The 57,671-nt window shown below is 60.2% G+C and carries 45 protein-coding genes (2 of these 45 cut by a window edge); 27 read left to right on the top strand and 18 right to left on the bottom strand.

Annotated elements, in window-relative coordinates:
* From prpC to prpD, 4 genes are all read left to right on the top strand, one after another.
* A protein-coding gene (gene prpC, locus BFP95_RS02760; RefSeq protein WP_065873902.1) for a bifunctional 2-methylcitrate synthase/citrate synthase crosses the window boundary here: on the top strand, nt 1-490 show its 3' portion. It extends 638 nt beyond the left edge of the window; only the last 490 of its 1,128 coding nucleotides appear in the window; its start codon lies off the left edge, out of view; its stop codon occupies nt 488-490.
* A 207-nt stretch (nt 491-697) separates the two neighbouring features.
* Nucleotides 698-3,292, top strand: coding sequence for a Fe/S-dependent 2-methylisocitrate dehydratase AcnD (acnD, locus tag BFP95_RS02755; protein WP_065873901.1), 2,595 nt, complete (start codon nt 698-700; stop codon nt 3,290-3,292).
* A gap of 9 nt (nt 3,293-3,301) precedes the next feature.
* The gene (gene prpF, locus BFP95_RS02750; RefSeq protein ID WP_065873900.1) at nt 3,302-4,492 is read left to right on the top strand and encodes a 2-methylaconitate cis-trans isomerase PrpF; all 1,191 of its coding nucleotides are present in this window, start codon (nt 3,302-3,304) and stop codon (nt 4,490-4,492) included.
* 123 nt (nt 4,493-4,615) lie between these two features.
* A complete protein-coding gene (gene prpD / locus BFP95_RS02745; RefSeq protein ID WP_065909227.1) occupies nt 4,616-6,100 on the top strand; it encodes a 2-methylcitrate dehydratase in 1,485 nt (494 codons plus the stop codon).
* A gap of 56 nt (nt 6,101-6,156) precedes the next feature.
* On the opposite strand, the gene BFP95_RS02740 is transcribed toward prpD, so the two are convergent.
* The 5 genes from BFP95_RS02740 to BFP95_RS02720 are packed head-to-tail and all read right to left on the bottom strand — an operon-like array spanning nt 6,157 to nt 11,642.
* Nucleotides 6,157-6,885 carry an alanyl-tRNA editing protein gene (locus BFP95_RS02740; protein ID WP_065873898.1) on the bottom strand — a complete coding sequence of 243 codons (729 nt, stop codon included), beginning with the start codon at nt 6,883-6,885 and terminating at the stop codon, nt 6,157-6,159.
* A 2-nt stretch (nt 6,886-6,887) separates the two neighbouring features.
* Entirely contained in the window at nt 6,888-7,880 is a 993-nt protein-coding gene (locus tag BFP95_RS02735) for a serine O-acetyltransferase (RefSeq protein ID WP_065873897.1), read from the bottom strand.
* A gap of 37 nt (nt 7,881-7,917) precedes the next feature.
* Nucleotides 7,918-8,832, bottom strand: coding sequence for a PLP-dependent cysteine synthase family protein (locus BFP95_RS02730; RefSeq protein WP_065873896.1), 915 nt, complete (start codon nt 8,830-8,832; stop codon nt 7,918-7,920).
* Between the two features lie 15 nt (nt 8,833-8,847).
* The gene (gene moeB / locus BFP95_RS02725; protein ID WP_065873895.1) at nt 8,848-10,710 is read right to left on the bottom strand and encodes a molybdopterin-synthase adenylyltransferase MoeB; all 1,863 of its coding nucleotides are present in this window, start codon (nt 10,708-10,710) and stop codon (nt 8,848-8,850) included.
* Nucleotides 10,711-10,748: 38 nt separating this feature from the next.
* Complete coding sequence (locus BFP95_RS02720) at nt 10,749-11,642, bottom strand: DMT family transporter (protein ID WP_175403055.1); 894 nt, start codon at nt 11,640-11,642, stop codon at nt 10,749-10,751.
* Nucleotides 11,643-11,802: 160 nt separating this feature from the next.
* On the opposite strand from BFP95_RS02720, the gene BFP95_RS02715 reads away from it, so the two are divergent.
* Nucleotides 11,803-13,227 carry an aminotransferase-like domain-containing protein gene (locus BFP95_RS02715; protein ID WP_065909226.1) on the top strand — a complete coding sequence of 475 codons (1,425 nt, stop codon included), beginning with the start codon at nt 11,803-11,805 and terminating at the stop codon, nt 13,225-13,227.
* 126 nt (nt 13,228-13,353) lie between these two features.
* On the opposite strand, the gene BFP95_RS02710 is transcribed toward BFP95_RS02715, so the two are convergent.
* Nucleotides 13,354-14,172 carry a posphoenolpyruvate synthetase regulatory kinase/phosphorylase PpsR gene (locus BFP95_RS02710; protein ID WP_027603681.1) on the bottom strand — a complete coding sequence of 273 codons (819 nt, stop codon included), beginning with the start codon at nt 14,170-14,172 and terminating at the stop codon, nt 13,354-13,356.
* 178 nt (nt 14,173-14,350) lie between these two features.
* On the opposite strand from BFP95_RS02710, the gene ppsA reads away from it, so the two are divergent.
* The 8 genes from ppsA to BFP95_RS02670 all read left to right on the top strand — a co-directional run bounded on the left by ppsA (nt 14,351) and on the right by BFP95_RS02670 (nt 22,436).
* Nucleotides 14,351-16,726 carry a phosphoenolpyruvate synthase gene (gene ppsA, locus BFP95_RS02705; protein ID WP_065873892.1) on the top strand — a complete coding sequence of 792 codons (2,376 nt, stop codon included), beginning with the start codon at nt 14,351-14,353 and terminating at the stop codon, nt 16,724-16,726.
* A gap of 106 nt (nt 16,727-16,832) precedes the next feature.
* Nucleotides 16,833-17,822, top strand: a complete 990-nt coding sequence (locus tag BFP95_RS02700; RefSeq protein ID WP_065909224.1) for an alpha/beta fold hydrolase — start codon at nt 16,833-16,835, stop codon at nt 17,820-17,822.
* Nucleotides 17,823-18,010: 188 nt separating this feature from the next.
* Nucleotides 18,011-18,502, top strand: a complete 492-nt coding sequence (gene rraA, locus BFP95_RS02695) for a ribonuclease E activity regulator RraA (protein ID WP_049711998.1) — start codon at nt 18,011-18,013, stop codon at nt 18,500-18,502.
* A 13-nt stretch (nt 18,503-18,515) separates the two neighbouring features.
* Entirely contained in the window at nt 18,516-19,511 is a 996-nt protein-coding gene (locus BFP95_RS02690) for a zinc transporter ZntB (RefSeq protein WP_065881271.1), read from the top strand.
* Between the two features lie 86 nt (nt 19,512-19,597).
* The gene (locus BFP95_RS02685) at nt 19,598-19,843 is read left to right on the top strand and encodes a hypothetical protein (RefSeq protein ID WP_025854229.1); all 246 of its coding nucleotides are present in this window, start codon (nt 19,598-19,600) and stop codon (nt 19,841-19,843) included.
* A 2-nt stretch (nt 19,844-19,845) separates the two neighbouring features.
* Nucleotides 19,846-20,670, top strand: coding sequence for a mechanosensitive ion channel family protein (locus BFP95_RS02680; protein WP_003175519.1), 825 nt, complete (start codon nt 19,846-19,848; stop codon nt 20,668-20,670).
* Between the two features lie 87 nt (nt 20,671-20,757).
* Nucleotides 20,758-21,348 (top strand): RNA polymerase sigma factor SigX, encoded by a 591-nt coding sequence (gene sigX, locus BFP95_RS02675; RefSeq protein WP_049712000.1) that lies wholly within the window; start codon nt 20,758-20,760, stop codon nt 21,346-21,348.
* A 107-nt stretch (nt 21,349-21,455) separates the two neighbouring features.
* Entirely contained in the window at nt 21,456-22,436 is a 981-nt protein-coding gene (locus BFP95_RS02670) for an OmpA family protein (protein WP_065873888.1), read from the top strand.
* Nucleotides 22,437-22,495: 59 nt separating this feature from the next.
* On the opposite strand, the gene cobA is transcribed toward BFP95_RS02670, so the two are convergent.
* The 5 genes from cobA to BFP95_RS02645 form a co-directional block, all read right to left on the bottom strand.
* Nucleotides 22,496-23,239 (bottom strand): uroporphyrinogen-III C-methyltransferase, encoded by a 744-nt coding sequence (gene cobA / locus BFP95_RS02665; RefSeq protein WP_065909222.1) that lies wholly within the window; start codon nt 23,237-23,239, stop codon nt 22,496-22,498.
* Between the two features lie 26 nt (nt 23,240-23,265).
* Nucleotides 23,266-24,936 carry a bifunctional protein-serine/threonine kinase/phosphatase gene (locus BFP95_RS02660; protein WP_065909219.1) on the bottom strand — a complete coding sequence of 557 codons (1,671 nt, stop codon included), beginning with the start codon at nt 24,934-24,936 and terminating at the stop codon, nt 23,266-23,268.
* The gene (locus BFP95_RS02655; RefSeq protein WP_065873885.1) at nt 24,936-26,147 is read right to left on the bottom strand and encodes a nitrate/nitrite transporter; all 1,212 of its coding nucleotides are present in this window, start codon (nt 26,145-26,147) and stop codon (nt 24,936-24,938) included. Before BFP95_RS02655 ends, BFP95_RS02660 begins: the two co-directional genes overlap by 1 nt.
* A 210-nt stretch (nt 26,148-26,357) precedes the next feature.
* Complete coding sequence (locus BFP95_RS02650) at nt 26,358-26,933, bottom strand: ANTAR domain-containing response regulator (RefSeq protein WP_065873884.1); 576 nt, start codon at nt 26,931-26,933, stop codon at nt 26,358-26,360.
* A gap of 13 nt (nt 26,934-26,946) precedes the next feature.
* A complete protein-coding gene (locus tag BFP95_RS02645; RefSeq protein WP_065909217.1) occupies nt 26,947-28,173 on the bottom strand; it encodes a CmpA/NrtA family ABC transporter substrate-binding protein in 1,227 nt (408 codons plus the stop codon).
* A gap of 273 nt (nt 28,174-28,446) precedes the next feature.
* On the opposite strand from BFP95_RS02645, the gene sctC reads away from it, so the two are divergent.
* The 5 genes from sctC to BFP95_RS02620 all read left to right on the top strand — a co-directional run bounded on the left by sctC (nt 28,447) and on the right by BFP95_RS02620 (nt 32,234).
* Nucleotides 28,447-29,874 carry a type III secretion system outer membrane ring subunit SctC gene (sctC, locus tag BFP95_RS02640; RefSeq protein WP_065873882.1) on the top strand — a complete coding sequence of 476 codons (1,428 nt, stop codon included), beginning with the start codon at nt 28,447-28,449 and terminating at the stop codon, nt 29,872-29,874.
* Between the two features lie 15 nt (nt 29,875-29,889).
* Nucleotides 29,890-30,114: a FliM/FliN family flagellar motor switch protein gene (locus BFP95_RS02635; RefSeq protein ID WP_065873881.1), complete on the top strand. Its 225-nt coding sequence runs from the start codon at nt 29,890-29,892 to the stop codon at nt 30,112-30,114.
* Between the two features lie 155 nt (nt 30,115-30,269).
* Nucleotides 30,270-30,674, top strand: coding sequence for a winged helix-turn-helix domain-containing protein (locus BFP95_RS02630; protein WP_083214629.1), 405 nt, complete (start codon nt 30,270-30,272; stop codon nt 30,672-30,674).
* Nucleotides 30,675-30,705: 31 nt separating this feature from the next.
* Complete coding sequence (locus BFP95_RS02625; RefSeq protein ID WP_371914111.1) at nt 30,706-31,128, top strand: transglycosylase SLT domain-containing protein; 423 nt, start codon at nt 30,706-30,708, stop codon at nt 31,126-31,128.
* Nucleotides 31,129-31,214: 86 nt separating this feature from the next.
* Nucleotides 31,215-32,234: a quinone-dependent dihydroorotate dehydrogenase gene (locus tag BFP95_RS02620; protein ID WP_065909215.1), complete on the top strand. Its 1,020-nt coding sequence runs from the start codon at nt 31,215-31,217 to the stop codon at nt 32,232-32,234.
* A 341-nt stretch (nt 32,235-32,575) separates the two neighbouring features.
* Here the strand turns inward: BFP95_RS02620 and rmf are convergent, their stop codons facing one another.
* Nucleotides 32,576-32,791, bottom strand: coding sequence for a ribosome modulation factor (gene rmf, locus BFP95_RS28730; RefSeq protein ID WP_002553055.1), 216 nt, complete (start codon nt 32,789-32,791; stop codon nt 32,576-32,578).
* Nucleotides 32,792-33,334: 543 nt separating this feature from the next.
* Here rmf and rlmKL point away from each other — a divergent pair.
* Both rlmKL and BFP95_RS02610 read left to right on the top strand, forming a co-directional pair.
* Nucleotides 33,335-35,599: a bifunctional 23S rRNA (guanine(2069)-N(7))-methyltransferase RlmK/23S rRNA (guanine(2445)-N(2))-methyltransferase RlmL gene (gene rlmKL, locus BFP95_RS02615; RefSeq protein WP_065873878.1), complete on the top strand. Its 2,265-nt coding sequence runs from the start codon at nt 33,335-33,337 to the stop codon at nt 35,597-35,599.
* A 140-nt stretch (nt 35,600-35,739) separates the two neighbouring features.
* Nucleotides 35,740-38,142: a sensor domain-containing diguanylate cyclase gene (locus tag BFP95_RS02610; RefSeq protein WP_065909211.1), complete on the top strand. Its 2,403-nt coding sequence runs from the start codon at nt 35,740-35,742 to the stop codon at nt 38,140-38,142.
* A gap of 50 nt (nt 38,143-38,192) precedes the next feature.
* Here BFP95_RS02610 and dacB read toward each other — a convergent pair whose 3' ends face one another.
* Entirely contained in the window at nt 38,193-39,653 is a 1,461-nt protein-coding gene (gene dacB, locus BFP95_RS02605; protein WP_065873876.1) for a D-alanyl-D-alanine carboxypeptidase/D-alanyl-D-alanine endopeptidase, read from the bottom strand.
* A gap of 238 nt (nt 39,654-39,891) precedes the next feature.
* On the opposite strand from dacB, the gene BFP95_RS02600 reads away from it, so the two are divergent.
* A complete protein-coding gene (locus BFP95_RS02600) occupies nt 39,892-40,236 on the top strand; it encodes a YggL family protein (protein ID WP_065873875.1) in 345 nt (114 codons plus the stop codon).
* 37 nt (nt 40,237-40,273) lie between these two features.
* Here the strand turns inward: BFP95_RS02600 and BFP95_RS02595 are convergent, their stop codons facing one another.
* Entirely contained in the window at nt 40,274-41,464 is a 1,191-nt protein-coding gene (locus BFP95_RS02595) for a benzoate/H(+) symporter BenE family transporter (RefSeq protein WP_065873874.1), read from the bottom strand.
* A 226-nt stretch (nt 41,465-41,690) separates the two neighbouring features.
* Between BFP95_RS02595 and BFP95_RS02590 the strand changes: the two genes are divergently transcribed.
* Nucleotides 41,691-42,455 (top strand): GntR family transcriptional regulator, encoded by a 765-nt coding sequence (locus tag BFP95_RS02590; RefSeq protein ID WP_049712013.1) that lies wholly within the window; start codon nt 41,691-41,693, stop codon nt 42,453-42,455.
* 75 nt (nt 42,456-42,530) lie between these two features.
* Here the strand turns inward: BFP95_RS02590 and guaD are convergent, their stop codons facing one another.
* The 4 genes from guaD to xdhA form a co-directional block, all read right to left on the bottom strand.
* Nucleotides 42,531-43,835 carry a guanine deaminase gene (guaD, locus tag BFP95_RS02585; protein ID WP_065873873.1) on the bottom strand — a complete coding sequence of 435 codons (1,305 nt, stop codon included), beginning with the start codon at nt 43,833-43,835 and terminating at the stop codon, nt 42,531-42,533.
* A gap of 12 nt (nt 43,836-43,847) precedes the next feature.
* On the bottom strand, nt 43,848-44,687 hold the full coding sequence (gene xdhC, locus BFP95_RS02580; RefSeq protein WP_049712015.1) for a xanthine dehydrogenase accessory protein XdhC: 840 nt from the start codon (nt 44,685-44,687) through the stop codon (nt 43,848-43,850).
* A 118-nt stretch (nt 44,688-44,805) separates the two neighbouring features.
* Entirely contained in the window at nt 44,806-47,205 is a 2,400-nt protein-coding gene (xdhB, locus tag BFP95_RS02575; RefSeq protein WP_065909210.1) for a xanthine dehydrogenase molybdopterin binding subunit, read from the bottom strand.
* Nucleotides 47,198-48,646 carry a xanthine dehydrogenase small subunit gene (gene xdhA / locus BFP95_RS02570; RefSeq protein ID WP_065909208.1) on the bottom strand — a complete coding sequence of 483 codons (1,449 nt, stop codon included), beginning with the start codon at nt 48,644-48,646 and terminating at the stop codon, nt 47,198-47,200. Before xdhA ends, xdhB begins: the two co-directional genes overlap by 8 nt.
* Before the next feature lie 280 nt (nt 48,647-48,926).
* On the opposite strand from xdhA, the gene BFP95_RS02565 reads away from it, so the two are divergent.
* The 5 genes from BFP95_RS02565 to BFP95_RS02545 form a co-directional block, all read left to right on the top strand.
* Nucleotides 48,927-49,586, top strand: coding sequence for a GntR family transcriptional regulator (locus BFP95_RS02565; RefSeq protein ID WP_065873869.1), 660 nt, complete (start codon nt 48,927-48,929; stop codon nt 49,584-49,586).
* 2 nt (nt 49,587-49,588) lie between these two features.
* Nucleotides 49,589-53,077, top strand: a complete 3,489-nt coding sequence (smc, locus tag BFP95_RS02560; RefSeq protein WP_065881253.1) for a chromosome segregation protein SMC — start codon at nt 49,589-49,591, stop codon at nt 53,075-53,077.
* 259 nt (nt 53,078-53,336) lie between these two features.
* Nucleotides 53,337-54,206, top strand: a complete 870-nt coding sequence (zipA, locus tag BFP95_RS02555; RefSeq protein WP_049712020.1) for a cell division protein ZipA — start codon at nt 53,337-53,339, stop codon at nt 54,204-54,206.
* A gap of 87 nt (nt 54,207-54,293) precedes the next feature.
* Nucleotides 54,294-56,651 carry an NAD-dependent DNA ligase LigA gene (gene ligA / locus BFP95_RS02550; protein WP_065909206.1) on the top strand — a complete coding sequence of 786 codons (2,358 nt, stop codon included), beginning with the start codon at nt 54,294-54,296 and terminating at the stop codon, nt 56,649-56,651.
* Between the two features lie 214 nt (nt 56,652-56,865).
* On the top strand, nt 56,866-57,671 hold the 5' portion of the coding sequence (locus BFP95_RS02545; protein ID WP_065881252.1) for a zinc-binding metallopeptidase family protein. It continues 361 nt past the right edge of the window; the window shows 806 of its 1,167 coding nt (coding positions 1-806); the start codon lies at nt 56,866-56,868; its stop codon lies beyond the right edge, outside the window.

The following is a 57,671-nucleotide window of genomic DNA, read 5'->3' as shown; positions in this document are numbered from 1 at the left end:
CATCGGTTCCCTGCGCGGTCCTCTGCATGGCGGCGCCAACGAAGCGGCGATGGAGATGATCGAGCGGTTCTCGTCGGCTGAAGAAGCCGTCGAAGGCACCCTCGGCATGCTGGCGCGCAAGGACAAGATCATGGGCTTCGGCCACGCGATCTACAAAGACAACGACCCGCGCAATGAAGTGATCAAGGGCTGGTCGAAAAAACTCGCTGACGAGGTAGGGGACAAGGTGTTGTTCCCGGTCTCCGAAGCCATCGACAAAACCATGTGGGAACAGAAGAAGCTGTTTCCCAACGCCGATTTCTACCATGCCTCGGCGTATCACTTCATGGGCATCCCGACCAAGCTGTTCACCCCGATCTTCGTGTGCTCGCGCCTGACTGGCTGGGCCGCGCATGTCTTCGAGCAGCGCGCCAACAACCGCATCATCCGTCCAAGCGCCGAATACACCGGCGTTGAGCAGCGCAAGTTCGTGCCAATCGAACGTCGCTGAATGGGATGAACCTGAGGCACCGGTTTTCATGGTTGGAACCGGGTCAATGTGGGAGCCGGGCTTGCCCGCGATAGCGGTATTACTGTCGACACATGTGTTGAATGACAGTCAGTCATCGCGGGCAAGCCCGGCTCTCACAGGGACCGAGTTCATCCAGACCCCTGCAGCAGGTTCGTGCCGCCTAACTACCGTGACCGAGTCCTGACGATGAACACTGAATTTCGCAAACCACTCCCCGGCAGCCGCCTGGATTTCTTCGACGCCCGTGCGGCTGTCGAGGCAATCACCCCCGGCGCCTACGCCACCTTGCCCTACACCTCCCGCGTCCTCGCAGAAAACCTCGTGCGTCGTTGCGACCCGGCCACCCTCAACGCGTCCCTGAGCCAACTGATCGAACGCAAGCGCGACCTCGACTTCCCGTGGTTCCCGGCGCGTGTGGTGTGCCACGACATTCTCGGCCAGACCGCCTTGGTCGACCTCGCTGGCCTGCGCGATGCTATCGCCCTGCAAGGCGGTGACCCGGCGCAGGTCAATCCGGTGGTGCCGACCCAATTGATCGTCGACCATTCCCTGGCCGTCGAAGCCGGTGGTTCTGACCCGGACGCGTTCGAGAAAAACCGCGCCATCGAAGACCGTCGCAACGAAGACCGTTTCCACTTTATCGAGTGGACCAAGAAGGCGTTCAAGAACGTCGATGTGATCCCGCCGGGCAACGGCATCATGCACCAGATCAACCTGGAGAAAATGTCCCCGGTGATTCAGGTGCGTGACGGCGTTGCGTTCCCCGACACGTGCGTCGGCACCGACAGCCACACGCCACACGTAGACGCGTTGGGCGTAATCGCCATCGGCGTCGGTGGTCTCGAAGCTGAAAGCGTGATGCTTGGCCGCGCCTCGTGGATGCGCCTGCCGGAAAGTGTTGGCGTGGAGCTCACCGGCAAGCTGCAACCTGGCATCACCGCCACCGACATGGTGCTGGCGCTGACCGAGTTCCTGCGCAAGCAAAAAGTGGTCGGCGCCTGGCTGGAGTTCTTCGGCGAGGGTGCCTCAAATCTCACCTTGGGCGACCGTGCGACCATCTCCAACATGGCCCCGGAATACGGCGCTACGGCGGCGATGTTCTATATCGATCAGCAGACCATCGCGTACCTCAAGCTCACCGGTCGCGAAGACGAACAAGTCACCTTGGTTGAGCAATACGCCCGCCACACTGGCCTGTGGGCCGATGACCTCAAAGGCGCGCAATACGAGCGTGGTCTCACCTTCGACCTGTCCAGCGTCGTGCGCAACATGGCCGGCCCGAGCAACCCGCACGCGCGCGTCGCTACCCGTGACCTGGCGGCCAAAGGCATCTCTGGCCAGTGGGACGAAGTGCCGGGGCAAATGCCCGACGGCGCGGTAATCATCGCCGCTATCACCAGTTGCACCAACACCAGCAACCCGCGCAACGTCATCGCCGCAGGCCTCTTGGCGCGCAACGCCAACAAACTGGGGCTGGTGCGCAAACCGTGGGTCAAATCGTCCCTGGCTCCTGGTTCGAAAACCGTGGCCATGTACCTCGACGAAGCCGGCTTGACCACTGAATTGGAGCAGCTTGGTTTTGGTGTCGTGGCCTTCGCCTGCACCACCTGCAACGGTATGTCCGGCGCACTCGACCCGGTGATCCAGCAGGAAATCATCGACCGCGACCTGTACGCGACCGCCGTGCTCTCGGGCAACCGCAACTTCGACGGGCGTATTCACCCGTACGCCAAGCAAGCTTTCCTGGCCTCGCCGCCGCTGGTAGTGGCTTACGCGATTGCCGGCACTATTCGTTTCGACATCGAAAAAGACGTGCTCGGTCTCGACGCCAACGGCAAGGAAATCCGCCTGCAGGACATCTGGCCGAGCGACGAAGAGATCGACGCGGTGGTCAAGGCCTCGGTCAAGCCGGAGCAGTTCCGCAAGGTCTACATTCCGATGTTCGCGATCCACGAAGACACCGGCCCGAAAGTCGCGCCGTTGTACGATTGGCGCCCACAAAGCACCTACATCCGCCGCCCGCCGTATTGGGAAGGCGCACTGGCCGGCGCCCGCCCGCTCAAGGGCATGCGCCCGCTGGCGGTGCTGCCGGACAACATCACCACTGACCACCTGTCGCCGTCCAACGCGATCATGCTCGACAGCGCCGCCGGCGAATACCTCGCGAAAATGGGCTTGCCGGAAGTCGACTTCAACTCCTACGCCACGCATCGCGGCGACCACCTGACAGCGCAACGCGCGACCTTTGCCAACCCGAAACTGTTCAACGAAATGGTCGTTGAAAACGGCAAGGTCAAGCAGGGTTCCCTGGCGCGGATCGAGCCGGAAGGCCAGGTCACGCGGATGTGGGAAGCCATCGAAACCTACATGGAACGCAAGCAGCCGCTGATCATCATCGCCGGCGCCGACTACGGCCAGGGCTCGTCCCGCGACTGGGCGGCCAAAGGCGTGCGACTGGCCGGTGTGGAAGCGATTGCCGCCGAAGGCTTCGAGCGTATCCACCGCACTAACCTGGTGGGCATGGGCGTGTTGCCGCTGGAGTTCCTGCCGGGCACGGATCGCCATACGCTGAAGATCGATGGCAGCGAGACCTATGACGTTGTTGGTGCGCGCACCCCGCGTGCCACGCTGACATTGGTGATCAACCGCAAGAATGGCGAACGTGTCGAAGTGCCGGTGACCTGCCGCCTGGACACCGCCGAAGAAGTGTCGATCTACGAGGCGGGCGGCGTGTTGCAGCGTTTTGCCCAGGACTTCCTGGAATCGGCGGCGACTGCCTGAGGGGGAACCATGGCACACGTAGCGCAAATCAAGATCCCCGCCACCTACATGCGTGGCGGCACCAGCAAGGGTGTATTTTTCAGCCTCCAGGACCTGCCCGAAGCGGCGCAAGTACCGGGCGCCGCACGGGATGCCCTGTTGCTGCGGGTGATCGGCAGCCCCGACCCGTATGACAAGCAGATCGACGGTATGGGCGGTGCCACGTCGAGCACCAGCAAAACCGTAATCCTGGCCAAAAGCACCCGCGCCGAGCATGACGTGGACTACCTGTTCGGCCAGGTCTCCATCGACAAACCCTTCGTCGATTGGAGCGGCAACTGCGGCAACCTGTCGGCGGCGGTCGGCGCCTTCGCCATCAGCGCCGGCTTGGTTGACCCCGCCCGCGTGCCCCGTAACGGCGTGGCCGTGGTGCGCGTGTGGCAGGCGAATATCGGCAAGACCATCATCGCCCATGTACCGATCACGGACGGCGCGGTGCAGGAAACCGGCGATTTCGAACTGGACGGCGTGACCTTCCCGGCAGCCGAAGTGCAGTTGGAGTTCATGGACCCCGCGGCGGAAGAAGAGGGCGGTGGTGGCTCGATGTTCCCCACTGGCAACCTGGTAGATGACCTGGAAGTCCCCGGTGTCGGCACCTTCAAGGCGACGCTGATCAATGCCGGCATCCCGACGATTTTCATCAACGCTGAAGACCTCGGCTACACCGGTACCGAGCTGCAAGGCGCAATCAACAGCGATCCGAAAGCGTTGGCCATGTTCGAAACCGTGCGGGGCTACGGCGCGTTGCGCATGGGCCTGATCAAACACCTGGACGAAGCCGCGCAGCGCCAGCACACGCCGAAGGTGGCGTTTGTGGCCAAGCCTTCGGATTACGTGGCTTCCAGCGGAAAGGCGATCAAGGCCGACGATGTGGACTTGCTGGTGCGCGCGCTGTCCATGGGCAAGCTGCACCACGCGATGATGGGCACGGCGGCAGTGGCGATTGGCACTGCAGCGGCCATTTCCGGGACCTTGGTCAACCTCGCAGCCGGTGGTATCGAGCGTAACGCCGTGCGGTTTGGGCATCCGTCCGGCACCTTGCGTGTTGGGGCCGAAGCCACTCAAGTGAATGGCGAATGGATTGTTAAGAAAGCCATCATGAGCCGCAGCGCACGCGTCTTGATGGAAGGTTTCGTCCGCGTGCCCGGCGATTCTTTCTAACTGCCTGCACCGCTCCCACATGGTTTAGTGGTGCATTTCGCATATAGGCAGGCGCCAGACCTGCCGTAACCCGATCAACCGTGACCCGAGGACTACCCCCCACCCATTTTTTGGAGTACTGCCATGAGCGCCAACGTCGACCAGAACAACCGCCCCGACTACGACCAGGTCCTGCAGGACATCGCCGACTACGTCCTCAACTGCCGGATCGACTCGCATGACGCATTGGACACCGCCCGTCATTGCTTGATGGATACCCTCGGTTGCGGCCTGCTGGCCCTGCGTTTCCCCGAGTGCACCAAGCACCTGGGGCCGATCGTCGAGGGCACGGTGGTGCCGTTTGGCGCGCGGGTGCCGGGGACGTCGTTCCGGCTGGACCCGGTCAAGGCGGCGTGGGACATCGGTTGCATCGTGCGTTGGCTCGACTACAACGACACCTGGCTCGCCGCCGAATGGGGTCACCCTTCGGATAACCTCGGCGGCATCCTCGCCGTCGCCGATCACCTGTCGCAAAAGCGCGTGGCCCATGGCGACGCACCGCTGACCGTTCGCACAGTGCTGGAAGCGATGATCATGGCCCACGAAATCCAGGGCGTGATTGCCCTGGAAAACTCGTTCAACCGCGTCGGCCTAGACCATGTGCTGTTGGTGAAAGTCGCCTCCACGGCCGTCACCGCCAAGCTGATGGGCGCCAACCGGGAGCAGTTGCTGGCGGCGTTGTCCCATGCGTTTGTCGATGGGCAGGCGTTGCGCACTTATCGGCATGCGCCGAACGCCGGGTCGCGCAAATCCTGGGCGGCAGGGGATGCGTCGAGTCGGGGCGTGCGGCTGGCAGATATCGCGTTGCGTGGCGAGATGGGTATTCCCGGCGTATTGAGCGCGCCGCAGTGGGGGTTCTACGACGTGCTGTTCAGCCACACCAACAAGGACCAGATGCTCAAGCCGGAGGACAAACGCGCGTTCAGCCTGTCCCAGCCCTACGGCACTTATGTGATGGAGAACGTGCTGTTCAAGATTAGCTTCCCTGCAGAGTTCCACGCGCAAACGGCCTGTGAAGCGGCGGTGACCTTGCATCCATGGGTGAAAGATCGCCTGCATGAAATCGAGCGTATCGTCATTACCACCCACGAGTCGGCGATTCGCATTATCTCCAAGGTCGGCCCACTGGCGAATGCAGCGGACCGTGACCATTGCCTGCAATACATGACTGCGGTACCGCTGGCCTTCGGCAATCTGGTGGCCGAGCAGTACGAAGATGAATTCCACGCCGCGCATCCCATCATCGATCAGTTGCGGGAAAAAATGGTCATCGTCGAAGACCCACGCTACAGCCGTGAATACCTGGAAGCCGACAAGCGTTCCATCGCCAACGCCGTTCAGGTGTTCTTCACGGATGGCAGCAGCACTGAGCAGGTGGCGGTTGAATACCCGATTGGTCATCGTCGGCGCCGGGTGGATGGCATTCCGTTGCTGGAAGACAAGTTCAAGGCCAACCTGGCGACGCGGTTTACCGGCCAGCGCAGCGCTGAGATTTTTGCGTTATGCAAGGACCAGGCGCGACTTGAGGCCACTCCCGTCAATCGGTTTGTGGACCTGTTCGTGATCTAAGCCGTAACAGGGTCAATGTGGGAACTGCGGTTCGACGCTCCCACATTGAATCGTGTTCACTCAAACCGCAGGATCACCCGGCGGTTGTGCTTGCTCTTCTTCTCGATCTTCTCGCAAAACACCCGGCCGATTTCTTCGGTGTTGATCACATGGGTGCCCCCACACGGCTGGATATCAATACCGGCAATTTCAATCACTCGGACCGAGCCCTGAATCACCGGCGGGGCCACGGCTTGTGTGCGGGTGATCTGTAGCAGAGTCGAGTATTCGGAAGCCGGCATCGACAGGGTTTTGACCGCGTGAGCCTGTTCAATCAGCGCATTCAGGTCGCGGGTGATGGTGTCTTTATCGAGGGTCATTTCCGGCAGGTCGAAATCCAGGCGGCCCTTATCCGCGCTGATGCTGCATCCCGTTACCGGTGCGTCGATGATCGAGCACAACAGGTGCAGGCAGGTGTGCATTTTCATGTGCTGGTAACGGCGATCCCAATCGAGTCCGGCGTCCACCTGCACCCCGGCAACCAGTTGCTCGGGGCAGTGTTCCACCTGATGCCAGATGATCGAGCGCAGCACCGGGTCGCGCACCGTGCCCGTCACTTCGACCCGCGTACCGTCCGCCAGTGTGAGGTGGCCGGTGTCGCCTGGCTGCCCGCCACCCGTGGGATAGAACAGCGTGTGCTCCAGGGCAATGCCGTGTTCGCTGACGGCAATCACCCGGGCGCTGAAAGCATTCTGGTAGGGCGCGCTGTCGAACAGCGCCAGGGTTTCCATGGTGTGCACAGACATGTTCAACCTCGCACGATCAGTGGGCTGGCTTGCAGCAGGGAACGCACCATTGCACTCAAGCCAGGAGGTGAGAGCAGGGTGATTTCAAATTCGGGGCCGCAGACCTTCAGGTTCAGTGGCAAGCGTGGCAATTGGTTGCCCGACTCCACCCGGTGCAACCGGAACTGCAGGTGGTGACGCTCTTTTACCGTGGGCTCCAGCATCAGGCCCTGCAAGGGGTGAAAGTCGGCGTCCAGCACCGTCACCTTGTGGCTGACATTGATCTCGCCAACCACATGTAACCGCTCATCCAGGGCGAAGGCGCCGAGGTAGTTGCTGTGGTCCGACTCATCGTTCTTTTGCAGTTGGATCTGGTTCACTACCTTCACTTTGGTGCCGGCGGGAACGTCCTGTGTGATCACGCAGGACGGGCTGATAAATACGTTGTCGCCGATCAGCACATAACCCAGCACGCGGGCGCCGGAGCCGACTTCGACGTTATTGCCCAGGCGCGGGTGACGCTTGCCGTCGGGGTTGTTGGCGATGCCACGGGCGCCCAGGGTGACGCCGCAGAGGATGTAGCAGTCGTTGCCGATCTCGCAGGTTTCGCCGATCACCGTGCCGTAGCCGTGGTCCAGCACGAAGCGTCGGCCGATCCGCGCTGCCGGGTGGATCTCGGCGCCGGAGAGCACTTTGCCCTGGTTGCTGAGCTTGAGCGCGATGCGGGAAAACATCCCGTTGGTCTGGTCGGGAAAATTCCACACCAGGTGCGCCAGGCGGTAATACAGCACCGCCTTGAACGAGGCGTAGGACTCCAGGATCAGCTCGCCGCGCCCACGCGATGCAGGATCGCGGTAGGCGTAGGCGATCAGGTCCTCGGCCACTGCCTGGGCAGCATTCTGGATCAACGGTGCCAGATGCGGTTCCAACTGTTTCATTTGCAAGGGTGTGAGGGTCTTGATGAGGTGAGTGATCAACTCATCGTGCAACTGTTGCATGTCGATAAAGCCGCCCATGGAGGCACCCCCGCATTCTGAATGATTGGAAAACCGATTATTCGAAACTCGGCAGGTAGCTGTCGGCATTGTCGTAGACCATGGTCAACACCACCGTTTCGGGCGGCAGTTCGGGGGCGAGCTTGGCGATGGCCACCATGTTGGCGGCGGAAGACAGGCCCAGGCTGATGGCGTCGGTGCGCATGATGCGTTTCATCATGTCGATGCACGCCTGGCGCGAGACCTTGAGCATGCCGTCGATCACCTTCAGGTTGAGGATGCTCGGGATCAGGCCGATCGACAGGCCCTGGATGTGGTGCGGCGCATGCTGGTCTTTCAGCAGGTCGCATTCTTCCGGTTCCACGCCCATGACGCGAAGGGCTGGCCAGGCGGCTTTCAGCGTTTCGCCGATGCCGGTGATGTGCCCGCCGGTGCCGATGCCGCTGACAAAATAGTCCACACGAAGATCACCAAACGCACGGAGGATTTCCGGTGCGGTGGTGTCGCGATGGGTTTGCGGGTTGGCGCCGTTGCGCTGCTGGTTGAGCATCACGTAGCTGGGGTTTTCCAGCTGCAGTTCCATGCACTTTTCGCCGTGGGAATTGTTACCCAAGCGACTGTCCGACAGCACCACCTTGGCCCCGTACAAACGCAGCAACTTCTGTTTTTCGGGGCTGTAGTTGTCGGGGATCACCAGCACGACTTTGTAGCCCAGCACATTGCCGGCCATGACCAGGCCAATGCCGGTATTGCCGCCGCTGGGCTCGATGATGGTTTGCCCGGAGTCGCGGATCAGCACACCCCGGCGTTCGGCGTCGAGGATCATGCCCAGCGCGATGCGCGCCTTGTGGCTGCCGCCCGGGTTGAGGGATTCCAGCTTGGCATACACTTCGATGCCCAGGTCTTCGGAAAACTGCGCCAGGCGCACGATCGGCGTATGGCCGATCACGTCGAGAATGGAGTTATGCAACATCAGTCAGCTCCCGGCTCAGTACAAAGGCATGTCGGGTTCGACGTCGCGAACCCAGTGTTTCATGCCGCCTTGCAGGACTTTGGTGTTAGCGAAGCCGGCTGCCAGCAAGGTACTGGCGGCTTGTTCGGCCCGGGTCCCGGCGTAGCAGATCAGGTAGTGGGTGTTGTCCCGACTGAGGCTGTCCAGGTGCCCATCCAGTTCGGCGAGGGGGATGTGCACCACGCCCGGCAATTTGCACACTTCCAGTTCGCTGGCGTCACGCACGTCCAGCAGTACGTCGGCGCTGCGTGGGTGGTCGAGCAGTTGCTTGAGCACGCGGGGCTTGATGTAGCGTTCTTCGGCCAGTGAAGGCTTGTTCGGTACGGCGTCGGCGCAGACCGCTGGTGTGTGGGGCTGGCTGTGGCGCAGTTCCGAGCAGCACGGGCAATCGGCGCGGCGCTTGAAGCGGATCTCGCTGAACTTCATCGCCAGCGCATCGAAACGCATCAAGCGGCCGGACAAAGGCTCGCCAATGCCGATCAGTAGCTTGATGGCCTCGGTCGCCTGGATCATCCCGACCACGCCGGGCAGTACGCCGATCACGCCACCGGCGCTGCAATTGGGTGCCAGTTCGGCAGGCGGCGCGCTGGGGAACAGGCAGCGGTAGCATGGGCCGCCTTTGTAGTTGAGCACGCTGATCTGCCCGTCGAAGCGGTAGATGGCGCCGTACACCAAGGGCTTGCCGAGTTGCACGCAGGCGTCGTTGACCAAATAGCGGGTGTCGAAATTGTCGGTGCCGTCGATCACCAGGTCGTAGGCGCCCACCAGTTCCAGGGCGTTGTCGGCATTCAGGGCGGTGTCGTGGGCATTGATCTGGATATGACTGTTGAGGTCTTGCAGGCGCTGCTTGGCCGATTCGACCTTTGGCATGCCCAACGTGCTGTTGCCGTGGACGATCTGGCGTTGCAGGTTGCTGCTTTCCACCACATCGAAGTCCACCAGCCCCAGGGTGCCGATGCCGGCGGCTGCCAGGTACAGGCTGATCGGCGAACCCAGGCCACCGGTGCCGATGATCAGCACCTTGGCTTTCTTGAGGTTCAACTGACCTTCGCGACCGACACCCGGCAGGGTGATGTGGCGCACATAGCGCTGTACTTCCTCGTTGCTCAAAGCGTCGACGTCGATGCCGCCCGACGTGGCGAGCAGTACTTCGATTCTGGCTTTTTCCGGCAGCCGTTCATCGGGATCAACCAGCGCCTCCTCAGCGGTAAACAGGAAGTGTTCCTTGAGCTGGTTGTTCTTCTCGTGAAACAGGTGCGGACGCAATTGCGGGTGGCTGCTGCAGAGGTTTTCAATGACTTCGCGCAATGTCGATCCGGTGCCCTCGAGGGTCGATTCCGGCAGCTTGGCCACGCGAACCAGAATGTCAGGGAAAGAGACAGCGTTCATGGACAACTCCGTGTGCAGGTCGTTGAAAGGTTTAAGGGCGAAATGCTTGCCGTCCCAGGCAAACAGCTTGGAGCCCAGGGCCTGGCCCTGGCGAACGTCTACCACCAGGTAGCTGACGGGGTAGATCGGCTCGCCCATGAACAGTGCCTTGTCCTGGTCTTCGTCGCTGAAATAGGCACCCACATCCGGATGGGAGTGGTAGATCACCACCACCGGGTTGTCGCTGCGAAACGCCTTGTTCATCAGCAGGGTGTCGGCCACCGAAAACGTGTAGCCATTGGCCGCGCTGCGCGGGTACATCTCAGGGTTCTTGCGGTGCAGCTCATTCTGGATATTGCTGCCCAGGTACACGCTGCCGTCGGCGAAGACAAAGCCACAGCACTCCTCGGGGTAGCTGCGGCTGGCGTGGGCGTAAATCTGTTCCAGGGCTTTTGGGCGGAGGACGTCCATGTTTCTCTCGCGTTGCTCATGTTGATGGGAAAGGAGGGTCAATTTTTCTTGGCCATGAGTTTCTCGATGGGCAATTTGGTAATCGCAAAGCCGGCCAGCAGAATGGCCGAATACAGCATCAGGTCGCGGGAAATCGCCAAGCCTTCGTACCAGGCACCGATGATCACCGCGAACACCGGAAAGATGATGAACACGAACGACAGGATGATCGGGCTCAAGCGCTTGAGCAGCATGAAGTACACGATGAACCCACCCACTGAAGCCACCAGCCCCAGGTAGAACAGGGCACTCCAGGAGCGCAGGGTGATGTCTTCGAATGTCGGCGTTTCAAACCACAAGCCGGCGACGAACAGCATCATCCCGGCAATGCCGATGGGCAAAGTGTTGTAGGTAATAACGCTGATGGCGCTGCCTTTTTGCTTGGTAATCACGTAGCACAAGGCATGCATGATCGCGGCGGTCAGGATCGCCAGGACGCCAAAGAACTCCGCGTGGTCCAGGTGCAGGCCCTGGCTCTTGATGATCATGTAGAGGCTGCCGAAGCCGATACCGATGCCGACCACCTGGGAAAAGTAGATACGTTCGCGCAGGAACAGCGCGGAGAAAATCAGGATGAATACCGGCATGCAGCTGAATAACAGCGCTGTGAGGCCAGATGAGACATGCATCTCGCCGTAGTTGAGCAGGTAGTAGGGCACGCTGAAGTAGGACAAGGTCACGAACACGAAGAACCAGCGGCTCTCACGGGGAAACAGGATCGGCTCGCGACGCACCATGGCAAAACACAGGAACAGCGGGAAGGCGATGAGGAAGCGCAAACCGGCGGAGGTCAGTGGAGGAACGCTCTCCACGGCAATCTTGATCCCCAGCCAGGTTGTGCCCCAGCTCAGGCACACGATCAGGAACATCACGCTGGTGACCAAGCCAGCCAACCACTGTTTTTGGGTTTTTGTCTTGGCAGTGTTTTCGAGAACGGCGGACATTGGCATCGTTTATTGCTTCCCTGAGCCGGAATTGAACTCTATATTGAGCTTGTAATGAGTTGTAAAATTCGGCGATTGAACCCGTAAAAGCACACTATTAGGGCGAAAGATGGCTGTCAAAACAAATATTGACATGGTGTCAATTATGCGTGATGGGTTGTCCAACGGGCAGGGCGTGAAGTACAAGCGCCTGTCCGATGTCATGGAACGGGGCATCCTTGAAGGCTTGATTGAACCCGGACGAAAACTGCCGCCCCATCGGGTGCTTTCCGACAATCTTGGCGTCACCATCGGCACGATCAGCCGCGCTTACGGCGAGCTGGAACGCCTGGGGTTAGTTGTCGCGCGGGTCGGTGACGGCACGTTCGTGCGCAAGCGTGGAATGGAGCGCCAGCGCGATGAAGGTTTTCGCAACTTCAGCGAAGAGCCGCGCCAGTTTTTCGACATGAGCCGCAACATGCACATCCCGGGGCAGGAAACGCTGTTTCTGGCCCAGAGCTTCCAAACCCTGTCGACCAACGCCAAGTTCCTCCAGGACATCAGTGCCTACACCCCGGACGCCGGCCTGCCGCGCTACCGTGAAGCCGGTGCGCAGTGGCTGGTGCAGCGTGATTTTCATCCGATCCCCGAGCAAGTCATCTGCGTCAACGGCGGCCAGCATGGCTTGCTGTGCTCGATGATGGCGCTGTTGCGGGCCGGCGATACGGTGGTCACCGAACAACTGACTTACCCCGGCTTGATCACCGCCGCGCGCATGCTGGGTATCCGGTTGATCGGCCTGGAAATGGACGAAGAAGGTGTGCTGCCGAGCGCGCTGGATGAAGTCTGTCGTAATCACCGGGTCTCAGCGCTGTATTGCACGCCGACGATCCAGAACCCGACCACCGCGGTGCTCTCGGTGGCGCGTCGCGAAGCCTTGGTCAGGGTGTGTCGGGAACACAACCTGCTGATTCTTGAGGATGAGGCCCACGGGGTGCTGGTCGAAGACCGACCGCCGCCCCTCAGCCATTTCGCCCCCGAGCGTGCGATTTTGATCAGTAGCCTGAGCAAGGCGGTGTCGGCCGGGCTGCGTGTGGGCTATGTGCATGCGCCGCCGGCGTTGGTCAGCCGTATTTCGGCGGCGCTGCGTTCTACCTGCTGGATGGCCACGCCCGTCACCCTTGAGCTGGCCACCCAGTGGATTGAAAACGGCACGGCGGAATACCTGTTGCGCCAGCAGATCAATGAGATCAGCCGGCGTAAGGCGCTGGTACGTGATCTTCTGGCGGGCCTGGAATACCGCACCCACCTCAACAGCCCGCATTTCTGGATTGAAGTGCCGGAGCCGTGGCGTGCGTCGGAAATCGAGGCGGAGCTCAGGCAGAACAACTACTTGATTGCTACGGCCGAGGCGTTTGCCGTGGGGCAGACGGCAGTGCCGCAGTTTATTCGGGCGAGTATCTGTAATACGTCGGGGGATGATCAATTGTTGCGGGCGGGGTTTGATGCGTTGGCCACGGCGCTGGGGCAGGGGGGCGGGCGGTTTCATTTGTAGGCAGGCTTACCGAGTTATCGTTCTTCGCAGGCAAGCCAGCTCCCACATTTGACCGAGTTCCAACTTTGGAATGCAGTCAAATGTGGGAGCTGGCTTGCCTGCGATAGCGTCAGTCCGGTCAATCGATTATTTGAATCGGCGCTCCACCCCTTTCTCCACCAAAATCTTCGCCGAAATCTCTTCCACCGAAAAATGCGTGGAATTGATATGCGCAATATTCTCGCGACGGAACAGATTTTCTACCTCGCGCACCTCGAACTCGCACTGGGCATAACTGGAATAGCGGCTATTGGGCTTGCGCTCATTGCGGATCGCAGTGAGGCGGTCCGGGTCAATAGTCAGGCCAAACAGCTTGTGCGAATGCGCGCGCAGGGCGGCCGGCAGCGTCAAGTGCTCCATGTCATCTTCGGTCAGCGGGTAGTTGGCCGCACGAATGCCGAATTGCATAGCCATGTACAGACAGGTCGGGGTCTTGCCGCAACGCGACACGCCCACCAGGATCAGGTCGGCTTTGTCGTAATAGTGAGTGCGGGCGCCGTCATCGTTGTCGAGGGCGAAGTTGACGGCCTCGATCCGCTCCATATAGTTGGAGTTATGACCAATGGAATGGGACTTTCCTACTGAATAGGAGGAGTGTTCACTCAACTCCTGCTCCAGCGGCGCCAGGAACGTCGAGAAGATGTCGATCATGAAACCATTGGAGGTTGCGAGGATCTCACGGATGTCTTGATTGACGATGGTGTCAAAAATGATCGGCCGAAAGCCGTCTTTTTCAGCCGCCAGATTGATTTGTTGTACCATGGCCCGCGCTTTATCCACGCTGTCGATATAGGGCCGCGTGAATTTGGCGAAGGTATTGTTTTCGAACTGCGCGAGCAGGCTTTGACCCAATGTTTCGGCTGTGATGCCGGTGCCGTCGGAGATAAAGAAAGCAGATCGTTTCATTTGAGCCCTGGGCCTTAAGCTGATGGCGAATCTTGGATATGATAGGCGCGATTTTGCCGTCCCGCAGTGGGCCGCATTCTCACTTATTTTCCAGGTCCAGGCCACAAGCGCTGGCGAATGCTCCTACTGAGCTGCCGGCGTCCTGAGCTTTTCCAACACAGTTAGTGGAGAGATCACCTTGGTAGAGTACGTAGTTTCCCTCGATAAGCTCGGCGTCCATGATGTAGAGCACGTGGGGGGCAAGAACGCATCCCTCGGCGAGATGATCAGTAATCTTGCAGGCGCAGGTGTGTCGGTGCCCGGTGGTTTCGCCACCACGGCCCAGGCTTACCGCGATTTCCTCGAACTGAGCGGCCTTAACGCTCAGATCCACGCCGCGCTGGACGCTCTGGACGTCGATGACGTCAACGCCCTGGCCAAGACTGGCGCCCAGATCCGTAAGTGGATTATGGAAGCCGAGTTCCCCGAGAAGCTCAACGAAGAAATCCGCGTCGCCTTCGCTACCCTGTCGGCTGGCAACCCGGACATGGCCGTCGCCGTGCGCTCGTCGGCCACCGCCGAAGACCTGCCAGACGCCTCTTTCGCCGGCCAGCAAGAGACCTTCCTGAACATCCGCGGCGTGGAAAACGTGATCCGCGCAGCCAAGGAAGTCTTCGCCTCGCTGTTTAACGATCGCGCGATTTCCTACCGTGTGCACCAAGGTTTCGACCACAAGCTGGTGGCCTTGTCCGCCGGTGTACAGCGCATGGTGCGCTCGGAAACCGGCACCGCCGGTGTGATGTTCACCCTGGATACCGAATCGGGCTTCCGTGACGTGGTGTTCATCACCGGTGCCTACGGCCTGGGCGAAACCGTTGTACAAGGCGCGGTCAACCCAGACGAATTCTACGTACACAAGCACACCCTTGAAGCCGGCCGTCCGGCCATCTTGCGCCGCAACCTGGGCAGCAAGGCCATCAAGATGATCTACGGCGACGAGGCCAAGGCCGGTCGCTCGGTTAAGACCGTTGATGTCGACAAGGCCGAGCGCGCGCGTTTCTGCCTGACCGACGCTGAAGTCAGCGAATTGGCTAAGCAAGCGATGATCATCGAAAAGCACTACAAGTGCCCGATGGACATCGAATGGGCCAAAGACGGTGATGACGGCAAGCTGTACATCGTGCAGGCCCGTCCGGAAACCGTGAAGAGCCGCACTTCGGCCAATGTCATGGAACGCTACCTGCTGAAAGAAACCGGCACCGTACTGGTGGAAGGCCGTGCCATCGGCCAGCGCATCGGCGCCGGCAAGGTGCGGATCATCAAGGACGTGTCCGAAATGGACAAAGTCCAGCCAGGTGACGTACTGGTTTCCGACATGACCGACCCGGACTGGGAACCGGTGATGAAACGCGCCAGCGCCATCGTCACCAACCGGGGTGGGCGTACCTGCCACGCGGCGATCATCGCTCGTGAGCTGGGGATTCCTGCGGTAGTGGGTTGCGGTAACGCCACCCAACTGCTCAAGGACGGTCAGGGCGTGACGGTTTCCTGCGCCGAAGGTGACACCGGCTTTATCTTTGAAGGCGAACTGGGCTTCGATATCAAGCAGAACTCCATCGACGCCATGCCTGACCTGCCGTTCAAGATCATGATGAACGTCGGCAACCCGGACCGTGCCTTTGACTTCGCGCAGTTGCCGAACGCCGGCGTGGGCCTGGCCCGCCTGGAATTCATCATCAACCGCATGATCGGCGTGCACCCCAAGGCCCTGTTGAACTACGACGGCCTGCCGCTGGATATCAAAGAAAGCGTCGACAAGCGCATCGCTGGCTATAACGATCCGGTGGGCTTCTACGTCGAGAAGCTGGTGGAAGGCATCAGCACCCTGGCGGCGGCGTTCTACCCGAAAAAGGTCATCGTGCGCCTGTCGGACTTCAAGTCCAACGAATACGCCAACCTGATCGGCGGCAAACTCTACGAGCCGGAAGAAGAAAACCCGATGTTGGGCTTCCGTGGCGCCTCGCGTTACATCAGCGAAGCGTTCCGTGACTGCTTCGAACTCGAGTGCCGCGCCCTCAAGCGCGTGCGCAACGAGATGGGCCTGACCAACGTCGAGATCATGGTGCCGTTCGTGCGCACCTTGGGCGAAGCGAGCCAGGTGGTTGACCTGCTGGCGGAAAACGGCCTGTCCCGTGGCGAGAACGGCCTGCGCGTCATCATGATGTGCGAACTGCCGTCCAACGCCATCCTGGCTGAAGAATTCCTGGAATTCTTCGACGGTTTCTCCATCGGCTCCAACGACCTGACCCAACTGACCCTGGGCCTGGATCGCGACTCCGGGATCATCGCTCACCTGTTCGACGAGCGTAACCCTGCCGTCAAGAAGTTGCTGGCCAACGCCATCCAGGCCTGTAACAAGGCCGGCAAGTACATCGGTATCTGCGGCCAAGGTCCTTCCGATCACCCGGATCTGGCCAAATGGCTGATGGAACAGGGCATCGAAAGTGTCTCGCTGAACCCCGATTCCGTGCTGGAAACCTGGTTCTTCCTGGCGGAAGGCCAAGCGCCGGCCTAAGGTCGTCACGTCAAAAGTGCCGGTCACCCGCTGAGGGTGACTGGCATTCTTATCTGTGCAGGGCGGAACTCCTTCCGGACGCCGCCCTTTTTTGTGCAAGAGCATTATGCAAAGCAGCAGCAACCTGTTTCCCGTCGCCCTGATCAGCGCTGAACGTCGTGGCGACCTGAGTGAAGATGTGTACCGCCTCAAGCCCGGCAACAGCCCCGACGGCACCGTCGAGTTGGCGGTTACCCGTTTGGGCTTGGCCGATGTCCCGGAAAGCCGGGGCATTCCGGTTATTTTGTTGCATGGCAGTTTTTCCAATCGGCGCTTCTGGTACTCGCCCAAGGGGATTGGCCTGGGCGCTTATCTGGCACGCCAGGGCTTTGATGTGTGGATCCCGGAAATGCGCGGTCACGGCCTGTCCAAGCGCAATCATCACTACGCGCGCAACCGCGTCGCGGACTATGCACGCTATGACTTACCGGCCATTGGCGCGTTTGTGCGTGAGCAAAGCGGGCAGATTCCACACTGGATCGGCCACTCCCTGGGGGGGACGAGCCTGGCGGCGGCCTTGGGTGGGCAGCACCTTGGCGCGCCGGCAGTGGCTTCAGTGGCACTGTTTGGCTGTCAGGTCAGTCGCACCCACTGGCCGTTGAAACTGCCCCCGGTGGAATGGACGGGCCGCTTGCTCTTGAAACGCTTCGGCGAGCTGTCTGGTTCGCGCTTCAAGCGCGGCCCGGAGGACGAGCCTGCGGGCGTGTTGATCGAGGCGATGCGCTGGAATGGCCTGTTCGGGCGGTTTGGCGAAGGTAAACACGACTGGTGGAAAGGCTTGGCAAGCATCGATGTACCGCTGCTGGCTGTCAGTGCTGCCGGGGATCATCAAGACCCCGACTGGGCCTGCCGCACGTTGTTCGAGCAAGTCGGCTCCGAGCACCGCCAATACTTGTGCCTGGGCCGCCAACAAGGGTTCAGCGGGGATTTCGGGCATGTGGAAATGCTCGTCAGCAAAGCCGCGCAGGTCGAAGTGTGGCCATTGGTGGCGCAGTGGCTGAAAGATCCGCTCACACCCTTGACTGGCGCGCAAGCCGAGGTATTGGCCGAGGTTTGAAGGAGCGCTCTGCCAAGGGCGTTTCACTCGTGTGTGGTTGCGGCTAAGATATGACGCGTTAAACGCTTCTGGTCATATTCAGTCGCGCAGTGGCTATTGCGTTGCGGCGAAGCGGATGGGATGTTTCGCACCTGCTTGGCCTGGCGCTTCTTTCGAAAGACACCTCTTTGACAGAAAGGAATTTTTCAATGAACCATTACGTGACTCCCGACCTGTGCGACGCCTACCCGGACCTGGTGCAAGTGCTGGAGCCGATGTTCAGCAATTTCGGCGGCCGAGATTCGTTTGGCGGCGAGATTGTCACCATCAAATGCTTCGAAGATAACTCCCTGGTCAAGGAACAAGCCGACCAGCCTGGCGCTGGCAAGGTGCTGGTGGTCGACGGGGGTGGTTCGCTGCGCCGCGCGCTGCTGGGCGACATGATTGCCGAGAAAGCCGCGAAAAACGGCTGGGAAGGCCTGGTGATCTACGGCTGCATCCGTGACGTCGATGTGATCGCCCAGACCGACCTGGGTGTTCAGGCGCTGGCCAGCCATCCGATGAAGACTGACAAGCGCGGTATCGGTGACCTGAACGTAGTGGTCACGTTTGCAGGCGTGACGTTTCGCCCGGGTGAATACGTATACGCCGATAACAACGGCGTGATCGTTTCACCCAGCCCGCTGAAAATGCCTGAATAAGACAGGAGTGAGGATGTTCGAGGAAGAAAACGCGCAATGGGGGCTGGTGCATGCCCTGGTGCTGGACGGTAAAGGCGGTGCGCGTTCGATTGCCCGGACTGAGCTCGATGATTTGCAACTGCAGCCCCAGGAAAGCCTCTGGCTGCATTGGGATCGCAGCCACCCGCAGACCCAGACCTGGTTGCGTAAATCCAGTGGGTTGAGTGAGTTCGCCTGTGACCTGTTGCTGGAGGAAAACACCCGGCCGCGTCTGTTGCCGCTGCCGGATTCGGAATTGCTGTTGTTCCTGCGTGGGGTCAACCTCAACCCGGGCGCAGAACCGGAAGATATGGTTTCGGTGCGTATTTTCGCAGCGGCCAGCCGTGTGATTTCCCTGCGATTGCGCCCGTTGCGCGCCACTGATGAGCTGCTGGTGCAATTGGCGGACGGTAAGGGGCCTAGAACCGCTTCGGAACTCATCCTTTATATGGCGCAGTACCTGACCCATAAAGTGCAGGATTTGGTCGCCGACCTGTCGGAAGTCGTCGACGCCGAGGAAGAAAAACTCGATACCGACGAACGGTATACCCCGGAACATGGCAGCATTTTGCAGATCCGCCGGAGAGCGGCCGGGCTGAAGCGATTCCTCGCGCCGCAGCGGGATATTTTTGCCCAGCTCACACGCATCAAATTAGCGTGGTTCTGTGACGACGATGCCGACTACTGGAACGAATTGAACAACAGCCTGACCCGTTATCTGGAAGAGCTCGAATTGACCCGAGAGCGCGTGGGGCTTGTGCTTGAGGCCGAAGATCGGCGCTTGAGCGTGCGTATGAACCGCACCATGTACCGCTTCGGGATCATTACCGGGATCTTCCTGCCGATGAGTTTTCTCACCGGTCTGCTGGGTATAAATGTGGGGGGGATTCCGTTCTCCGCCAGCCCCTATGGATTCATGATTGCGTGCCTGTTGATGGCCTCGGTTGCGCTCGGCCAGTGGTGGCTTTTTCGACGATTGCGCTGGGTTTGAGCTGAATATGAGCTGAACGTAGGAAGGGGCCTATGTGACCCCAAGAATTTTACCCTCGTCTTTTAAATCACTTGCGAGAGGTCTATATGCACGATCCGTTCGAACAGTCTTTGCGTGACATGCTCAATGCCTCGCCGTCCAACCGTGACGACGATGCTTGCCTGGGTCGCGTGTTGAAAACCGCCAACCGTCAGGTGGGTGCGGGTGACCTGTTCGGTCTGCTCGGCCGCTGGGTACCGGCGTTGATGATGGCCCTGAACAACGGTTCGGCCCACGTATCGCCGGTTTCCCGTCGTAAACCTCTTGCTCGCACTGCTGATAAGGCTGATTGAATATGGAACTTGATCTCTGGACCCAGAGCCTGGTCACTGCGATGACTGCATTGTGGACCAAGGTGGCGAATTTCATTCCCAACCTGTTTGGTGCACTGGTACTGGTACTGCTGGGCTTTGTCGTGGCCAAGTTGCTCGACACCCTGCTGTCCAAGCTGCTTGCAAAATTGGGCCTCGACCGCTTGATGGCAGGCACTGGCCTGACTAAGCTGCTGGGCCGCGCAGGGCTGCAGGTGCCGATCTCCACATTGATCGGCAAGATCGTTTATTGGTTTGTTTTGCTGATTTTTCTGGTTTCTGCGGCTCAATCCCTTGGACTTGAGCGAGTTTCAGCTACGCTCGACATGCTGGCGCTGTATTTGCCGAAAGTTTTCGGCGGCGCGCTGGTACTGCTGGTAGGCGTTTTGCTGGCGCAATTGGCCAATGGGCTGGTGCGCGGCGCCGCTGAAGGAGTGGGGCTGGACTATGCCGCCGGTCTTGGGCGAATTGCTCAGGGACTGGTGATCATCATCAGTATTTCGGTCGCGATCAGCCAGTTGGAGGTCAAGACTGACCTGCTCAACCACGTGATTGTGATCGTTTTGATTACCGTTGGTCTGGCCGTTGCGCTGGCCATGGGCTTGGGAAGCCGGGAAATTGCCGGTCAGATTCTTGCGGGAATCTATGTGCGTGAGCTGTATCAGGTAGGGCAACAGGTGCGTGTGGGCGAGGTCGAAGGGCAAATCGAAGAGATCGGCACAGTCAAGACGACCGTGCTCACCGATGACGGCGACCTGGTGTCGTTGTCCAATCGGATTCTCCTCGAGCAGCAGGTCAGTAGCCGCTAATCCGGAAAACCCTGCTAATGTACGCCGCCGCGAACCCGGCTGACCGGGCTGTGGCGGACATTGACCTGACTGTCGGCACGACTTGTTTTGAATAAAGCCCAAACGCTGTCCACGCGCTATGACCCCCGTGAGCTCTCTGATGAGGAGTTGGTCGCGCGCTCGCACACGGAGCTGTTTCACGTAACTCGTGCGTATGAAGAATTGATGCGCAGATATCAACGCACTCTGTTCAACGTTTGTTCAAGGTATTTAGGGAACGATAGAGATGCGGATGATGTCTGTCAGGAAGTGATGCTCAAGGTGCTTTACGGCCTGAAGAACTTCGAGGGCAAATCGAAGTTCAAGACGTGGCTGTACAGCATCACGTACAACGAGTGCATCACGCAGTATCGGAAGGAACGGCGAAAGCGTCGCTTGATGGACGCCTTGAGTCTTGACCCCCTTGAGGAGGCGTCTGAAGAAAAGGCGCCGGCACCCGAGGATAAGGGCGGACTTGATCGCTGGTTGGTGTATGTGAACCCGATTGACCGCGAAATTCTGGTGCTACGATTTGTCGCAGAGCTGGAATTTCAGGAAATCGCTGACATCATGCACATGGGTTTGAGTGCTACAAAAATGCGTTACAAACGTGCTCTTGATAAATTACGTGAGAAATTTGCGGGCGAGACTGAAACTTAGTGCGTGGCAAATATCTCTTACGTGTAGGCAAGTTCTGTTAGACTTGTCGCCGAGTTGTCCCCCGGTTTGTGGGACTGCTTTACAATCACCAGATGGGGATTTAACGGATGAAACTGAAAAACACCTTGGGCTTGGCCATTGGTTCTCTTATTGCCGCTACTTCTTTCGGCGTTCTGGCACAAGGCCAAGGCGCAGTTGAAGGCGAGCTGTTCTACAAGAAGCAGTACAACGATAGCGTCAAGCACATCGAAGACGGCTTCAATCCTGGCGCTCGCATCGGTTACTTCCTGACCGACGACCTGTCCTTGAACCTGTCCTACGACAAGACCAACCACACCCGTTCGAACGACGGTACTGGTAACCAGAAGATCAAAGGCGATACCGGCAGCCTGGTTGCCCAGTATCACTTCGGTCAAGCTGGCGTAGACAGCCTGCGTCCGTACGTAGAAGGCGGTTTCGGCCACCAGAGCCGTACCAACGTTCAAGCTGACGGCCACAGCGGTCGCGACCAGACCACTTTCGCTACCGTTGGTACTGGCGTGAAGTACTACTTCACCAACAACCTGTACGCTCGTGCCGGTGTTGAAGCTGACTACGGTCTGGACAACGGCAAGTGGGACTACTCCGCACTGGTCGGCCTGGGCGTGAACTTCGGCGGTAACGCTGGCGCAGCAGCTCCAGCTCCTACCCCAGCACCAGCTCCAGAGCCAACTCCAGAGCCAGAAGCTCCAGTTGCTCAGGTTGTTCGTGTTGAGCTGGACGTTAAGTTCGACTTCGACAAGGCTGTTGTTAAGCCTAACAGCTACGGCGACGTTAAAAACCTGGCCGACTTCATGGCTCAGTACCCAGCTACCAACGTAGAAGTTGCTGGTCACACTGACTCCGTAGGTCCAGACGCTTACAACCAGAAGCTGTCCCAGCGTCGTGCTGACGCTGTTAAGCAAGTCCTGGTTAAAGACGGCGTTGCTCCAAGCCGTGTAACTGCAGTAGGTTACGGCGAATCCCGCCCAGTTGCTGACAACGCAACTGAAGCTGGTCGCGCTGTTAACCGTCGCGTAGAAGCGTCGGTTGAAGCTACCGCTCAGTAATTACTGAGTTGTAGAAAAAAGCCCGGCTTAGGCCGGGCTTTTTTTCGCCTGGGATTTGCCTAGGCTCCGGCCGCTTCTGCCAGGCAAACAGCCTGTTCGGTGGCGGCAACGCGGCCGATCACCAGGATTGCCGGGCTCTTCAGGGCAAACGCACGGGCATCCTCATGCATATGGGACAGATCACTGCGGCATTCCCTTTGCTGCGGCAACGATGCATTTTCAATCATCGCCACCGGCATATCCGGCGTCATCCCGCCATCCAGCAATTGCTGGCGAATTTCCTCCAGTTTCGCCACGCCCATATACACCACCAAGGTTGTCCCGCCCTCTGCCAGCGCACGCCAATTCAGGCTGCTGTCGTCCTGAGTGTGCGCCGTGACCAGGGTCACGCCACGGCTTACCCCGCGTAACGTCAACGGAACCGCGCAATTCGTAGCGCCGGCCAAGCCGGCAGTAATCCCGTTGACCAATTCCACCTCGACGCCTCGCTCACGCAACCACACTGCTTCTTCACCACCGCGGCCGAAAATGCACGGGTCGCCACCCTTGAGCCGCACCACGCATTTGCCTTGGCGCGCATAACGCAGCATCAGGCGGTGGATAAAATCCTGTGGAGTCGAGCGACAGCCACCGCGTTTGCCCACGGTAATCACCCGCGCTTGAGCACAGTGTTCCAGCACCGCCGGGCTGACCAGATCATCGATCAGTACCACATCGGCTTCGCGCATGGCCCGAACGGCCTTGAGGGTCAACAGCTCCGGGTCACCGGGACCTGCGCCTACCAGCCAGACTTTTGCGTTCATAGGTTTTTCCTCGTCCAGGGATGACGTCAGCTGTGAAAGAGTGAGTACAACAGCACCAGGTTGATCAGCATTGAGATCAACCCCAGCGCGCGCCAGACCTTCAAGGGTTCACGCTCCAGCAACGGCCTGGGGCGGATGCTCAGTTCCTGCCGGTCAGCCTGTTCCAGCACCCGCAACCACTCTTCGGCGGTTTCATAGCGGTTTGTCGGATGGGCAGCCACGGCCCTTTCCAGGCTCAGGGGCAACCAATCCGGCAGGTCGGGGCGATAGCGGCTGGCGCTGACAGGGTGGGTAAACCTTGGCCGTTGGAAGGCTTCGATTTCACCGTAGGGGTAATGCCCGGTCAGCAGGTAATAAAGGGCGACGCCGACACTGTATAAATCCTGTTGGGCCGTAGGACGGTCGCCATTGAATGCCTCCGGTGCTATGAAGCTTGGCGTGCCCGGCAGTGCATGGGGATGGTCTTCCGACAGGCCTGGGCAGTACGCCAGGCCGAAATCCAGCACCCGCAGTTCGCCGTCGTCCCCCAGCAGGAGGTTTTCCGGCTTGATATCACGGTGCAGGATCTGCCGCCGATGCAGCATCCCCACCGCCCGCAGCAAGCGTTCGGCCATAGACTGCCATTGCGCCAGGGGCAATGGACCTTGGCGCTGGAACAGTTCAGCCAGGGTTTCACCGGAATATTCACGCATCACGTAGTACAGATGCTGGCGCCCGCTGGCGACATGCACTTCAGGAAATGCCCGCCCTGCAACCCGCCTTAAAAACCATTCCTCCGACAGCAATGCCTGGCCGGCGTCGCGATCATCGTCACGGCTCAACGGCAGGGTTTTCAGCAGCCAGGGTTGCTGCTGGGCGTCCCTTACCCGGTACAACAACGACTGTCGGCTTTGCGCCAGAACGGTCTCCACGTGCCAGCCTTCGAAGTGTTGCCCGGCTTTCAGCGGTGGTGGCAGGGGCCATTGCTGCAACTGCACCAAGGCGTCGCCGAGCGTGGCTGCACCTAGGCTGTCGATGCGCACCAGCAGTGCGCTGGCATTGTCTTGGCTGCCGGCCAGGTGTGCGGCGCTCACCAGCGTGTTGACCGCCAGATCCAGGTCCGTTTGCTCGCGTAAAATCGCGCGGATGCTCTGATCACCCAACGTCGCCCATACGCCATCACTGAGCAGCAGGAAACATTCGCCTTCGCGCAGTTGGCCGTCGAGAAAATCCAACACCAGGTGTTGATCCAGGCCGAGCGCGCGCTTGAGCACATGTTGCATGCCCGGTTGTTCCCACACGTGATCCTCGCTGATGCGCTGCAATTCGCCATCCAGCCAACGATAGGCCCGGCAATCGCCGACGTGCGCCAGGGTAAAGCGCTGGCCGCGAAACACCAGGGCGCTGAGGGTGGTCAGCAAGGGCTGACCACCGCCATTCGCCTGCAGCCAGCGATTCTGTGCCAGCAGCAAACGTTCCAGGGCCTGGGCCACGCCCCAGGTTTGCGGCGTGGCGTAGTAATCCAACGCCAGCGCCTGCAGGGTCGAGCGCGCGGCCAGACCACCGTCGGCGCACTGGCTTACGCCGTCGGCGATGGCGCACAAGTAACCTTTGCTCGCCGCCAGTTCGGCCACAGGAGTCACCACCCGCAGCGCGTCCTGGTTTTCCGCCCGTGGGCCGATGGCACTGGCTTGGGCGACGCTCAGTTGCAGGCTCATCAGACCCGCGCAGCCGTCACGGCAGCCGAGCCCCAGGTGGTCCTCCAGCGACGCTTCACGCCATGCAAGCCGAACCAGGCCAACACGCCCAGGCTGGCGAACAGCCACAGGGCCAATTGATAGCTGCCGGTGCTTTGTTTGATCGCGCCCATGCCCGCCGCCAAAGCAAAACCGCCGATACCGCCGGCCATGCCGATCAGGCCGGTCATCACGCCGATCTCGCGACGGAAACGCTGTGGCACCAGTTGGAACACCGCGCCATTCCCGGCACCCAGGCCGAGCATCGTGCAGACGAAAAGTGCCAGTGCCGCGTAGGAACTCGGTAGGTTGAAACCCACCGCTGCGATACAAATCGCCGCCACGCTGTACATGCCCAACAGGGTACGAATCCCGCCGAAACGGTCCGCCAAGGCGCCACCCAGGGGGCGCATCAGGCTGCCGCCGAACACGCAGGCGGCGGTGTAGTAACCGGCGGTCACCGGGCTCAGGCCGTACTGGTCGTTGAAGTAGCCGGGCAGGGCGCTGGCCAGGCCGATAAACCCGCCAAAGGTCACGCTGTAGAAAAACATGAACCACCAGCTGTCACGGTCGCCCAGGGCCTTGAAGTAGTCAGCCATGGATTTGGCTTTCGGGCGTTCAGGGGCGTTGCGCGCCAGCCAGGCAAAGACAATCAGGGTCAACACCAGTGGAATCACGGCAAAGCCGAAGACGTTGTTCCAGCCAAAAGCGGCCGCCAGCACAGGCGCCAACAATGCGGCGAATACAGTGCCGGAGTTGCCCGCGCCGGCGATGCCCATGGCCTTGCCCTGGTGTTCTGCCGGGTACCATTGGGAGGCCAGTGGCAGTGCGACGGCAAACGATGCGCCGGCCATGCCGAGGAACACGCCCAACAGCAAGGCTTGCTCGTAACTGTGGATTCCCAGCTTCCAGGCGACGAACAGGGCGCAGATCACAATCACCTGGCCAATCAGCCCCGCGGTCTTCGGCGACAGCTTGTCAGCCAGCATCCCCATCAGAAAGCGCAAAATCGCACCGGCGAGGATGGGCGTTGCGACCATCAGGCCGCGTTGTTGAGTGGTCAAGTGCAAGTCGGCGGCAATTTGTATCGCCAGTGGGCCCAGCAGGTACCAGACCATGAAGCTCAGGTCGAAATACAGGAACGCGGCAAACAGGGTCGGGGTGTGCCCGGATTTCCAGAAGCTTGATTTCATCACGCACCTCAACGGTTGGGAGTCTTGTAAGAAGGCCTGGTGATGGAACAGCCGGTTAAGGCCGCCCCACCGGCCCCTTTAGCGGGGGCCAAAACGAAAAAACGCCGCCACCGGGTTCGCGAGGGCAAACCGGGTGTGCGACGTCTTTGTCGTGGAGGGGCAACCGCCGTTGGCTACCTGTGATGTTTACTTAGCAAGAGCTGCGCCACATCAGCCGAGCAACTCACTCATGGCGATAATCTGCTCCGCCACCTGGATCAGTTTCTGCTGGCGACTCATGGCCTGCCGGCGCATCAAGGTGTAGGCCTCTTCCTCATTGCATTCCTTCATTTTCATCAGCATGCCCTTGGCCAGCTCGATGCGCTTGCGTTCGGCCAGTTGCTGGTCTCGAGCGTGAAGCTGAGCGCGCAAGGCCTGGTCGCTTTCGAAGCGCGCCATGGCCACATCGAGGATCGGCTGCAGGCGCTCGGCCTGGATGCCTTCGACGATATAAGCGCTGACACCGGATTTGATTGCCTGGCGCATCACGCTTGGGTCGTGTTCGTCGGTGAACATCACAATCGGCCGGGGTTGGTCGCGGCTGACCAATACCACTTGCTCCATCACATCACGGCCCGGTGACTCGGTATCGATCAGGATCACGTCCGGGCGCACTGTTTCGACGCGTGCGGGCAGGTCGATGGTCAAGCCGGACTCGTCGATGACTTCAAAACCGGCCTCGATCAGCGCCGTCCTAAGTCGGCCGACTTTGCGCGGTGTGTCGTTGATCAACAGGATTCGCAGCATGGAAGTCCTCCTGTCAGCGCAAGGCTTGGCGGTGGGTGGTGTTGGCCAGGGCATGCAGGCGGAAGCTGCGGGCATAGCCGGCGGGGTCGGAACCGTCCCAGATTTTGCCGTCGATCAGTTGGCTGCTGCGCATGTCCTGGTCTTTCGCCGTGATACCTAGCGCGTCGGCCGCCTGGCGAAACAGCGGCAACTGCTGCACTTGGCGCGCAACGCCGAGATAGTCCGGGTCTTCACGCAGCAGGCCCCAGCGCCGAAACTGGGTCATGAACCACATGCCGTCAGAGAGGTAGGGCAGGTTCACCTCGCCATCAGCAAAAAAGCGCAAGGCGTGGGGATCCTGCCACCGGTTGCCCAGGCCATCGTCGTAGGCGCCGAGCAGGCGCGGTTCGATGCAGTCGAGTGGGGCGTCGAGGTACTCGCGGCCACTGAGCAGTTGCGCGGTGGAACGGCGGTTTTCGGTGCTTTCTTCGATAAATCGACTGGCCTCCAGGATCGCCATTACCAGTACGCGCGCGGTGTTGGGGTACTGGTCGACAAACGCCTGGGTACAGCCGAGCACCTTTTCTGGATGATCCGGCCAGATCGCCTGGGTTGTTGCCAGGGTAAACCCTTGGTTTTGCTTGACCGCACTGGCGCACCAGGGTTCGCCGACGCAAAAACCATCGATGCGTCCGGCGTGCAGGTGCGCAACCATTTGCGGTGGCGGGACCACCACGCTGTCCACATCCCGCAAGGGATGAATGCCTTGGCTCGCCAGCCAGTAATACAACCACATGGCGTGGGTGCCTGTGGGAAAGGTCTGAGCAAAGGTCAGTTTTGTTCGGCTTTGGTGCACATGGCGTTCCAGTGCCTCAGGAGTGATCACCCCTTGTTGCTGCAACCCGTGGGACAGGTTGATGCTCTGGCCGTTCTGGTTAAGCCCCATCAGTACCGCCATGTCGGTGGACGCTACGCCGCCGATGCCCAGGTGCACGGCATAAATCAGCCCGTACAGGCTGTGGGCGGCGTCCAGTTCGCCGCTGACCAGTTTGTCGCGCAGGTTGGCCCAGGACGATTGGCGCTTGAGGTTCAGGGTCAGGCCATAGGGTTGAGCGAAGCCCTGGGTGGCCGCTACCACTATTGATGCGCAGTCGCTCAAAGCCATGAAGCCCAGGTCGATGCTGCTCTTTTCCGGGGCATCACTGCCGTTGACCCACGCCAGTGGGTCGTTCATCGGGCTGTTGCCAACAGAATCGTTCATCAATACCTACCTTTTTTTTCAAAAAAAAGCGTCGTTCCCTCAGATGGCGATGTAAGCCAGTGCGGGTAACGACGCCTTTGTCCGTAAGCTCGCTCCGCCGTTGGCGCGTGCTCTGATACAGAGTGCATAGCAAGGCACATGCCACGGGGGTGAGGCCCGGGCAGCCGTCAACTTTCCATCAAGATTGAAATCGGGCGGCCTTTCAGTATGGCCGCATTCTTAATGCCAGACCGCCCAGGAAACCCCACGGTGTACGCCGACTTCCTTGCAACGATGCCCCGCCGCTGGCTGTTTTTTACTGCGCTGCTTGCCGTGCTGGTGTCCGAAAGTGCGGTTGCCTGGGCCGGGCTTTACCAGGCGCAGGATGAAAGCCTGCATACCGTGTTTACCGCACTGTCGGAGCCATTGGGCTTGCCCATCGTTGTCAGCCGTGAGGTGGCACGCAAACGCCTCAGCGCAGCGCTGGATTTCGATGCACCGCAACAGGCCCTGGAGACGCTCGCGTTGCAACAAGGATTGATCTGGTACAGCGACGGGCAAGCGCTGTATGTCTATGACGCGGGCGAGGCTAAAAGCTCTGCGGTGACCTTGCGGCATATTTCCGTCGACAGGCTGCGTAGCCTCATGCGCCGCTCGGGCCTGGATGAGTCGCGCTATCCCTTGCGTGAAAGTACCGGCCGAACATTCTATGTGTCCGGCCCACCGAATTATGTCGACCAGGTGCTGCGCCTGGCCCAGTTGATGGACCGGCAAAGGGCTGAGTTACGGGTGGGGGCACAGGCCTTTGGCGTCGTGCAAGTGCTCAACACCGATGTGGCGGACCATCAGTACGGCACAAGCGACAGCCCGGTCACCGTCCCGGGGATGGCGTCGATGATCGAGACCCTGCTGGCCAGCGAGCACAAGGGGTTGCTGTCCGACAAGAGCCTTGGCGTTATTGCCTACCCGGATAGCAACAGCCTGCTTATCAAGGGTAAGCCAGCACAGGTGAGTTTCATCCAGAAACTGGTAGCGGAACTCGACGTACCCAAGCGCGCGATCGAGGTCTCGCTGTGGTGGGTGGATGTGGAGCGCGACGAACTGAAGACGCTGGGCTTGGATTGGGATACGCAAAGCAAGGCTTCGACATCGCGCGTTTTAGCGCCGTTGGACGATAGCCACCTGATGGTGCAGATCAGCGCATTGGAGCGTCGTCGGCGCGCGAAGGTAACAACACTGCCGGTGATTCTCACCCAGGAGAACGTGCCGGCGGTGTTTCAGGACAACCACACGTTCTATCTGCCACCTCCCGAAAACGACAAAACCGGCTGGACACCAGTGCGTTACGGCACCCAAGTCAGTGTCTTGTCGCGTTTTGCCGAGGCCAACCAGATCGAGATGCGCGTTGAGGTCGACGAGGGTCGCCAGATGACCGAGCCGGGACGGCGTGAAAAAAACACAGCGGTGGGACGAGTGGGCGTCAACAGTGTGGTGCGTGTGCCCCAAGGCAGACGCCTATGGCTGGGCGCGTTTCAAAGGGAGTCAGAAGGACGGGGGGCTGGTCGCCCGGCACTAGTGCGCCTATTTGTGATCCAGGCCAGAGCGGTGGGCGGCGCGTTGAAGGGGCCGGACGAGAGCGTAGGGCCACCACCCTTGACCGCCGCGCAATATGAGCGCGTTCAACGTGCTTTTGTGCGGCCGGGGCGCGATGTTTCACCGTAAACAAGGTGGTAACCCATGCATCTGGAAATTCTTCTACAGGAACAGCTGATCAGCCGCAGGCGCCTGGCAGCCTTCGCGCCCGGAAAGATATTGCCATTGACGCAGCAGATAACCCACTGCGTGGAAGTTCGGGTGAATGGGCAATTACTCGCCTTGGGCGAACTGGTGCAGTTGGAGGACAGGCTAGGGGTTGAGTTGCATGAGGTGTATCAGGCGTGGCTGCCTGGAGGCGGCGGATAGCGAAAGGTCTTACAGAGCAGTATCGAAAACCGCTGGATGAATGGGCTTTTTCCTAGCGTGAGTCGGGACGCAGGTTTTTATAGTCGTGACCTAGGTACATGAGCCAGTGATGCAAATGAGGACTTCAATGTCAGTAGTCGGATGCCGAGGTAATGATGGCCGTCATGGATGATGCAGGGACGACGACTTCCCTGGTTTTTTCGCGTTGGACCCTGCATGACGACGGTCGCCTGACCGGCGAGGGTTCGGATGTTCAGTTACCGCCCAAGGAATGGCAGGTGTTGCGACTGCTACTGGCATCCGGTGGCGCGTTGATGACCAAGGATCGCTTGCTGGAGCTGGCCTGGCCGCAGGGGGAGGTGGCCGAGGAGTCGTTGACGCGCTGCATTTACTCACTGCGCAAGTACCTTGGCGTCGACAAGGGGTTTATCAAGACGATCTACGGTCAAGGGTACCGCTTTACTTGCCCGGTCACCGCCGAGGAGCATGTGCCGGGCTGCATGAGACATGTGTGCTCGGCCTGCGGCCAAGTCAGCCCTGGTTCGATAAACCGTGGCTAGGTTCTGGAGCAAAGGCTTGGTGTTGAGCCTGATGATGACTAGTCATCAAGCCTTGGCCTATTGCTGGGAGGAGGTCGCCAGGCACTACGATATCGAACCCGAGTTGCTGCAAGCGATCGCCGTCGTGGAGTCAGGTAATCGGGCACAAGCGATGAATCTTGCCAACCGTAATGGCACTCGGGACATCGGCCTGATGCAGATCAACAGCATCCATTTGCCTCGCCTGCTCGAGCAGGGTATTACCGAGGAGCGTCTGATCAACGAGCCCTGTCTGTCGGTTGAGGTGGGCGCTTCGATTCTCGCCGAGTTCATCCAGCGCTTTGGCTACAACTGGACAGCGGTAGGTTCCTACAACGTTGGGACGGGCTCCGGGCCCGAGCGTGAGGCGTTGCGCATGCGGTATGCGCAGAAAATCTGGGCGTATTACGAGCAGTTGGTCGCGCATCGCTACTGACGATTGAGGTTCGCGCCTCGCGCGCTCCCTGCCTCCCCGGCTATAATCGCCGCCACCTTTCGCCGCCATCCGAGTCTAGCCCGCCCATGTATACCCTGGCCCGCCAGCTGTTGTTCAAACTCTCCCCGGAAACTTCACACGATCTGTCCCTGGACCTGATTGGTGCCGGTGGTCGCCTGGGGCTCAATGGCCTGGTATGCAAGGCGCCGGCAAAAATGCCGGTATCGGTGATGGGGCTTGATTTCCCCAATCCGGTCGGGCTGGCGGCTGGCCTGGATAAAAACGGTGCGGCCATTGATGGTTTTGCTCAGTTGGGTTTCGGTTTTGTTGAAATCGGCACCGTGACCCCAAGGCCGCAACCGGGTAACCCCAAGCCGCGTATCTTCCGCCTGCCGGAAGCCGAGGCGATCATCAACCGCATGGGCTTTAACAACCTGGGGGTTGATCATCTGCTGTCGCGGGTTCAAGCGGCGAAGTACAAAGGCATCCTGGGCATCAATATCGGCAAGAACTTCGATACCCCGGTTGAACGTGCCGTGGATGACTACCTGATCTGCCTGGACAAGGTCTACGCCCACGCCAGCTACGTCACGGTCAACGTCAGCTCGCCCAACACCCCGGGCCTGCGTAGCCTGCAGTTCGGCGACTCCCTCAAGCAACTGCTCGAAGCCTTGCGTCAGCGCCAGGAAGACCTGGCTGTGCTCCATGGCAAGCGCGTGCCGTTGGCGATCAAGATTGCCCCGGACATGAGCGACGAGGAAACCGTGCTGGTCGCCCAGGCCCTGGTGGACTCAGGCATGGACGCGGTGATCGCGACCAACACCACCCTCAGCCGCGTAGGCGTCGAAGGCCTGGCCCATGGCGATGAAGCGGGTGGCCTGTCGGGTGCCCCGGTGCGCGAGCAGAGCACGCATATCGTCAAGGTGCTGGCTGCCGAATTGGCGGGGCGTTTGCCGATTATCGCCGCCGGTGGCATCACCGAAGGCAAGCACGCAGCCGAGAAGATCGCCGCGGGTGCCAGCCTGGTGCAGCTCTACTCCGGCTTCATCTATAAAGGCCCGGCGCTGATCCGCCAGTCGGTGGATGCAATCGCTGCACTGCGATAGCTAAAGGTATCTACACAACGTTGTAGTGAGCGGGCTTGCCCCGCGCTGGGCTGCGAAGCGGCCCCAAACCAGGCGACCTGGGTTTATCCTGAAACTCGGAGGTGTCTTTGTTGGGGCAGCTTCGCAGCCCAGCGCGGGGCAAGCCCGCTCACTACAAAAAGATTTTTCAGCCTTACGAATCGTCGCCATAAAGGTACAGGCGACTCAGGCCCTTATGCGCCAGCCAATAAAAAGGGCTCCTTGAAGGAGCCCCCTGGGCCGAAGCCCGCCGCCCGGATAGGACGTGCGTGGTTAAGTCGTTACACATTCAAAGGTGTGATGTCGGAATTAATTGCCCTTGATTAGCCGACGGCGTGAAGTTCGTTGAGTCTGTGGATTCCCGCAGTGCCAGTCATACCGTCCCAGTTGTCGCCGCGTCCTTCTCGCCAGCCGTTAATCCAGGCTTGGCGTACCGACGGTAGAGTAAATGGGCAAAGCTCACGGGATTTGCCATGAACGCCATATTGATATCCGCGTAAAAATGCTCTTTCCAACGGATCACGCTTAAGTCTTCTCATAGGGTGTTTCCCTCACTTGTTGACTGTCTTGATATCCTTCGGCCTCGTCTGGGGCCGGGCAGAGTTTTTCTGCCGTTGGTGGGCTCGCTGCCGGCGTGGCGAGCCTATGTGTCGGCGTCGTTACGGCGCCAACCTGTGTTGAGTTCTAACCAATAGGTCACATGGATTCAATGATCGTTTTGTCATAAGCACGTAACGATAACGATGCTATAGCCATAAGCTGGGCTGGCTTTTCGCCCCATTTATCCGGCAAACCCAGCTATGATGTGCCCTGCAAAGAGGATGGGTTTAATCCTTTAGTGAGAATGCCCGTCCGTTGCGGTCGGTTATTATTCGACGAAAGGGCGGAATATTTCTTTTTGTTACGCGTTTTGTTGTTAAACAGTTCTCTCTGCCTCGTCGATGAGGGCCCAAGGGCCCGGCAGACGGGGTGGGACGGCACATTCGTGCCACGCGAGCACTCTTCAAGAAAAGTGCTTGATTGAAAACCGAGCCGGCGATGCGTCGCCCGTTCATTTATTGCTGAAAAGCCTGGAATGCCCCATGTCGGACCGTTTTGAACTCTTCCTCACCTGCCCCAAGGGCCTCGAAGGCCTGCTGATCGAGGAAGCCGTCGGGCTTGGCCTTGAGGAAGCCCGCGAGCACACCTCGGCCGTGCGCGGCATGGCCGACATGGAAACCGCCTACCGCCTGTGCCTCTGGTCGCGCCTGGCCAACCGCGTGCTGCTGGTACTCAAGCGCTTCCCGATGAAGGACGCCGAAGACCTCTACCATGGCGTGCTGGATATCGAGTGGGCCGACCACATGGTCTCCGATGGCACACTTGCTGTTGAATTCAGCGGCCATGGTTCGGGCATCGACAACACTCACTTCGGCGCGCTGAAGGTCAAGGATGCGATTGTCGACAAGCTGCGCACCCCCACCGGCGAACGCCCGTCCATCGACAAGATCAACCCGGACCTGCGCATCCACCTGCGCCTGGACCGCGGCGAAGCGATCCTGTCCCTCGACCTTTCCGGCCACAGCTTGCACCAGCGTGGCTACCGTCTGCAGCAGGGCGCGGCACCGCTGAAAGAAAACCTGGCGGCCGCGATCCTGATCCGTGCCGGCTGGCCGCGCATTGCGGCTGAAGGCGGCGCGCTGAGCGACCCAATGTGCGGCGTGGGTACCTTCCTGGTGGAGGGCGCGATGATCGCTGCCGACATGGCGCCCAACCTGAATCGCGAACTGTGGGGTTTCACCACTTGGCTGGGTCACGTCCCGGCATTGTGGAAAAAACTGCACACCGAGGCCACCGAACGTGCCGCCGTCGGCATGAACAAGCCGCCGCTGTGGATTCGCGGCTACGAAGCCGACCCACGTCTGATCCAGCCCGCGCGCAACAACATCGAGCGTGCCGGCCTCAGCCACTGGATCAAGGTGTACCAAGGCGAAGTCGGCACCTTCGAGCCGCGCCCGGACCAGAACCAAAAAGGCCTGGTCATCTGCAACCCGCCGTACGGCGAGCGTTTGGGTGACGAAGCCAGCCTGTTGTACCTCTACCAGAACCTTGGCGAGCGTCTGCGCCAAGCGTGCATGGGCTGGGAAGCGGCGGTATTCACTGGCGCGCCGGACCTGGGCAAGCGCATGGGTATCCGTAGCCACAAGCAGTACTCGTTCTGGAACGGCGCCCTGCCGTGCAAATTGTTGCTGATCAAGGTCAACCCGGACCAGTTCGTCACCGGTGAGCGTCGCACCCCGGAACAGCGCCAGGCCGAACGTGAGCAAGCCGCTTACGATCAAGCCCCGGCTGAGCCGCAAGAGCGTCAGTACAACAAGAACGGAAACCCGATCAAACCCGCTCCGGCGCCTGTGGTTGAGCAGCCGCGCCTGAGTGAAGGCGGGCAGATGTTCGCCAACCGCCTGCAGAAGAACCTCAAGCTGCTGGGCAAGTGGGCCAAGCGCGAAGGCGTGGATTGCTACCGGGTGTACGACGCCGACATGCCGGAATACTCCATGGCCATCGACCTGTATCACGATTGGGTCCACGTGCAGGAATATGTCGCACCGAAGTCCATCGACCCGGAAAAAGCCTCCGCGCGCATGTTCGATGCCCTGGCTGCGATTCCCCAGGCCCTGAACATCGACAAGAGCCGCGTGGTGGTCAAGCGCCGCGAGCGTCAGAGCGGCACCAAGCAGTACGAGCGTCAGAGCGCCCAAGGCAAGTTCACCGAAGTCAGTGAAGGCGGCGTGAAGTTGCTGGTCAACCTCACCGATTACCTGGACACCGGCCTGTTTCTCGACCACCGTCCGATGCGCATGCGCATCCAGAAAGAAGCCGCCGGCAAGCGCTTCCTCAATTTGTATTGCTACACCGCTACCGCCAGTGTGCACGCGGCCAAGGGCGGTGCGCGCAGCACCACCAGTGTCGACCTGTCCAAGACCTACCTGGACTGGGCGCGTCGCAACTTCTCGCTCAACGGTTTCTCCGACAAGAACCGCCTGGAGCAGGGTGATGTGATGGCGTGGCTGGAAGCCAGCCGCGATGAGTTCGACATGATCTTCATCGACCCGCCGACCTTCTCCAACTCCAAGCGCATGGAAGGCATCTTCGACGTACAGCGTGACCACGTGCAATTGCTCGACTTGGCCATGGCACGCCTGGCACCGGGCGGCGTGCTGTACTTCTCGAACAACTTCCGCAAGTTTGCGTTGGAGGACAACCTCAGCGAACGCTATGCGGTCGAGGAGATCAGTGACAAGACCATCGACCCGGATTTCGCACGTAATGCGAAGATCCACCGGGCGTGGAAAATCACTGCTCGCTGATCGCCGCCACTAAAAAGCCGCAAGCCTGGATTATTCTGGGCTTGCGGCTTTTTTACGCTGGTCAAACTCAAGGTCGATGGCTATAACTTAAGGTCCAGCCAAAGTGACACCCCCGCACGCTGGCGCTGTGAGTGTTGCCTATGTCGCTGCAAGCTGTTCGCCCGAAAATCCTAGGCTTTATCAATGAGCAGGCGTCGGCTTGGCTGGTGGCATTGGTGGTGTTACTGGCGGGATTTGCCTTGACGGCCATTGTTGCCTGGGCAGCCTCCGACCTCTATCAGCAGCAACTGCGCCAGCGCTTTCAATTGCTGGTTAATGAACGCTATACCCGCCTGCAGGAACGTTTCGAAGACCAGGAGCAGCGGCTGAACAGCCTGCGGCGTTTCTTTGTCAATTCCGATGATGTGTCCCACGAAGAATTCGACGGTTTTGCCCAGCCCTTGTTGTTGCGCACCCTCGCATACTCCTGGGCGCCCCGGGTGTATCGCGAACAACGCAGCCAGTTTGAGCAAAACGTGTCCGAGCGGGGAGGCGTGCCCTTTGTTATCCGTGAGTTGAATTCGGCGGGTGAGCTGGCCCCTGCGACCGAGCGCGATGAATACGTGCCAATGTTGTACAGCCAGACCCAAAACCCGATGGGTGCACCACTCGGCTTTGATCTGCTGGCCCAGCCCCTGCGGCGTTCAGCCCTTGAGCGTGCGCAAAAGACCGGCAAGCTGGCGGTGTCCCAGCCCATGCAATGGGTGGGCGTAGAACCGGCCTATGCCACTGGAGTGTTACTGGTCGCGCCGGTGAGCCACTTGCCCATCTCCGGACAATCCCAGAACGAGCCCTACGGCTATGTGATGGCGGTGATCAGCATTCGCCAGCTGGTGGCCGACGGTTTGCCCAAGCCTGACCGGGATAACCTGATGATGCAGATAGTCGACACCTCCGACCTGCACATGCGCGTGCTTTTCGAGTCCGGCACGTTCGGGGCCAGCAAAAACGACCTTGTCGGCACGCGCCGCCTGACGCTGGGCGATCACGTCTACGCCCTGAACCTGCGTCCGAGCCAGGTATTCGAACAGGCCAACCACTCTTCGTTGTCCGCGATTCTGACCATGGGGGGCCTGCTCAGCCTGTTGCTCAGTGCCTTGCTCTATGTACTGGTGAGCCAACGCCAACGCGCGTTGAAACTGGTGGAGCAACGTACCGTGCAACTGCGTATGCGCGAGCAGGAGTTACGCGCGGCTCATGGCCAGTTGCGCAGCGTGCTCAATGCGGCCACGCAGGTCGCAATCATTGCCACCGACCTGCGCGGCGTCATCAACACCTTCAACGCCGGTGCGGAGCAGATGCTGGGGTTCGAGGCCGAGCAAGTGGTGGGCACACACACCCTGGAAAGCCTGCACCTGGCGGTGGAACTGGAGGCGCGTTCCGCCACTTTGAGTGTGGCCTTGGGCAAGCGTATTCCCGCGAGCCAGGCGATGTTGGTGGAAAGCCCGGACAACCTGCACGAAGCCCGCGAATGGACCTTGGTCCGCGAAGACGGCAGCCAGTTGACCGTAAACATGCTGGCCACCGTGCTGCTGGACGACCATGGTTTGTGGATCGGCCACCTGGCGATTTACCTGGACATTACCGAGCAAAAGCGTGCCTACGAGGCATTGGCGGCGCGGGACCGCCTGCTCAAGAAACTCAGCGCCCATGTCCCCGGCGGCATCTTCCAGTTCACCCTGGAGCCCCAGAACAACTGGAAATTCATCTACGCCAGTGATGGCATGCGCGACATCTATGAAATCGAGCCCGGCGTATTGCAGCAAGACGCGAAGAGGGTCTTTGAGCGTATCCATCCGCAGGATGTGGAACGGGTGCGCGCATCGATCCGCTTGTCCGCGTTGCAGTTGAGCCATTGGCGCGAAGAGTACCGGGTGCAGTTGCCACAACGCGGCCTGCGCTGGATTCGTGGGGAGGCCACCCCGGAAGAGTTACCGGGAGGCGGCACGCTGTGGCATGGCTATGTGTCGGATATTTCCGACTTGAAGCGGGTGGAAGAGGAGCTACGCGCGCTTTCCATCACTGACTCCCTGACCGGGATTCATAACCGCCGCTATTTTCAGGATCGCCTGAGGGCCGAGATGGTGAAGCTCAACCGCACCTCGGGGGCACTGTCGGTGATCATGCTGGATATCGATCACTTCAAGCGCATCAACGACAGGCATGGGCATGCCGTCGGCGATGGGGTATTGCAGGAGTTGTGCAAACGCATCAGCCAGCGCCTGCGCCGCACTGATGTGTTCTGTCGCCTGGGAGGCGAGGAATTCATGGTGCTGTGCCCCCATACCGATGGCGAGCAGGCCTACAGCCTGGCCATAGAGTTGTGGAGGTCACTGCGCAGCGCACCGATGGAGCCGGTCGGCACTGTCACCGCCAGCTTTGGCGTGGCCAGCTGGCGGGTGGATGAAGGTGTCGACGGGTTGCTGCTGCGCGCCGACTCAGCGGTGTACGTGGCCAAGCAGGCGGGCCGCGACCGCGTCGAGGCGGAACGGCTTCGGGCTTGATTAACAGGGTCTTCTAGGCAAAACACTATCAATGTGGGAGCTGTTGCTATTTAGAGGACAGGTGCAGCCGCTGCCAATTTAGGTTGGCGATACAGGTCCAGCAACACCTGGTCCAGCACCGACGAAGCGCCCCATGGCTTCGGATCGTTGAGAATCGCCACCACCGCCCAGGTATTGCCGTTGTTGTCGCGGCTGAACCCGGCGATGGCGCGCACGGTGTTCAAGGTGCCGGTCTTGACGTGGGCTTCGCCGCGCATGGCAGTGGTCTTCAGGCGCTTGCGCATGGTGCCGTCGGTGCCGGCAATTGGCATCGAGCTGATGTATTCCGCCGCGTAAGGGCTTTTCCACGCCGCTTGCAGCATGGCTGCCATCTCGCGGGCGCTGACGCGTTCAGCACGGGAAAGGCCGGAGCCGTTCTCCATCACCAAGTGCGGCGCGGTGATGCCTTTCTTCGCCAGCCACTGGCGCACTACGCGTTGCGCCGCCTTGGCATCGTCGCCATCGGCATCGTTGCGAAACTGTGCACCCAGGCTCAGGAACAACTGCTGGGCCATGGTGTTGTTACTGTATTTGTTGATGTCGCGGATGATTTCCGCCAGGTCCGGCGAGAACGCCCGGGCCAGCACTTTGGCATCCTTGGGCACGGGCGCCTGGATATCCCGGCCCTGGATAGTGCCGCCCAATTCCTTCCAGATCGCCCGTACGGCGCCGGCGGTGTAGGTGGCGTGGTCCAGCAGCGACAGATAGGTCTGCGAACTGCAGCCTTCGGCCAATTGGCCGCTGACCGTTACTGTCACGCTGCCATCGGCGGCGGTGACTGGGTTGTAGCGCACATCGCCGGTGCATTGCTTGGCGTTGGAGACCTTGACCTGGTTGTCGATGCGGATGCTGGCAATCGGCGGCTCGACCGACACCAGTACCCGGCCGGAATCATTGCGAGTCACAAAACGCAGCGCCTTCAGGTTGACCAGCAGCGCGTCTGGTTTGACCAGGAACGGCTTGTTCTCGTCATTGCCATCGTCATTGAACTCGGGCAATTGCGGTTGGATAAAGAAGCCACGGTCCAGCACCAAGTCACCGGTGACTTGCTGCACGCCGTTGGCGCGCAGGTCGCGCATCAGCAGCCAGAGTTTTTCCATGTTCAGCTTGGGGTCGCCGCCGCCCTTGAGGTACAGGTTGCCGTGCAACACACCACCGCTGAGGGTGCCGTCGGTGTAGAACTCGGTTTTCCACTGGTGGTTGGGGCCGAGCATTTCCAAGGCCGCGTAAGTGGTGACCAGTTTCATGGTGGACGCTGGGTTCACCGAGACGTCGGCATTGAATACGGTAGGCGTGCCCGGGCCGTTCAAAGGGATCATTACCAGGGACAACGCATTGTTTTGCAGTTTGGCTTTTGAAAGGGCCTGCTGAACATTCGGCGGCAGGGTGTTGTTGACGGGGGCAGCGGTGGCCGAAAAGGCCAGTGGCAGAATAAGACCGGCGAAAAACACTGAACGCAAAGATTTGATCATAAGAAGTAAAACCCTACTGCTGAGGAGGGTGAAAAAGGCGAGGGGTAAATAAGAAAAATCCCTCAATGGTCATGAAAGTGTCGGCATTATGCCCCAAGGTAGGCTCACTTGTAGCTGAACGATAGCGGGTATTCAGCGTTTTTTTTGCCGGCATTGTGCCGCCTGTCCCAGAGAGTCGGGCAATCGTCGCCTTAAACTGCTAAAGTGCCGCCCGTTATTACTTATGAGGATTGTTCCAATGGCGACTAACCGTTCCCAGCGTCTGCGCAAAAAACTGTGCGTTGATGAATTTCAAGAGCTGGGTTTCGAACTGAACCTGGACTTCAAAGAAGGCCTGAGTGAAGAAGCTACCGATGCTTTCCTCGAAGCATTCATCAAAGAAGCCATGGAAGCCAATGGTCTGGGCTATGTCGGCGGCGATGACTTCGGTCTGGTTTGCCTGCAGAAGCGTGGCTCTGTCAACGAAGAACAGCGCGTAGCTGTTGAAAGCTGGCTCAAAGGCCGCAGCGAACTGAAAAGCGCTGAAGTCAGCCCGTTGCTGGACGTGTGGTATCCGGAAAAGCCGATCAACGCGGCTAAGTGATACTAAAAAAAACGGCGACCTCAGGGTCGCCGTTTTTTTATGCCTTGCGCCAGTTCAGAATCAGCAGCGTCAACACCCCCGCCACAATTCCCCAGAACGCCGAACCGATGGAAAACAGCGTCAAGCCAGACGCGGTAACCATAAAGGTGATCAGCGCCGCTTCCCGTTCCTTCGGCTCATTCATGGCGATACTCAAGCCATTGATGATCGAGCCAAACAACGCCAGGGCTGCAATCGACAGCACCAGTTCCTTGGGCAAGGCTGCGAACAAGGCCGCCAAAGTCGCGCCGAACACTCCCGCGATTCCGTAGAACACCCCGCACCACACCGCCGCGGTGTAGCGCTTGTTACGATCCTCATGGGCATGTGGCCCGGTGCAGATGGCCGCGCTGATCGCTGCCAGGTTGATGCCGTGGGAGCCGAACGGCGCCAGCACCAGGGACGCCAGGCCGGTGGCGGTGATCAGGGGCGAGGCGGGCACGGTGTAACCGTCGGCCCTGAGTACCGCGACGCCGGGCATGTTCTGTGAGGTCATCGCGACCACGAACAGTGGAATGCCGATGCTGATGGTCGCCGCCAGCGAGAAGTGCGGCGTGGTCCACACCGGCGTTGCTACTTCCAGGTGAAACCCGCTGAAATCCAGGAGCCCCATCAACCCCGACAATCCCGTGCCGATCACCAGCGCGGCCAGCACCGCGTAACGCGGCGACAGGCGTTTGATGATCAAGTAAGTGAAGAACATCCCCAGCACCAGCCCGGTACGATGCTGCGCGGCAACGAAGATCTCGCTGCCGATCTTGAACAGAATACCCGCCAGCAGGGCGGCCGCGAGTGACGCCGGAATACGCCTGACCAGTTTTTCAAAGCTGCCGGTCAGCCCGCAAATCGTCACCAGCACGGCGCAGGTGATGTAGGCGCCGATGGCCTCGCCATAGCTGACGCCGCCAAGGCTGGTGATCAGCAGCGCCGCGCCTGGCGTCGACCAGGCAATGGTGATGGGCGTGCGATAACGCAAGGACAGGCCGATGCTGCACACCGCCATGCCGATGGAAATCGCCCAGATCCATGAAGAAATCTGCGCCGTGGTCAAGCCGGCGGCTTGCCCGGCCTGGAACATCAGCACCAGGGAGCTGGTGTAGCCGGTCATCATGGCGATGAAGCCGGCGACGACGGCCGACGCAGACGTGTCGGCCAGCGGGCGCAAAGGCGCTTGGGTGGCGTCGTTCATGAAGAGGCGTTCCTTTTACCTGGGTTTTTGCCGTTGGCGGCACGGATTCAAGCCTAAACTCAAACGTAACGACTCATTGCAATACAGCCGACGGCGCAAACAGCCGTACAGTGTGTTGGCGCATCCGGTTGTGTACAATGTGCCCTGTTTTTAGGTGATACTTGCCAGCGACCCGCTGTTGACGTATTACCGTTAATTCGCCGCCGTTCTCCAAACCCGAGTGCCCATGAACGAACAGTTGCAACCTCTCAAGAAAACACCGCGAGCCGGCAAGGCCGGTCGCAGCGGAACCCAGGACGATATCGTCTACGCGCATATCTTCGAGGCGATCCTCGAACAACGCCTGGCACCCGGTACTAAATTGAGTGAAGAGGCACTGGGCGAAATCTTCGGCGTCAGCCGCACCATCATTCGCCGCGCCCTGTCGCGCCTGGCCCATGAAGGCGTGGTGCTGCTGCGGCCCAATCGCGGTGCGGTGGTGGCCAGCCCGAGCGTCGAGGAAGCGCGCCAGGTGTTCCTCGCGCGACGTCTGGTGGAGCGGGCGATCACAGAATTGGCGGTGCAACACGCCACCGCCGAACAACTGGCCGAGCTGCGCCAGATGGTCAACGACGAACGCGACAGCTTCTCTCGTGGCGACCGCGGTGCGGGTATCCGCCTCTCCGGCGAGTTCCACCTCAAGCTGGCCGAAGCGGCGAAGAACGCGCCGCTGATCAGCTTCCAGCGCAGCCTGGTGTCACAGACCTCATTGATCATCGCCCAGTACGAAAGCGGCAACCGCTCGCACTGTTCCTATGATGAACACACCCAGCTGATCGATGCGATCGAAGCGCGGGATGCGGCGTTGGCGGTGAATTTGATGATGCACCACATGGACCATATCGACAGCAAGCTCAACCTCGATGAGGAAAGCGCGTCGGATGATTTGCACGCGGTGTTTTCGCATTTGTTGCAGACCAAGAAGCCAGGGCGCTCTTCGGTCAAACTGTAATTTCCCAGGCTCACCCGGAATTAAAAATGTGGGAGCGGGTTTGCTCCCACATTTGGTTTTGTGTGGTGACTAATATTAGCGCTGGTGCACCAATTGCCCCGCCGCATACGTCTGCATCACCGTTCGATCATCCCCCAGTGTCATCAACACAAACAACGTCTCGGCAATGTTATTCGCCTGCTTCAAGCGATAGCTCAGTAACGGCGTAGCGTTGTAGTCCAACACCAAAAAGTCCGCATCCGTCCCCGGCTGCAACGTGCCGATCTTGTCTTCCAACCGCAGCGCCCGCGCACCGCCCAGGGTCGCCAGGTACAGCGATTTGAACGGGCTCAACCGCGCGCCCTGCAACTGCATGACCTTGTAGGCTTCGTTCAAGGTTTGCAGCAACGAGAAACTGGTGCCGCCGCCCACGTCCGTGCCCAGGCCTACATTTAACTTGTGCTTCTCGGCCATCGGCAGGTTGAACAAACCGCTGCCGAGGAACAAGTTCGAGGTCGGGCAAAACGCGACGGCCGAGCCCGTTTCAGCCAGTCGCGCGCATTCGTCATCGCACAGGTGCACGCCATGGGCAAACACCGAGCGCTCGCCCAGCAATTGGTAGTGGTCGTACACGTCCAGGTAGCCATTGCGCTCCGGGAAGAGTGCCTTCACCCACTCAACTTCCTGTTTGTTCTCACTGATATGGGTCTGCATGTACAGGTCCGGGTATTCGCCCAGCAGTTGCCCGGCCAACGCCAATTGCTCCGGCGTGCTGGTCGGCGCAAAGCGCGGCGTGACCGCATAGTGCAGGCGGCCCTTGCCGTGCCAGCGCTCGATCAGCGCCTTGCTCTCCTGGTAGCCGGATTCGGCGGTATCGGTCAGGTAGTCCGGCGCGTTGCGGTCCATCATCACCTTGCCGGCGATCATGCGCAGGTCGAGCTTTTCAGCCGCTTCAAAAAACGCATTCACTGACTGCGGATGCACGCTGCCAAACACCAGCGCGGTGGTGGTGCCGTTGCGCAGCAATTCCTTGATGAAGATATCCGCGACTTCCTCGGCGTGAGCCTTGTCGGCGAACTGGCTTTCGCACGGGAACGTGTAGGTGTTCAGCCAATCCAGCAATTGCTCCCCATACGCGCCGACCATGCCGGTTTGCGGCAGGTGGATATGGGTGTCGATCAGGCCGGGCGTGATCAGCGCGTCCTGGTAGTGGGTGATATCGATATCGGCGGGCAACGTCGGCAGTAAATCGCCGGCATGGCCGACCGCGCTGATCCGGCCGTTTTCGATCACCAGCAGGCCGTCTTCGAAATACTCGTAGGACGCTTCGATCCCCACTTCAGCGGGGTCGGCGATGCTGTGCAGAATGGCGGCACGGTAGGCTTTGCGAGTCAAAGGCATGATCGTCTCAATTCAAAGGGCTTGGCTGCGACGCGAAGCCGGCAGCAGTTTGGCAATGGGTTCGGCGCTGGCGGTGTGCTGGCCGAAATTCGCGTTATAGGTGGCGATGATTTCGCCGGCGATGGAAATGGCGATCTCCACCGGCAATTTGCCCTTCACCTCGGTGAGGCCCATGGGGCAGCGCATGCGTTGCAGCTGCGCGGCGTCGAAGCCGCGATCACGCAGGCGATGTTCGAATTTGACCCGTTTGGTCTTTGAGCCAATCAGGCCGAAATAGGCAAAGTCATTGCGTTTGAGCAGGGCGGCGGTCAGTTCCAGGTCCAGTGCGTGATTGTGAGTCATCACGATGCAGTAACTGCCTGCCGGCAAGTCGGCGATTTCGTCGACCGGCTCTTCGCTGACGATTTTACGCACGCCTTGCGGGATATGTTCCGGAAACTCCTGGTCGCGCGAATCGATCCAACGCACCCGGCACGGCAGGCTCGCCAGCAACGGCACCAATGCGCGCCCAACATGCCCGGCGCCAAACACCGCGATCTGCGCCTGCACTTGGCCCATGGGTTCGAACAGCAGCACGGTCACGCCGCCACAGCACTGGCCCAGGCTCGCGCCGAGGCTGAAGCGTTCCAGGTGGGTGTTCTGCTGGCCACGTACGAGCATGTCGCGGGCGATCTGCATGGCTTTGTATTCCAAGTGCCCGCCGCCGATGGTGTCGAAGGTCTGCGCGGCGCTGATTACCATCTTTGAACCGGCGTTGCGCGGCGTGGAGCCGAGCTCTTCGATGATGGTCACCAGGACGCAGGGTTCGCCCTGGTTTTGCAGGTCGGCGAGGGCGCTGATCCAGTTGTTCATAGTCACCTCCAGTGGTGTCTGTGAGGCCGCTATCGCAGGCAAGCCAGCTCCCACAGTTGATCGGGTTCACAGATCAACATGTGGGAGCCGGGCTTGCCCGCGATGGCAGCGCCTCGGTCTAGAGCGAAGCCATCTCGGTTTCAGTCTCAATGGCTTTCGCCGCCTGCAACTGCCGCATCTGCTCACACCCCCACAACACCCGTTCCGGCGTCGCCGGTGCGTCAATCTTCGGCTGATGGCGATAATCACCCAGGCTCGCCACCGCGTCCTTGATCGCGCACCACGAAGCAATCCCGAGCATGAACGGCGGCTCGCCCACGGCCTTGGAATGGAACACCGTGTCTTCCGGGTTCTTGCGGTTTTCCACCAGCTTGACGCGCAGGTCCAGCGGCATGTCCGCGACGGCTGGGATCTTGTAGCTGGCAGGGCCGTTGGTCATCAGCTTGCCCTTGTTGTTCCACACCAGCTCTTCCATGGTCAGCCAGCCCATGCCCTGGATAAAGCCGCCTTCGACCTGGCCGATGTCGATGGCCGGGTTCAGCGAGGCGCCGACGTCGTGGAGGATGTCGGTGCGCAGCATCTTGTATTCGCCGGTCAGGGTGTCGACGATCACTTCGCAACAGGCCGCGCCGAACGCGAAGTAGTAGAACGGCCGACCGCGTGACTGGCTGCGGTCGTAGAAGATTTTCGGGGTCTTGTAGAAGCCGGTGCTCGACAGCGAAACCTGGGCGAAATACGCCTGCTGGATCAACGCCTCAAAGGTCAGGATCTGGTCGCGCACGCGCACATGGCCGTTGTGGAACTCCACATCTGCCTCGCTCACGTCGTACTTGCGCGCGGCAAACTCCACCAGGCGCTGCTTGATGGTTTCGGCGGCGTTCTGCGCGGCCTTACCGTTCAGGTCAGCACCGCTGGAGGCGGCGGTCGGCGAGGTGTTGGGCACTTTGTCAGTGTTGGTGGCGGTGATCTGTACGCGGTCGATCTCCACCTGGAACACCTCGGCCACCACCTGCGCGACCTTGGTGTTCAAACCCTGGCCCATCTCGGTGCCGCCATGGTTCAGGTGGATGCTGCCGTCGGTATAGATGTGGATCAGTGCACCCGCCTGGTTGAGAAAGCTGGCGGTAAACGAAATGCCGAACTTCACCGGCGTCAGCGCCAGGCCTTTTTTCAGGATCGGGCTGTGGGCGTTGTACAGGCGAATCGCTTCGCGGCGCTCGGCGTATTGGCTGCTGGCTTCAAGCTCAGCGGTCATCTCTTCGAGCATGTTGTGCTCGACGGTCTGGTAGTAGTGGGTGACGTTGCGCTCGGTCTTGCCGTAGTAGTTGGCCTTGCGCACCGCCAGCGGGTCGAGCGCCAAATGGCGGGCGATGGCGTCCATCACTTCCTCGATGGCGACCATGCCTTGCGGGCCGCCGAAGCCACGGTAGGCGGTGTTGGACGCAGTGTTGGTCTTGCAGCGATGGCCGTTCACCGTGGCATCGCCGAGGTAATACGCGTTGTCGGAGTGGAACATTGCACGGTCGACAATCGAGTTGGACAGGTCCGGCGAACAGCCGCAGTTACCCGCCAGCTCCAGGTTGATGCCGTGCAGGCGACCGCTGTCGTCGAAGCCGACGTCGTATTCGATATAGAAGGGGTGGCGCTTGCCGGTCATCAGCATGTCTTCCACACGCGGCAGGCGCATCTTGGTCGGCTGGCCAGTGAGGCGTGCAACCACCGCGCACAAGCACGCCGGGCTTGCGGCCTGGGTTTCCTTGCCGCCGAAACCACCGCCCATGCGGCGCATATCCACGACGATCTTGTTCATCGACACGTCGAGTACTTCGGCCACCAGTTTCTGCACTTCGGTGGGGTTTTGCGTAGAGCAATAGACGATCATGCCGCCGTCTTCGGTGGGCATCACCGACGAGATCTGGGTTTCCAGGTAGAAGTGTTCCTGGCCGCCGATATGAAGAGTGCCCTGGATACGGTTTTTGGCCGTGGCCAATGCGCCGACTGAATCACCGCGCTGGTGGGTGTGGCTGTCGAGCACGAAGTGTTTTTTGCGAAACGCCTCGACCACATCCAGCACCGGTTCCAGGTCTTCGTATTCGATCACCGCCGCCATCGCTGCTTTGCGTGCGGTGTCCAGGTCGCGGGCAGCCACAGCGAGTACAACCTGGCCGACGTACTGCACCGTATCAATCGCCAGCAACGGATCGCCGGGCATCAGCGGGCCGATGTCTTTCAGGCCCGGCACGTCTTCATGGGTGATAACAATGCGCACGCCTTCAAAGGCATAGCAGGGTGCGGTGTCGATGCTGATGATCCGCGCGTGGGCACGGTCGGACATGCGCGCATACAGGTGCAATTGGTTGGGGAATTCAAGGCGGTCATCGATGTATTGCGCTTCACCGCTGACGTGCTTGGCGGCGCTGTCATGCTTGACGCTGCGGCCCACGCCAGAGGTGAGGTCCTGGGCGAACAGCTCGGCAAGTTCGGCTTGGGTTTTAACGACGGCGTGATGGTTAGACATAAGCGGTCACCCGAGTCTCGATGTGCGGCGTTTGCAGTTCGATGAAGTATTTGCGCAGCAGGTTCTGCGCGCTGAGCAGGCGATATTCCTTGCTGGCGCGGAAGTCTGACAGCGGGGTGAAATCCTCGGCCAGGGCGGCGCAGGCTTGTTCGACGGTGGCCGAGTTCCAGGTGGCGCCGAGCAATACCGTCTCGCAGTTTTTTGCGCGTTTTGGCGTAGCAGCCATGCCGCCGAAGGCGACGCGGGCGTCGCTGATCACACCGTTTTCAATCTTCAAATTGAACGCGGCGCACACGGCGGAAATGTCATCGTCCAGGCGCTTGGAAACCTTGTAGGCGCGGAACAACGCGTGGCCCTTCGGCACGATGATTTTCTCGATGAACTCGCTGTCCTGGCGCGCGGTGACGCGGTAATCGATGAAGTAATCTTCAAGCGCCAGGGTGCGGCGGGTTTCGCCCTTGCACAGCACGATCTGCGCGCCGAGGGCGATCAGCAGCGGTGGCGAATCACCAATCGGCGACGCATTGCCGATATTGCCGCCCAGGGTGCCCTGGTTGCGGATTTGCAGAGAGGCGAAGCGATGCAGCAGTTCGCCAAAGTCCGGGTATTCCGCGTTCAACGCGGCGTAGCAATCGGAGAGGGCGGTGGCCGCGCCGATTTCCAGGCGGTCGTCGAACTCTTCGATGCGCTTCATTTCTTCAATGTTGCCGACGTAGATCATCACCGGCAGCGTGCGGTGGAACTGGGTGACTTCCAGCGCCAGGTCGGTGCCGCCGGCCAGCAAGCGCGCTTGGGGATAAGCATCGTAGAGGTCGGCCAGATCGGCAACGGTCAACGGCACCAGGCAACGTTTGTCGCCGCTGTTGAGTTCACCGGTTTGTGTCGGCGCAATGGCTTTGAGGCGGGCGATGGTGTCGGCCTGGCGGCTGTCGAACTGATCCTGGGGTTTGTTGCAGCAAGCCTGTTCGGCGGCCGCGAGAATCGGGCGATAACCGGTGCAGCGGCACAGGTTGCCGGCCAGGGCTTCATGGGCTTTCTGGCTGTCGGGGGCGTCGCTGTTCTTTTGCAGGGCAAACAATGACATCACAAAACCGGGGGTGCAAAAGCCGCATTGTGAACCGTGGCACTCGACCATGGCCTGTTGCACGCTGTGCAGTTGGCCTTGGTGCTTGAGGTCTTCGACGCTGATCAGTTGTTTGCCGTGCAGGGACGAGACAAAGGTCAGGCAGGAGTTGAGGCTGCGATAACGGATCTGCTCGGCGCCTTGATCGTCCGTGTGCAGTTCGCCGACCACCACGGTGCAGGCACCGCAATCGCCGCTGGCGCAGCCTTCCTTGGTGCCGGATTTGCCCACATGCTCGCGCAGATAGTTGAGCACAGTCAGGTTGGGGTCCAGGGCGTGCTCGCTACGGAGTTCCTGGTTAAGTAAAAACTGGATCACGGAAGGCCTCGCAGACTCATTATTGTTGTTAACCGCTTTGCGCCGAATCTAGTCATGTCTGACTTTTCGGTCAATTGTTTTCTGACCTAATGGTCAAGAAAATGCGATCGCAACACGTTCAATTATGGTCCAGTCTTCTGGAACCGTTGTTTTTGCGGGCTTATGCACTGCAATCTTTGCTTATTCCGTGCCAAATTCGCCACGGTGGGCGTAGCGCCATCAGCGGGCCAATGCGCTACACTGCCGCGCTTGTATTGATAGAAGATTTTGAAGGGAAAACATGACGTTCAAGGCGCCGGACAGTCTCGCCGAGCAAATCGCTCACCACCTCGCCGAACGCATCATTCGCGGCGATCTCAAGCCTGGGGAGCGGATCCAGGAGCAAAAGGTCACGCTGGCACTCAATGTCAGCCGTGGTTCCGTGCGTGAAGCCTTGTTGATCCTCGAACGTCGCCACCTGATCGCGATCCTGCCGCGCCGTGGCGCCCACGTCACCGAACTCACCGCGCACAAGGTGCAGAGCCTGTGTACGTTAATGGGCGAGATGTACATCCTGCTCGGCAATGCGGTTGCCGAAGGCTGGCAAAGCCAGGTCGACATGGCGCCGTTTCTGCAAATACAGCAGCGCCTGCAGGTCAGCTATGAGCGCGAGGACATCCGCGCCTTCGTTGAAGAAAGCTTCAATGTCATGCGCGCCGCGTACCCCTTCGCCAACAACCCCTATTTGCAGGAAACCGTCGAGAACCTGCAGCCAGCGATGAACCGTGCCTATTACCTGGCCCTGGATCAACGCAAGGCGTCCATGAGCGAGTACCTGGCCCTGTTCGAACAACTGCTCGCCGCTGTACTGGCCCGTGACCTGGTGCAGATTCGCCTGGTGCTGTCGGCCTACTGCCAGCGCAGTTCATCGCTGGTCATCGCCGCGTTGGCGGACGCCTAAACGTGCGGCTCAAGTGCATCAAACTGGCGGGGTTCAAATCCTTCGTCGACCCGACCACGGTGAACTTCCCCAGTAATATGGCGGCGGTGGTCGGGCCCAATGGTTGCGGCAAGTCGAACATCATCGACGCCGTACGCTGGGTGATGGGCGAGAGCTCGGCAAAAAACCTGCGCGGCGAATCGATGACCGACGTCATCTTCAACGGTTCCACCAGCCGCAAGCCCGTCAGCCAGGCCAGCATCGAACTGGTATTTGACAACTCCGACGGCACCTTGGTCGGCGAGTACGCGGCCTACGCCGAAATCTCGATCCGCCGCAAAGTGACGCGCGACAGCCAGAACAGTTACTTCCTCAACGGCACCAAGTGTCGCCGTCGGGACATCACCGATATTTTCCTCGGCACAGGCTTGGGCCCGCGCAGCTACTCGATCATCGAGCAGGGCATGATCTCCAAGCTGATCGAAGCCAAGCCCGAAGACCTGCGTAACTTTATCGAGGAAGCGGCCGGCATCTCCAAGTACAAGGAGCGCCGCCGCGAGACCGAAAACCGCATCCGCCGTACCCACGAGAACCTCGCCCGCCTGACCGACCTGCGCGAAGAGCTGGAGCGCCAGTTGGAGCGCCTGCACCGCCAGGCCCAGGCCGCCGAGAAGTACCAGGAATACAAGGGCGAAGAGCGCCAGCTCAAGGCACAACTGTCGGCCCTGCGTTGGCAAGCGTTGAATGACCAGGTTGGCCAGCGCGAAGCGATCATTGGCACCCAGGAAATCAGTTTTGAAGCGCTGGTGGCCGAGCAGCGCAATGCCGACGCCAGCATCGAACGCCTGCGTGATGGGCACCACGACCTGTCCGAGCGCTTCAATCTGGTGCAGGGCCGCTTCTATTCGGTGGGCGGCGATATTGCTCGCGTCGAGCAGAGCATCCAGCACGGCCAGCAGCGCTTGCGCCAATTGCAGGATGACTTGAAGGAAGCCGAGCGCGCGCGCCTGGAAACAGAATCTCACCTGGGCCACGACCGCACGTTGCTGCTGACCCTTGGCGAAGAGCTGGACATGCTCACCCCCGAGCAGGAAATCACCAGCGCCGCCGCCGAAGAGGCTGCTGCCGCTCTGGAAGAAGCCGAAACCACTATGCACGGCTGGCAGGAGCAGTGGGACACCTTCAACCTGCAATCCGCCGAGCCGCGTCGCCAGGCCGAGGTGCAGCAGTCGCGCATCCAGCAATTGGAAACCAGCATGGAGCGCCTGGCCGAACGCCAGCGTCGTCTGCAGGAAGAGCGTGTGTTGCTCGCCGCCGACCCGGAAGACGCGGCAATCATGGCGCTGAGCGAGCAACTGGCCGAAAGCGAAATGACGCTCGAGGAGCTGGAAGCCAGCGAAGAACAGCAAGTGGAGCGCCTGGAGCAATTGCGTCAGCAATTGCAACAGGCGACCCAGGCGCAGCAGCAGGCCCAGGGTGATTTGCAGCGGCTCAATGGGCGCTTGGCCTCCCTTGAGGCCTTGCAGCAAGCCGCCCTGGACCCAGGCACCGGTACGGCTGAATGGTTGCGCGAGCAGCATTTGGCCGAACGCCCGCGATTAGCGGAAGGCTTGAAGGTCGAGGCGGGTTGGGAGCTGGCGGTGGAAACCGTGCTCGGCGCCGACCTGCAGGCTGTGCTGGTGGATGATTTTGGCGGCTTCGACCTGGCCGGTTTTGCCCAGGGTGATCTGCGCTTGCTCAGCCCTGCGGCCGATGGCACGCGGGTGCCGGGCAGTTTGCTGGACAAGGTCGAAGCGGCAATTGATCTGTCGCCGTGGCTGGGCCAGGTCAAACCGGTTGAATCACTTGAGCAGGCCTTGGCCCAGCGCGGCCAGCTTGGCGTCGGCGAGAGCCTGATCAGCCGCGACGGCTACTGGGTCGGTCGCCATTTCCTGCGGGTACGCCGTGCCAGTGAAGCCGAAAGCGGCGTCCTGGCCCGAGGCCAGGAAATCGTCAACCTGAGCGCCGAACGCGAAGAACGCGAAGCCACTCTCGAAAGCCTGGAAACCGAACTGCAGACCCTGCGCGCCACCCAGCGCCAGCAAGAGACCGGCCGCGAACACCTGCGCCGCCTGTTGCAGGACGAAGCGCGCCAGCAAGGCGAGCTCAAGGCCCAGCTCTCCGCGAGCAAAGCCAAGGCCGAACAGTTGACCCTGCGCCGCACCCGTCTTGATGAAGAAGTCGCCGAGATGGGCGAACAACGCGCGCTCGAACACGAGCAGATCGGCGAAGCGCGCCTGCAGTTGCAGGAGGCCCTGGACAGCATGGCCCTCGACACCGAGCAACGTGAATTGCTGCTGGCCCAGCGCGACAGCCTGCGCGAACGCCTCGACCGCGTGCGCCAGGAAGCCCGCCAGCACAAAGACCACGCCCACCAATTGGCAGTGCGCCTCGGCTCCCTGCGCGCCCAGCACAACTCCACGGCTCAGGCCCTTGAGCGCCTGGAGATGCAATCGGAACGCCTCACCGAAAAGCGCGAGCAGTTGAGCCTCAATCTGGAGGAGGGCGAAGCGCCGTTGGAAGAGCTGCGCCTCAAGCTCGAAGAATTGCTCGACAAGCGCATGACCGTCGACGAAGAACTCAAGACCGCGCAGATCGCCCTGGAAGACGCCGACCGCGAATTGCGCGACGCCGAAAAACGCCGGACCCAGGCCGAGCAACAGTCCCAGCTTATCCGCGGTCAGCTCGAACAGCAGCGCATGGAATGGCAAGCCCTGACCGTGCGCCGCAAGACCCTGCAAGACCAATTGCTGGAAGACGGCTACGACCTGCACGGCGTGCTCAACACCCTGACCGCCCAGGCCAACGAGAAAGAGGCCGAAGAAGAACTCGAACGCATTGCTGCGCGTATCCAGCGACTGGGCGCGATCAACTTGGCGGCCATTGACGAATACCAGCAACAATCCGAGCGTAAACGTTATCTGGATGCCCAGAACGCCGACCTGGTGGAAGCGCTGGACACCTTGGAAAACGTGATCCGCAAGATCGACAAGGAAACCCGTAACCGCTTCAAAGATACCTTTGATCAGATTAATGCCGGTTTACAGGCGTTATTCCCAAAAGTTTTCGGCGGTGGCAGCGCTTACTTGGAACTGACGGGCGAAGATCTACTCGATACAGGGGTAACGATCATGGCGCGGCCTCCGGGCAAGAAGAACAGCACCATCCATTTGTTGTCCGGCGGCGAGAAAGCCCTGACCGCATTGGCCCTGGTATTTGCCATCTTCAAGTTGAACCCGGCGCCGTTCTGCATGCTTGATGAAGTTGACGCCCCGCTGGATGACGCTAACGTTGGACGGTACGCGCGGTTGGTCAAAGAGATGTCCCAGACCGTGCAGTTCATCTATATCACCCACAATAAGATCGCCATGGAAATGGCGGATCAGTTGATGGGTGTGACGATGCATGAGCCCGGCTGCTCGCGTTTGGTAGCGGTGGATGTCGAAGAAGCGATGGCGTTGGTGGAGTCTTGAGCCCTGCCGGGGGAGAATTTTTATAGCGTGCGGTAAGACGCTTTACCGGTCTGGCGAAAGTGGCAAATGGACATATTTGTTCAAGCCATTTTGACAGACGGTGTAAAGTTATCTTTGGTCGTGCTAGTTTAATGTCAAATTTTCATCTGCGTGGGCAAAACGTCAGTCAGAACATAGAGTTGGCGCCACGTTTTAAAGCGGTTTGCACAGTGCTAAACCCCTTATTTTTCAGCATTTTTTATTAGAGGCACGGGATTACATGGAAATCGGTCTGCGCGAGTGGCTGATCGTCATCGGCATCATTGTCATTGCCGGTATTCTTTTTGATGGCTGGCGCCGCATGCGCGGTGGCAAGGGGAAGCTTAAATTTCGTCTGGACCGCAATCTGTCCAACTTGCCTGACGACGACGGTGCCGCCGAGCTGCTGGGGCCGCCCCGTGTGCTCGATACCCATAAAGAACCTCAGTTGGACGAGCACGACTTGCCGTCGATGAGCGCGCCGCTGCGTGAAGCCCGCGAGCCGTCGTCCAAACGTGGCAAGCGCGCCAGTGCCGGCGCTGCCGAGCCGCATCAGGGCGACTTGAACCTTGACGTCGATGAAGGCCCGAGCTTCAGCAGCCGCGACGATGATTTCCCGGACGAAAACGTCGGCAAGACCTCCAGCGCGCCGCGCCAATCGGTCAACGACCAGCCCGCCGCCGAAGAAGTGCTGGTGATCAGCGTGATCTGCCGCGACGCCGCCGGTTTCAAAGGCCCGGCCCTGCTGCAGAACATCCTGGAAAGCGGCCTGCGTTTTGGCGAGATGGATATTTTCCACCGTCACGAAAGCATGGCGGGTAACGGCGAAGTACTGTTCTCCATGGCCAATGCGGTCAAGCCGGGCACTTTCGACCTGGACGATATCGACCTGTTCAGCACCCCGGCAGTGAGCTTCTTCCTTGGCCTGCCAGGCCCACGTCACCCGAAACAAGCATTCGACGTGATGGTGGCCGCAGCCCGCAAGCTGTCCCAGGAACTGAATGGCGAGCTCAAGGACGACCAGCGCAGCGTCCTCACTGCGCAGACCATCGAACATTACCGTCAGCGCATCGTCGAGTTCGAGCGTCGCGCCCTGACACAGAAACGCTGAGGCCTGATCTTAAGCGTTGCCTGTAGAATCCGTGCACTAACATATTGAGCAGCTTCGGCTGCTCTTTTGCTTTATGAGAGAACACCCATGACCGCCGCCCCTACCCGCATCCTCGAACTGCGCGCTGAACTGGATCAGCACAACTACCGTTACCACGTCCTCGACGAGCCAAGCATTCCGGACGCCGAGTACGACCGGTTGTTCCATGAGCTCAAGGCCCTGGAGGCCGAGCATCCGGAGCTGATTACGCGGGACTCACCGACGCAGCGGGTCGGCAGTGCGGCGCTGTCGGCGTTCACGCAGGTGAAGCACGAGATTCCGATGCTCAGCCTGGGCAACGCGTTTGATGAAACCACCATGCTGGAGTTCGATCGCCGGGTGACCGAAGGTCTCGACCTGCCGGCGGGCGATCTGTTTGGCGGTGGCGTGGCGGTGGAGTACAGCTGCGAGCCCAAGCTGGACGGCCTGGCGGTCAGCCTGCTGTATCAGGATGGCGAGTTGGTACGGGGCGCCACCCGTGGCGACGGCACCACCGGTGAAGACATCAGCGTCAACGTGCGCACCGTGCGCAATATTCCATTGAAGCTGCACGGCAGCGGCTGGCCGGCCACCCTCGAGGTGCGCGGCGAAGTGTTCATGTCCAAGGCCGGTTTCGAACGGCTCAACGCCTCGCAACTGGAAGTTGGTGGCAAGACCTTCGCCAACCCGCGCAATGCCGCCGCCGGCAGCCTGCGCCAGTTGGACTCGAAGATCACTGCCAGCCGTCCGCTGGAATTCTGCTGCTACGGCGTGACCACCGATATTAGCGACACCCACATTGGTAACCTGCAGCAGCTTAAAAAATGGGGCATGCCCATCAGTCACGAGCTGAAGCTGGCCAAGGGCATCCAGGATTGCCTGGAGTACTACCGCGATATCGGCGAGCGGCGGAACAGCCTGCCGTATGAGATCGACGGTGTGGTGTTCAAGGTCAATAGCATTGCCTCCCAGCGCGAACTGGGCTTCCGCGCCCGCGAACCGCGCTGGGCCATCGCGCATAAATTCCCGGCCCTGGAAGAGCTGACCGAACTGCTCGACGTGGAATTCCAGGTTGGCCGCACCGGCGCCGTCACCCCAGTAGCGCGCTTGAAACCGGTCAAAGTCGCGGGCGTCACCGTGTCCAACGCGACCTTGCACAACATGGACGAAGTGGCGCGCCTGGGCGTGATGATCGGCGATACCGTGATCATCCGCCGTGCCGGTGACGTAATCCCACAAGTCGTGTCGGTGGTGCTCGAGCGGCGCCCGGCAACGGCGCGTGCAGTGCCGATCCCCGAGCGCTGCCCGGTGTGCGGTTCCCACGTGGAGCGCACGCAACTGGTCAAGCGCAGCAAAGGCAAGGAAACCGTCAGCGAAGGCGCGGTGTACCGATGCGTTGGCCGCCTGGCCTGTGGCGCGCAACTCAAGCAAGCGATCATCCATTTTGTCTCGCGGCGTGCCATGGATATCGACGGCCTCGGCGACAAGACCATCGAACAGTTGGTGGACGAAAAACTCATCGGCTCGCCGGCGGACCTCTACAAACTGAAGTACGAGCAGATCATCGACCTGGAAGGCTTCGCCGATATTTCCAGCAAGAAGCTGATTACCGCCATCGAAAACAGCAAGACCCCGACCCTGGCGCGCTTTATCTATGCCCTGGGCATTCCCGACGTAGGCGAGGAGACCGCCAAGGTGCTGGCGCGCTCCCTGGCCTCGCTGGAACGTGTGCAGAAGGCCTTGCCGGAAGTGCTGACGTACTTGCCGGACGTCGGTCTGGAAGTGGCGCACGAGATCCACAGCTTCTTTGAAGACAGCCATAACCAGGATGTGATCGGTGCGCTGCTGTCGCCGGATGAATGCGGCCTGCAATTGCAGGAACAGGGCGACCTGAGTGCCGAATTCGCCGCCAGCACCACGTTGGGTGGCTTGCTCGACAAGTTGCACGTGCCGAGCGTCGGCCCGGGCGCTGCGCAGAAACTGGCGGACAAGTTCGGCACCCTCGAAGGCGTGATCAAGGCGGACTGGCTGGATATGCGCCAGGCCCTGCCCGAGAAACAGGCCAAGGCCGTACGCGACTTTTTTGACAACCAAGGCAATGCCAACCGCGCCCTGGCCATCGAGCAGCAGCTCAAGGACTTCGGCATGCACTGGCTGAGCGAGAAGAAAGTCGTCGAAGGTTTGCCCGAAGCCGGGCACACCTGGGTGCTCACCGGCTCCCTGGAGCTGATGAGTCGCGACGTGGCGAAGGAAAAACTCGAAAGCCTCGGCGCCAAGGTGGCGGGTTCCGTCTCGGCGAAAACCCATTGCGTGGTGGCGGGGCCGGGGGCGGGTTCCAAGCTGGCCAAGGCCAGCGAGTTGGGCCTGAAGGTTCTGGATGAAGAAGCCTTCGTGGTCTTCCTCGCCAAGCACGACATTTCCGTCTGATCTGCGTCTGTAGTGAGCGGGCTTGCCCCGCGCTGGGCTGCGAAGCAGCCCCAATAGGGCCTATAAGGTCTGTCAGGAAATTTGAGGCGCCTGGTTTTAGGGCGGCTTCGCCACCCAGCGCGGGCAAGCCCGCTCACTACAGGGTGTGGTTATATTTTCGGAACGATCTTCGAAGGGAAATGATCTAGTCTCAGTCACCCAGGGAGAGATCGCCATGTTCCGCTACTTCGAGCAACTCAGTTCGCGCATTGCTGCACCGTTCGTAGCTGGCACGTCTCGCGATAGCAAGGTGTGGCAGTGCCGGTGCGGTCAATCGCTGTTTTTTCGCAACAGCCAATGCCTGGCCTGCCAGGCGTTGCTGGGGTATCAAGCGCAACAAAGTCGCCTGTCCTCCCTGCAACCCGGTCCCGTCGAGGGCACCTGGCTACAGGACGACAACCTCGCCGCCGGCGCCTTCCGCCGCTGCGCCAACCTCGACACGCCGGCCGCCTGCAACTGGCTGATCCCGGCCCACAGCACGGCATCGCTGTGCGTGGCCTGCAGCTTGAACCGCACCATCCCCGACCTGTCGATCGCGGAAAACCACGACCGCTGGCGCAAGGTCGAGACCGCCAAGCGCCGCTTGGTCGCGCAACTGATCAGCTTGGGTTTGCGCGTGGTGCCAAAGAGTGCCGATGAAGATAACGGCCTGGCCTTTGACTTCGTTGGTATCGACCTGGAAGGCAACGCGCCCATGACCGGCCATGCGAACGGTCTGATCACCCTCGACATCAAGGAAGCCGACGACGCCCACCGTGAAAAAGTCCGTGTGCAAATGCGCGAACCCTATCGCACCTTGCTCGGGCACTTTCGCCATGAGGTCGGTCACTATTACTGGGATCGCCTGGTCGCCAATACCCATTGGCTTGAAGCGTTTCGCAACCTGTTCGGCGACGAACGCGCCAGTTATGCCGATGCGCTCGACCAGCACTACCAGAACGGGCCACGCCCCGACTGGCAGCAAACCTGCGTCAGTGCCTA

Origin of the sequence: Pseudomonas sp. 58 R 12, assembly GCF_900005865.1 — a bacterium.
Lineage (GTDB): Bacteria > Pseudomonadota > Gammaproteobacteria > Pseudomonadales > Pseudomonadaceae > Aquipseudomonas > Aquipseudomonas tritici.
This window is presented reverse-complemented; position numbering and strand designations above follow the sequence as displayed.

Coding starts and splice junctions, on each gene's coding strand:
- acnD (WP_065873901.1), top strand. CDS start 698: ATGAACACTGAATTTCGCAAACCACTCCCCGGCAGCCGCCTGGATTTC.
- prpF (WP_065873900.1), top strand. CDS start 3,302: ATGGCACACGTAGCGCAAATCAAGATCCCCGCCACCTACATGCGTGGC.
- prpD (WP_065909227.1), top strand. CDS start 4,616: ATGAGCGCCAACGTCGACCAGAACAACCGCCCCGACTACGACCAGGTC.
- BFP95_RS02740 (WP_065873898.1), bottom strand. CDS start 6,885: ATGTCTGTGCACACCATGGAAACCCTGGCGCTGTTCGACAGCGCGCCC.
- BFP95_RS02735 (WP_065873897.1), bottom strand. CDS start 7,880: ATGGGCGGCTTTATCGACATGCAACAGTTGCACGATGAGTTGATCACT.
- BFP95_RS02730 (WP_065873896.1), bottom strand. CDS start 8,832: ATGTTGCATAACTCCATTCTCGACGTGATCGGCCATACGCCGATCGTG.
- moeB (WP_065873895.1), bottom strand. CDS start 10,710: ATGGACGTCCTCCGCCCAAAAGCCCTGGAACAGATTTACGCCCACGCC.
- BFP95_RS02715 (WP_065909226.1), top strand. CDS start 11,803: ATGGCTGTCAAAACAAATATTGACATGGTGTCAATTATGCGTGATGGG.
- BFP95_RS02710 (WP_027603681.1), bottom strand. CDS start 14,172: ATGAAACGATCTGCTTTCTTTATCTCCGACGGCACCGGCATCACAGCC.
- BFP95_RS02700 (WP_065909224.1), top strand. CDS start 16,833: ATGCAAAGCAGCAGCAACCTGTTTCCCGTCGCCCTGATCAGCGCTGAA.
- rraA (WP_049711998.1), top strand. CDS start 18,011: ATGAACCATTACGTGACTCCCGACCTGTGCGACGCCTACCCGGACCTG.
- BFP95_RS02690 (WP_065881271.1), top strand. CDS start 18,516: ATGTTCGAGGAAGAAAACGCGCAATGGGGGCTGGTGCATGCCCTGGTG.
- BFP95_RS02685 (WP_025854229.1), top strand. CDS start 19,598: ATGCACGATCCGTTCGAACAGTCTTTGCGTGACATGCTCAATGCCTCG.
- BFP95_RS02680 (WP_003175519.1), top strand. CDS start 19,846: ATGGAACTTGATCTCTGGACCCAGAGCCTGGTCACTGCGATGACTGCA.
- BFP95_RS02670 (WP_065873888.1), top strand. CDS start 21,456: ATGAAACTGAAAAACACCTTGGGCTTGGCCATTGGTTCTCTTATTGCC.
- cobA (WP_065909222.1), bottom strand. CDS start 23,239: ATGAACGCAAAAGTCTGGCTGGTAGGCGCAGGTCCCGGTGACCCGGAG.
- BFP95_RS02660 (WP_065909219.1), bottom strand. CDS start 24,936: ATGAGCCTGCAACTGAGCGTCGCCCAAGCCAGTGCCATCGGCCCACGG.
- BFP95_RS02655 (WP_065873885.1), bottom strand. CDS start 26,147: ATGAAATCAAGCTTCTGGAAATCCGGGCACACCCCGACCCTGTTTGCC.
- BFP95_RS02650 (WP_065873884.1), bottom strand. CDS start 26,933: ATGCTGCGAATCCTGTTGATCAACGACACACCGCGCAAAGTCGGCCGA.
- BFP95_RS02645 (WP_065909217.1), bottom strand. CDS start 28,173: ATGAACGATTCTGTTGGCAACAGCCCGATGAACGACCCACTGGCGTGG.
- sctC (WP_065873882.1), top strand. CDS start 28,447: ATGCCCCGCCGCTGGCTGTTTTTTACTGCGCTGCTTGCCGTGCTGGTG.
- BFP95_RS02635 (WP_065873881.1), top strand. CDS start 29,890: ATGCATCTGGAAATTCTTCTACAGGAACAGCTGATCAGCCGCAGGCGC.
- BFP95_RS02630 (WP_083214629.1), top strand. CDS start 30,270: ATGGCCGTCATGGATGATGCAGGGACGACGACTTCCCTGGTTTTTTCG.
- BFP95_RS02625 (WP_371914111.1), top strand. CDS start 30,706: ATGATGACTAGTCATCAAGCCTTGGCCTATTGCTGGGAGGAGGTCGCC.
- BFP95_RS02620 (WP_065909215.1), top strand. CDS start 31,215: ATGTATACCCTGGCCCGCCAGCTGTTGTTCAAACTCTCCCCGGAAACT.
- rmf (WP_002553055.1), bottom strand. CDS start 32,791: ATGAGAAGACTTAAGCGTGATCCGTTGGAAAGAGCATTTTTACGCGGA.
- rlmKL (WP_065873878.1), top strand. CDS start 33,335: ATGTCGGACCGTTTTGAACTCTTCCTCACCTGCCCCAAGGGCCTCGAA.
- BFP95_RS02610 (WP_065909211.1), top strand. CDS start 35,740: ATGTCGCTGCAAGCTGTTCGCCCGAAAATCCTAGGCTTTATCAATGAG.
- dacB (WP_065873876.1), bottom strand. CDS start 39,653: ATGATCAAATCTTTGCGTTCAGTGTTTTTCGCCGGTCTTATTCTGCCA.
- BFP95_RS02600 (WP_065873875.1), top strand. CDS start 39,892: ATGGCGACTAACCGTTCCCAGCGTCTGCGCAAAAAACTGTGCGTTGAT.
- BFP95_RS02595 (WP_065873874.1), bottom strand. CDS start 41,464: ATGAACGACGCCACCCAAGCGCCTTTGCGCCCGCTGGCCGACACGTCT.
- BFP95_RS02590 (WP_049712013.1), top strand. CDS start 41,691: ATGAACGAACAGTTGCAACCTCTCAAGAAAACACCGCGAGCCGGCAAG.
- guaD (WP_065873873.1), bottom strand. CDS start 43,835: ATGCCTTTGACTCGCAAAGCCTACCGTGCCGCCATTCTGCACAGCATC.
- xdhC (WP_049712015.1), bottom strand. CDS start 44,687: ATGAACAACTGGATCAGCGCCCTCGCCGACCTGCAAAACCAGGGCGAA.
- xdhB (WP_065909210.1), bottom strand. CDS start 47,205: ATGTCTAACCATCACGCCGTCGTTAAAACCCAAGCCGAACTTGCCGAG.
- BFP95_RS02565 (WP_065873869.1), top strand. CDS start 48,927: ATGACGTTCAAGGCGCCGGACAGTCTCGCCGAGCAAATCGCTCACCAC.
- zipA (WP_049712020.1), top strand. CDS start 53,337: ATGGAAATCGGTCTGCGCGAGTGGCTGATCGTCATCGGCATCATTGTC.
- ligA (WP_065909206.1), top strand. CDS start 54,294: ATGACCGCCGCCCCTACCCGCATCCTCGAACTGCGCGCTGAACTGGAT.